This window comes from Nonomuraea sp. NPDC048901 (assembly GCF_040649695.1).
GTDB lineage: Bacteria > Actinomycetota > Actinomycetes > Streptosporangiales > Streptosporangiaceae > Nonomuraea.
Genome location: NZ_JBEZFW010000007.1, coordinates 509,703 through 565,845, shown reverse-complemented (window position 1 = coordinate 565,845; position 56,143 = coordinate 509,703). Strand labels below are relative to the sequence as shown.

Here is a 56,143-nt window from a genome sequence, read left to right as displayed (position 1 = left end):
TGGGGCAAGGAGGAGAGGCAGTCATGCTCCGCTCCCTGTCCTCGGCTCAGGTCATCGAAGTAGCCACTCCAGGCAGGCCAAGAGGTCGGGGAGTTCGAGGGGCGGCAGCCCCTCGTTTCGGGGTTTGGGGCGGAGCCCCAATAGACACAGTCTGAGGTTGATCGGCGCGAAGCGCCCCATTGGCGAAGGCGATGCAGTTGGGCGGGGTGTGGGGGCCGCGGCCCCCACTGGAGACAGTCTGAGTTCTTGAGCACGAAGCGCCCCTCTGGCGAAGGCCTTGCTTGGAGGGGTTTCAGCGGTCGCGGGCGTCGTACTCTTCGCGGGCGCTGTCGATCCGGTCGATGTTCTGCTCGGCCCACTGCTTCATGACCGCCATGACGGGCAGGAGGCTCCGGCCCAGGTCGGTGAGGGCGTAGTCGACGCGTACCGGCACCGCCGGAGTGACCGTACGCGAGATCAGGCCGTCGCGTTCGAGGTGACGCAGCGTCTCCGTGAGCATTTTCTGGCTGGCGCCCGCGATCGCGCGAGCCAGGTCGCCGAAGCGGCGCGGGCCGTCGGCCAGCTCGTTGAGCAGGACGGCCACCCACTTGTCACCGATGCGCTCGATCAGCCGGTTTGCCGGGCAGGCGGTGAAGCGGGCCTGGTAGGAGAGCCGGCTCTCGGCGCGCCGCTGGGCGGCGGTGCGAGTGGTCATGGCATCCCCTCACGTGGGTTGGTCACCTTGAAGTGCGTACTGCCGTTCGACCGTAGCACCGCCTAACTTCGCTCGTGAGCAGGGCTCATCCTGCCTGATCAAGGAGTGAAGAGAGCATGACGACGATCGCTATTCTCGGCTCGGGCGCTGTGGCCCGAGCCCTCACCGGCAGGCTGCGCGGCGCGGGGCACGAGCTCGTCGTGGGCTCTCGTGCCCCGCGCGAGGACGCCGTCTTTCCCGTCATCGGCCTGCGTGAGGCGGCGGGTTCGGCGGAGGTGGTGATCAATGCCATGCCCGGCCCCGTGTCGGTGGAAGTGCTCACCGGCCTCGCGGTGGAACTGGCGGGCAAGGTGCTGGTCGACGTCGCCAACGCCACCGAATCCGACGCGCACGGCTTCGCGTCGGCGCTGCTGTATCCGGGTAGCAGCCTCGCCGAGGAGATTCAGCGGGCATTGCCGGATGTACGTGTGGTGAAGACACTCAACACCGTGCACGAATCGATCATGGCTCAACCGGCTCGGCTGTCCATCCCGCCCACTGCCTTTCTGTCCGGGAACGACGCCGACGCCAAGAAGGCCGTCGGTGGTCTGCTGGCCGACCTGGGGTGGGCGGCTGAGTGGATCATCGATCTCGGTGGTGTGGAGACGGCGCGGGTGCCGGAGGCGTTCATGCTGATGGTCGGCGACCTCGTCCGCGCGCTCGGGCCGGTGCCCTTCGGCATGGCCATCGCCCGTTGACGACCCTTGTTTACGCCTGCTGATGCTCGTTACGCCGGTTGGGGGGTGAGCCAGGTGGTCATCGCCTCGGGCAGGCCGTCCGTGCCCGCCCAGGCCACGTAGCCGTCGGGGCGGATCAGCAGGACGTCGGCGGGCGGGTCCGGGCAGTGCGCGGCGACGACGTGGAGGCGGTCGTCGCCGACCAGGTCGCCCAGCTCCGAAGGGCCCAGGTTGAGCAGTACCCAGCCGGCCGGGCGCATGAGCTCCGCCACCCGGGTCGGCCCTTCCGTGGTGGTCAGTGCCAGGTCGGGGGCGAATCGGCCGGTCAGTGGGTGGGGCGCGGCGCCGTACCGGATGTCGGAGCCCTGGGGCAGGGTCCCGTACCGGATGTCGGAGCCCTGGAGCATCTCGCCGAGACGACTCAAGGGCTGGTCGAAGGCGAACAGTTCCGCGAGGAGGTCGCGCAGGGCCGCGCCGTCCTCGCCGGTGAGGCGTTCCAGGACCGCCTGGGCGCGGGTGTGGCGCAGGGTGTGGACGGCCACCGGGCGGCGTTCCGACTCGTACGTGTCGAGCAGGCCGGGCGGGGCCTGGCCGTGCAGGTGGGCGGCCAGCTTCCAGGCGAGGTTGGCGGTGTCCATCAGGCCGACGTTCAGCGCCGAGCCGCCCGCGGGGAACAGGTGGGCGGCGTCACCCGCCAGGAACACCCGGCCCTCGCGATAGCGGTCGGCGACGCGGGCCTGCGAGACGGTGCTCGACAGCCAGATGGGCTCGCCCAGCGGCAGGTCGACGCCGATGACCCGGCGCACCGCGGCCTCGAACTCCGCCAGTGTGACGGCCGTGGCGGGCGCCGTCCCCTTCTCGCGTACGCCGACGATGTGGACGCCGGACTGGAGCGAGGTGAGCAGCAAGCGGCCGTTCGGGGTATGGTTCCAGCCCTGCTGCAGGCCATTGACCTGTGGTGTGTCGAAAATCCTCGCATCCGGCGCCGCGAAGTGGCCGAGCCGCAGCACCTCGTCGTCCGTCGTGCCGGGGAAGCCGATGCCCGCCTGCTCGCGTACCGGGCTGTGGCCGCCGTCGCAGCCGACGACGTAGCGGGCCTGGAGCCGGAAGCCGTCACCCTCCAGCGTCACGCCTTCGTCGTCCTGGGCGAGCGTCCTCAGCCGGTGGTCCCAGCTGATCTCGGCGCCGAGCTCGGCCGCGCGCTCCCGCAGCAGCCGCTCCAGACGGGGCTGCTGGATCATCAGCAGCTGTAACGGGGACTCGCCGCCCAGTTCGGCGAACTTCAAGGGCACCGAGCCGAACGGGAAGCCCGGCGCGCGTCCGGCGAACGGGCTGCCCGCGCTGAACCGTTCGAGCAGACCCCGATGGTCGAGCAGCTGGATGATCTGCCCGCCCAGGCCGTTGGCCTTGGGGAGGTCGCCAGGCTCGGCTCTCTTCTCCAGCACGGTCGTACGGACACCGGCCAGGCGCAGCTCGCAGGCCAGCATGAGCCCCGTGGGGCCCGCTCCTATGATCACTACTTCTTCCATGCCTGTCAGGCTAGATTGACAAACTTCGCCTGTCAATCTAGCCTGACGACGTGGACATGGGAGAACTCTCTGAACGCATCAAGTCGAACGACCCCGCCATGGGACTGCGCGCGGTCGGCGCCCTGCACCGGCTGGCCGAGCAGGTCGAAGCCGTCTCCGTGGCCCTGGCCAGGGAGCAGGGGTGGACGTGGGAGCAGATCGGCGACGCGCTCGGCATGTCGCGGCAGTCGGTACACGCGAAGTACGGAAAGTGACGCTAATTACGGCAGGTTAGGAGTGGCATGTTCGGCAAGGAGAAGAGCCCGTTCGCGGTGGTCGTGACCGCGGCGCTGGAAGAGGCCAGGCAGCGCGGCGACCGGCGGCTGGGGACCGAGCATCTGCTGCTCGGGTTGCTGCGCCAGCCGGATCTGGCCCCCGCCCGAGCGCTCGGCGTGGATCTGGAACGGGCGCGGGCGGCACTCGAAGAGCTCGACCGGGCGTCGCTGCGGGCGCTCGGGATCGACGTCGGCGATGTACCGCGGGCACGGCCGCGCAAGCATCCGGCCGTGCCGGGCACCGCGCTGACGTCCAGCGCGCGGGCGGCGATCAACCAGACGATCAAGACGACCACCCGCAAGGTCAGGAACACCGCCGCGCCGGCCCAGCTGCTGCTGGCCCTGCTCGCGCAGGGACGGCCCGATCCGGTGGCCGAGCTGATCGACCAGCTCGGCATCGACCGCGCCGAGGTCCGCGCCCGCCTGGCCGCCTAACCGACCGGCCGGTGCCCTGCCCACGACGACCGACAACCGACCGACCACCGGTGACCGGCCGACCGACCGACCGGCCGCCTAACTGACCGACCGGTGACTGGCCCACCGACAACCGACCGACCGGCCGAAATCGGGTTGATCGTGCCTCACCCCACTGGCAGGCTCGAACGATGGACCACCGCACGTTCGACGACCTAGTCGCAGAGGCCGAGTCGGTCTCCGTGGACGGCTGGGACTTCTCCTGGCTCGACGGCCGGGCGACGGAGGCCCGCCCCTCCTGGGGATACTCCCGCCGGCTGGCCGGCCGGATGGCCACCGCCGAGGCCGCGCTCGACATCGAGACCGGCGGCGGCGAGATCCTGGCCGGGGTCCCGAAGCTCCCGCCGGTCACCGTCGCCACCGAGTCGTGGCCGCCCAACCTCGCCCTGGCCGCCAAGCGGCTGCGCGCCCGCGGCGCCGCGGTGGTGGCCGACGACGAGCTGCCCCGCCTGCCGTTCCGCACGGCGGCCTTCGACCTCGTCGTCAGCCGTCACCCGGTGCGCACCTGGTGGGCCGAGATCGCCCGCGTACTCAGGCCGGGTGGCACCTACTTCTCCCAGCAGGTGGGCGCACGCAGCGTCGCCGAGCTGACCGAATTCTTCATGGGCCCGCAGGACGGCTCCAGCCGCGACCCCGAGAAGGCCAGGGCGGCGGCCGTGCAGGCCGGGCTCACCGTGGTCGATCTGCGGACCGAGTCGTTGCGGATGGAGTTCCGGGACATCGGCGCGGTGATCTATTTCCTGCGCAAGGTGATCTGGACCGTGCCGGACTTCTCGGTCGACCGCTACCGGAAAGAGCTGCGCGAGCTGCACGAACGCATCCAGGAAGACGGGCCGTTCATCGCCCATTCCACCCGTTTCCTGATCGAGGCCAGAGCCTGACGCGTCGCCCGGCCCCTGCGGCTGGGCATCCGACTACCTCCGCGGGCGTACGACAAAAGCGGCCGGACACTCCCCTGGGTGGAGCGCACGACGAGCCCACGGTCCGATGCGCCGGGGCCGCACGGTGGCGATCCTCAACGTATGAACACAATGACGCATTGGGGCTGGGGCGCTGGATTCTGGCCGATCATCCCGGTTCTCTGGGGCCTGTTCTGGGTGGCCGTCGTCGCCCTGGCCGTTCGGACCTGGCAGAAAGGTCGCCGGCACCGTACCGAAGCCGGAGCGACCACGTCCGCGGAGCGGATCCTCGCGGAGCGGTACGCGCGCGGCGAGATGAGCGACGACGAGTACTTCCAGCGGATATCAGTGCTCAAGAGCTGACCCACCCACCACGGCAAAACCTAAACCGTCACGCGAGTAAAACAACTGTGACTGGCCGCATCCGGTTCGCGACGTTAAGTTGCCTCTAGAGACTGTCGAGAAGTGGGGGCCCTTATGCAGTCGATCGCCCGATTCTGCGGCCAATGCAACTGTGGCTGCCCCGAGTTGTTCGTCGACCGTTCGGCGCCGGAAGAGCGTCAGGTGCTGATCACCGACGACTTCGGGCAGCGGGTGGAGATGAGCCTCGACCAGTTCGGCTCGATCGTCGAGGCGGCCAAGAGCGGAGCGCTGGACGACCTGGCGCTCCACGGCTGACCGTGCAGGCCATCACCCTGCTCGCCAGCGGGCTCGCCGCTGGGCTGGTGGCGGGGACCGCGTCCTGCACCGCGGTGCAGGGCGGGCTGCTCGTGGGCCTCACCTCGGGCGGCTGCGATGGCGACGAGCGGGGGCCGTCGCGCGATCCCGTGCTCGTGGGGTGGTTCCTGGCGGGTCGGCTGCTCGCCTACGCGGCCGCCGGGGCACTGCTCGGCCTGGCGGGCTCGGCCGTCAGCCTGCCTCCGCAGGCGCGGGCGCTGCTGCTCGTGGCGGCGGGCATCGCGGTCATCACGTACGCGATCAGGCTGCTCCGCCGGCGGCAACCCGGCTGCGAGGCCCCCAGGCGGGCGCCCCGGAGCGCGCCGCTGCTGGGCGCGGCCACCATCCTCATCCCCTGCGGGGTGACACTCGGCATGGAGATGGTCGCGGTCTCCAGTGGCTCGCCGCTGGGCGGCGCGGCGGTGATGACCGGATTCGTGCTCGGCACCGCGCCCGCCTTCGCGCTGCTCGGCTGGGTCCTGCGGCGCGTCTCGCGGACCAGGCTCGCCCGGCTGGCCGGGGTGGCGGCGCTCGCGGCCGGCCTGTGGACGGTCGGCTCGGGTGTCAGCCTGGGCGGCTGGCTCGCGGCTCCGGCAGGTTCGGCGGGACTGGCAGGTTTGGCGGGGCTGGCGGGACTGGCGGGTCCTACGGGCTTGGCGGGTCCGGCGGGCTCGACAGGTTGGGCGGGTCCAGCAGGTTCGGCAGGTTCGGCGGCGTCAGGCGGGGACAGCGCCGGGCAGGGTGCCCATACGGTCACCGTCTGGGCGACCCGCGACGGCTACCGGCCGCAGATCGTGACCGCCCGTGCCGGAGTCCCCGTCGAGATCGTCTTCAAGCTGGCCGACCAGGGCTGTACGAGCACGGTCACCATCGCCGGGCGCGACGTCGCCCTTCCCGCGACGGTGCACCTGCCGCCGCAGCGCCCGGGGTCGCTTCGTTACGTATGCGGGATGGGGATGTACAGCGGCTACATCAACTTCTCCTAGTCCCTCGGCGATTACTGTTCGCATTCGCGCGATTACCTGGCACCCTGTGGCCATGGCGTGGTGGCAAGAGGAGGTGGCGGCACCGGCGATTCCGGCGCCACGGGTGGGAGACGAGCCCGAGCTGCTGATGGCCGCTCGGGCCGGCGACCCGCAGGCGGCGCACCGGCTCGGCCGGCTCTGCGCTCAGCGAGGCGACCGCTCGGCGGCCAAGGAGTGGTGGGAACGGGCGGCGGCGGGCGGCAACATCGACAGTGCCTACAACCTCGGCGTCTGGCACGAGAAGCACGGCAGCCTGGAGGAGTCCGTCTCCTGGTACAAACTGGCCGCCGCCACCGGCGACGTCGAGGCCGCGGTCAACCTGGCCACGTTGCTGCTGGAGCAGCGCGGAGACGTGCCGGCCGCCCGGCGCTGGTTCGAGATCGCGGCCCGCGAGGGCTCCCGGACGGCCGCCCGGCGACTGGCGCTGATCTGCGAGGACGCGGGCGAGGTCGCGGCCGCGCGCGAGTGGCACCGCAGAGCGGCCGCCGACGGCGACGCGGCCTCCGCGCACGACCTGGGCTTCCTGGCGTACGCGGCGGGCGAGGACGAGGAGACCCTGCACTGGTGGGAGTGCGCCGCGCGCGGCGGCCACGCCGAGTCGGCCTACTGCCTCGGCCTGCTCCTCCAGGCCAGCCGTGACCCCGAGGGCGCCGGCGCCTACTTCCGGCTGGCCGCCAAGAGCGATCACCCGGGCGCCGCCTCGCAGCTCGGCGGCAGCGCGCTGGCCCACGGAGACCTGCGTACGGCCCGCGCCTGGTTCGAGCGGGCCGCGAGCGCGGGCCGGCTGGCGGACCAGCGGATGGCCGGGTTCGTCTGCGTGGAACTGGGCGACACCGCCGGGGCCGGCCACTGGTTCGGCCGGGCGGCGGCCAGCGGCGACGCCGAGTCCGCCTTCCACTTCGGGCTGCTGCTCATCGCCGAGTTCAACGACCTGGCGGCCGGTCGGCACTGGTTCCGGCAGGCCGCGCTGGCCGGACATCACCAGGCGGCCATCGAGCTGGCCGGGCTGCTGTCGGCGGCAGGGGAGACGGAGGAGGCCGCGCGGTGGCTGGCCGACCCGCCGCCTCCGTCATGGGACCGGCCGGCCGAGCCCGAACTGGCCGCGCGGGCCGAGCTGGCGGCGTCCGCCACGGGCCGCAGGGGCGGCGTCCCGCTGGCCGTACGCGAGCTGGCCGAGATTCTCGGCACCTGGGACCTGGCGACCAGACCGTTGCACGACCACGCGGACGTGCTGGGCTGGCTGGCCCGGCGCAGCGGCCTGCACGCCAGCGCGATCGAGCACCTGGCGTCGGTGCGCGGCACGTTGCTGCGTCCGGGCAGCGCGCCCTGGCCCAGCCCCGGCGAGATCGACCACGTCCTCGCCACGGCCCGCGACCTGCGACAGCGGCTCGGCGTCCGTTAGCCAAGCCGCTGTGCTCCAAACAGTTGGTCAGGCGGCGAGGACCTCGGTCACCGGCGTTACCGGGAGTTCGAGCGCCTGCGCGACCGGCCCGTTGGTGAGCAGCCCGTCGTAGGTGTTGAGCCCGCCCGCCAGGCCCGCGTCCGCCTTGAGCGCGTCCCGCCAGCCCAGGTCGGCCAGCTTGACGGCGTACGGGAGCGTCGCGTTGGTCAGGGCGTAGGTGGAGGTGTTGGCCACCGAGCCCGGCATGTTCGCCACGCAGTAGAAGATCGATCCGTGCACGGTGTAGGTCGGCTCGGCGTGCGTGGTCGGGCGGGAGTCCTCGAAGCAGCCGCCCTGGTCGATGGCGATGTCGACGAGCACCGAGCCCTTCTTCATGCGCGAGACCAGGTCGTTCGAGACCAGCGTCGGGGCCTTGGCGCCCGGGATCAGGACCGCGCCGATGACCAGGTCGGCGTTCAGCACCTCCCGCTCGATCGCGTACGAGGTGGAGACCAGCGTCTTGAGCCGGCCCTGATAGATGGCGTCGATGAAGCGCAGGCGGTCGACGTTCGTGTCGAGGACGGTGACCTCGGCGCCCATGCCGACGGCGATCTGGGCGGCGTTCAGCCCGGAGACGCCGCCGCCGATCACGACCACCTTGGCCGGGGCCACACCGGGCACCCCGCCCGGCAGCACGCCGCGTCCGCCGTTGAAGCGCATCAGGTTGTACGCCCCCACCTGCGGAGCCAGGCGGCCCGCGACCTCCGACATCGGGGCGAGCAGCGGCAGGCTGTTGCCGACCTGCACGGTCTCGTACGCGATGCCCGTCGTCTTCGCGCCGAGCAGCGCGTCGGTGCACGGCCGGGAGGCGGCCAGGTGCAGGTAGGTGAACAGCACCAGGCCCTCGCGCAGCCGGTGGTACTCCTCCGCGATGGGCTCCTTGACCTTGAGCACCATCTCCGCCTCGCCCCACACGGCGTCGGCGCTTTCGACGATCTTCGCGCCCGCCGCCAGGTATTCCTCGTCCGGGATGTGCGAGCCCAGGCCCGCGCCGCGCTGAACGGTGACGTCGTGGCCGTGACGGACCAGCTCGTGCACGCCTGCCGGGGTTGCGGCGACTCGGTATTCGTGGTTCTTGACCTCGGCGGGCACGCCGATCTTCATGGCTGATCCTTTCGTTCCTTGAACAGTCGTTAGAGGCGAGCCCACGCTTCCGTGAGCACGTTGCGGAGGATCGACCCGATTTCGTCGAACTCCTTCGGCCCCGCGATCAGCGGCGGCGCGAGCTGGATGACGGGGTCGCCACGGTCGTCGGCGCGGCAGTAGAGCCCGGCCTCGAACAGCGCCTTCGACAGGAACCCACGCAGCAGCCGCTCCGACTCCTCGTCGGTGAACGTCGCCTTGGTGGTCTTGTCCTTGACCAGCTCGATGCCCCAGAAGTAGCCGGAGCCCCGGACGTCGCCGACGATCGGCAGGTCCTTGAGCCCGTCGAGGGTGGCCTGGAAGAGCGGCTCGTTCTTGGTGACGTGGCCGAGCAGGTCCTCGCGCTCGAAGATGTCGAGATTGGCCAGCGCCACGGCCGCGGAGACCGGGTGCCCGCCGAAGGTGTAGCCGTGGGCGAACATCTGGTCGCCGCTCTTGAACGGCTCGAACAGCCGGTCGTGCGCGATCATGGCCCCGATGGGCGAGTAACCGCTGGTCAGGCCCTTGGCACAGGTGATGATGTCGGGCACGTAGTCGAACTTCTGGCCGCCGAACATCGTGCCGAGCCGGCCGAAGGCGCAGATGACCTCGTCGGAGACGAGCAGCACGTCGTACTCGTCGCAGATCTCGCGCAACCGCTGCCAGTAGCCGGCCGGCGGCGGGAAGCAGCCGCCGGCGTTCTGCACCGGCTCGGCGAAGACGGCGGCCACCGTGTCGGGGCCCTCCATCTCGATCGCGCGGGCGACGCGGTCGGCGGCCCAGATGCCGTACTCCTCCGGGCTCATCCCCTTGATGCCGCTGATCTCGTCGGCGCGGTAGTAGTTCGTGTTCGGTACCCGCACCGAACCGGGCACGAGCGGCTCGAACATCTGCTTGAACGCCGGGATGCCGGTAATCGACAGGGCGCCCTGCGGGGTGCCGTGGTAGGCGATCTGGCGGCTGATGACCTTGTGCTTGAGCGGCTTGCCGATGAGCTTGTAGTACTGCTTGGCCAGCTTCCAGGCGGACTCGACCGCCTCGCCGCCGCCGGTGGTGAAGAAGACCCTGTTGAGATCGCCGGGGGCCAGGCTCGCGAGCCGCTGTGCCAGCTCGGCCGCCTTCGGGTGCGCGTAGGACCACAGCGGGAAGAAGGCGAGTTCCTGTGCCTGCTTGGCGGCCGCCTCGGCCAGCTCGCTCCGGCCGTGACCGGCTTGGACCACGAAGAGTCCCGCCAGGCCGTCCAGGTAGCGTTTGCCGTGGATGTCGTAGATGTAGGAGCCCTCACCGCGAACGATGGTCGGGATCTCCGCCTGCTGGTAGGCGCTGTGCCTCGTGAAGTGCAACCACAGGTGATCCTGCGCGGCCTTGAGAATCTCGTTTTCCGGCTGCGTCATGATTATCTTCCCTCGTGTCTGATCTCCCCACAGTCTGCATGTTCACCTCGGGTTTGCCAAGCGAAAGCGTCGCAGCAGTGTGCAAGAAAACCGAGATCCGCAGGAACGGTATGTAACAGCTGCGAAATCCGCAGGTAGATGAGTGCGCATGTCATGCCCGTTTCACGGTTTGTGAAGGCTTTGTGATGCAATGAGGCGTTAACCATCGAGAACGACCCCGGGGGACCGTCCGTGACTCCTGACCAGATCGAGAGCGCCGTCGCGGCCGCGATGCCGCAGTCCGTCGAGGACCTCAAGCGGCTCGCCGCCATCCCGTCGGTGGCCTTCCCCGGGCATCCCGAGGAGCCCGTGCTCGCCGCCGCCGCCATGACCGAGGAGCTCCTGCGTAGCACGGGGCTGACGCACGTGCAGCGGGTCGCGGTCGAGGGCAGCTTCCCCGCGGTGTACGGCGAGGTGGCCGCGCCGCCCGGCGCGCCCACGGTGCTGCTCTACGCGCACTATGACGTGCAGCCCGCCGGTGACCCGGCCGCCTGGCGCACCTCGCCGTTCGAGCCGACCCTGATCGACGGCCAGCTGTACGGCCGGGGCACCGCGGACGACAAGTCGGGCATCATCTCGCACGTCACCGCCCTGCGCGCGTTCCAGGGGCAGTTCCCCGTCGGGGTGAAGGTCCTCATCGAGGGCCAGGAGGAGTACGCCGGGGAGCGCCTGGAGGCGTTCGTCGAGCGCAATCCCGACCTGCTGCGGGCCGACGCCATCGTGGTGGCCGACTGCGGCAACCCGCGCCTCGGCGACCCCGCGGTCACCACCTCGCTGCGCGGCATGGCCGCGTTCACCATCGAGGTCCGCACCCTGCGCGAGCCGGTGCACAGCGGCCAGTTCGGCGGCGCCGCCCCCGACGCGCTCTCGGCGCTCATGCGCATGCTGACCTCGCTGCACGACGACAACGGCGACATCCGAGTGCCGGGCCTGCCCCGCGGGACCTTCCTCGGCCAGGGACCGTCGGAGGAGGAGTTCCGCAAGACCGCCGGTGTGCTGGACGGCGTGTCGCTGGTCGGCTCCGGCTCCTTGGCGGACCGCCTGTGGGCGTCGTACGCCATCACCGTGACCGGCATCGACGCGCCCACGGTGTCGGGCGCCATCAACGCGGTCCAGCCCGCGGCCCGCGCCCGCGTCACGGTCCGCATCCCTCCGTCCGGCGATCCCAAGACGACCGTGAACGCGGTGGTCGAGTTCCTGCGGCAGGTCACGCCGTGGGGCGCGCAGGTCTCGTTCGGCGACTACACCGTGGGGTCGGGCTTCCAGGCCGACTCGGGCGGCAAGGCCCGCACGGCGCTCAACCGGGCGATGGAGCGCGCCTTCGGTCGGCCGCCGCGCGACGTTGGGGCGGGCGGGTCGATTCCGCTGGTGAACACGCTGCTGAAGCAGTTCCCCGCGGCGGAGATCCTGCTGTTCGGGGCCGAGGACGAGGAGGCGGCCATCCACGCGCCCAACGAGCGGGTGGACCTGGAGGAGCTGCGCCGCGTCGCCACCGCCGAGGCGCTGTTCCTGCGGGAGCTCAGCCTGCCCTCCGCGCTCGGCGTCTGATTCCCCCTACAACCTCAGCGATCCGCCGCTGCTCCCCGCTACAACCTCAGCGATCCGCCGCGCTTGACGGTGCGGATGATGGGGGCCGTCTCCATGGTGGTGACGGCCTCCAGGGCGGCGAGCCGTTCGGTGAGGTAACGGCCGAGGTCCAGTGGGTCGCGGCAGTTCAGGGCCGCGACCAGATTGGTGGGGCCGGTGGTGAGGGCGGCGAAGGCGATCTCGGGATGCCGCGCCAGCGCCGCACCGACCTCGACCGCCTTGGCCGGCGGGGCGGCGATCCACAGCCGGGCCTCGGTGCCGAATCCGAGCGCCGAAGGCGGTACGTCGAGCTGGTAGCTCAGGATTCCCTGGCCGCGTAGCGCGTACAGGCGGCGTTTCACCGTGGTCTCCGACCAGCCGGTGGCGGCGGCCAGCTCGGCGTAGGACGCGCGGCCGTCCAGATTGAGCGCCCGCAGCAGCGCCTTGTCGCCCTCGTCGAGGTCGATCGGGCCGTCTCCGGCCTCGACCGGAGGTGGGCGCAGCCGGTCGGCCTGTTCGGGTGACAGCCAGGCCAGCCCCTGCCAGCCGTCCGGCAGGACGAAATTGCGCAGCAGCAGGTGAGCGGAGACCGAGACGACCCGGCTGGTGCGGGGCAGTTTGTCCAGCAACAGGGCGTCCTGGTCGCGGGTGCCGCGCGTCCGTACGGTGCAGGAGATCTCGGTGCCGCCGGACATCAGGTACACGAAGGACGTATCGTCACGGGCGGCCAGCGCCTTGGCGACCGGCACGGCCGCGTCCGGGGTGCAGCGCAGCCGGATGGTCCACTGGGTGTGCCCCAGCCGAGCGCCGTTGACCAGGCCCGCCACCCGCAGGACACCCTGGCCGCGCAGCCGCCGGTAGCGCCGGGCCACGGTGTTCTCCGAGACCCCGAGCACGTCGGCGATCGTCCTGAACGGGGCCCGGCCGTCGATCTGCAACGCGTGAACCAGGCCCCTGTCGACGGTATCCATCCAGACATCCCTGTGCGGTGACGGTTTCCGGCGATCCTAGCCGCCTGAATGGGACGGTTGGACGGTCGTGCGCGACGCTCGTCGCATGAACATCCTCGTCCTCGCCGCCACCGGAAACGTCGGCGGCCAGATCATCACCCAGCTGCGCGAGAGCGGCCACGCCGTACGGGCGGTCACCCGTGATCCGCGCACCGCTCGCTTCCCCGCCGAGGTCGAGGTGACGCGCGGCGACCTGTCCGCGCCGGACACCATCGCGGCCTGCCTGGACGGCATCGACGCGGTGTTCCTGCTCTGGCCGCTGCACACCGGCGAACAGCTGCCCGCCGTGCTCGACGTGATCGCCCGGCGGGCCCGCCGGGTGGTCTTCCTGGGTACGGGCGGTGTTCCCGATCTCAGCTTCGAGGAGCAGGAGAAGCTGGTCCACGGCTGCGGGATCGAGTCCACCATGATCAGGCCGAGCACCTTCGCGGTGAACACGTTGTGGTGGGCCGACCAGATCCGGGCCGGTGACGTCGTCGAGGGGGCTTACGGCGAGCTGCCGATGTCCCTGATCCATGAGGCCGACATGGCGGCCGTCGCGGTCCGCGCCCTCACCGAGCCGGGGCACGACGGCGCCACCTACACCTTGACCGGCCCGGAGGTACTCACACAGGCCGAGCAGGTCCGCGTCATCGGCGAGGCACTGGGCCGGCCGCTGCGCTGGCGGGAGCTCACCCGCGAGCAGGCCCGAGAGCGGCTGCTGGCCGACGAGAGCTTCCCCGACTCCTTCGTCGACGTGCTGCTCGACGGCTACGCCGCCATGCTCGCCGGGCCGCCCCCAGTGCTGACCGCCACCGTCAATGACGTCACCGGGGCCCCGGCACGATCCCTGCGCCAATGGGCCATGGACCACGCGGCCGACTTCAGCTGACGGGGGCTGACAGGGTGAGCGGGGGGCGGGCGCACCGGATTGACACCTATGTCACCGGACGTCAGTTTTGATTTATGGAGGAGTTTCGCATGGTGCGCGAATTCTCGCTCGCGACCGCTGCCCGATTATTCAGCCCGCTCATCCTGTTGGTCCCGGTATGCCTGATGCTCCCGGGCTCTCATGTCGCATGGGGGTTGACCGCCGCGGTAATGGCGATGCTCGCCATTGGCGTACGGCTGGCCTGGCACCGACAGATGGCCGCCGACACGGTCGTACGTTTCTCCGCTCAAGGCGTGGAGATGGAAGACGCGTACGGGTCACGCGTACGCCTGGCATGGCGGCACATTGAGCGCGTCGATGTCGTGGAAAGTCGAGTGCCGAGCCCGCGCACCATCGCCGAGGCGGACCGGATTTATGTCCGGACCGGAACCAGGAAATGCATCGGCGTGGTCGGCTGGGGGGAATATGAGGTTTCTCCCAGCGCTCCTGGCTGGTTGTTGTGCCATCTGGAACGGATGCCGGTCGACCCGGCGACGGGATTACAGAAACTGAGCATTCCCCTTGGCGTGGTCGACCCACTGTGGGAACACGGGCCGATGGGCGATCGGGTCCGCCACCACCGGCCCGATCTGCTGGCCGGCGATCAGCTCCGGGTCAGCGTGGGAGGCGACGGAAGGCTCTGAGATCAGGCGTCGGCGTCCTCGAGCAACGTGCGGATGAGCGGTACGGCCAGGCGGAGGACATCGTCGAGGTCGGCCTCGGCCAGGTCGGGCATGCGCACCAGGTGGCGGTGGACGGTGATGCCGAACATCATCGCGCCCGCCAGCGCCGCCCGCAGGCGCGCGTCGGGACCGTGGACCCCGGCCGCGATCCGGTCGATCGCCTCCGAGGTCACGTGTTCGCGGAGCAGCTGGGCGGCTTCCTGGCTGGTCATGCTGGTGCGCAGGAGTACGGCCATCGGGCTGTCGGGGACGGCGGCCCAGCGCTCGAGCATGGCGCGCAGGTAGTTTTCGGCGGAGCGGCCCGGGTCGTCGGTGGTCAGGGAGTCGACGTCGAGGCAAAGGTCGAGCGACTCCCGGAACAGTTGCTGCTTGGTGCCGAAGTATTGGATGACCGAGGACTTGTCGACGTCCGCCTCGGCCGCGATCGCGCGGATGGTGGCGCGTTCGTAGCCGACCTCGCCGAAGGTGCGGCGGGCGGCCTCCAGGATCCGGCGGCGAGTGCGCTGGCCCTTGCTCTCGTTCTCCCACGCCTGGCCGGCGATCTCATCGGTCGACATGGGCCCACCACCTCCTGCTGGCCTCCGATGGTAACGGGCTCAGGCACCACCAGAGGCCGGGCAGGGCGTCGGGTCGAGCGGATCTAGCGGACCTCCTCGATGGACGAAGGGAACTGCCCCGCCATCAGCTCGCCCATCCTGCGCTGCAGCGACTCGGAGTCGTTGAGATGCGGGAACGGCTCATCGGGAACCTCGACGTCCAGGAACTCGCACAACGGCTCCCACCCCTGGCGCACGTCGAATACCAGGAGCCGGCTCGCGGGCAGGCTCGCCTCGACGGTGGCCCGGTGGCGCTCGAACGCCTCGATGGCGACCTTCTCGTCGGGCATGCCGCCCATGGGGGTCCAGCCCTGGCCGAAGGTGTCCTCCCCGATCGCGCTCAGCACCGGCTGCATCTTCTGCATACCCTCGAAGATCTTCGCCGCGGCGGGTGGCAGCGTCGACGGGTCCATGGACATGGTCCGGCCGGGGCCGTTGGAGAAGAGATTCTGCATGCTGACGTACCAGCGAGCGGGGTCGCGGACGGTCAGGATGACCTTGGCGTCGGGGTAGGCCGCCGCCTGCTCGCGCCAGAACCCGCTGGCCGGCCAGTCCTGGGCCGACTGGTAGCCGTCGAACACCTGGTCCCAGTCCACCGGCTCTCCGGAGGTGACTTTCACCCACCGGTCGGCGTGCTCGGGCTTGGTCAGGATCTCGAACATGTGGTAGCAGGGGCCGAAGCCGAGCCGCTCCAGCGCGGCCTTCATCGAGCTGGTTCCGGTACGCGGGAACCCCGCGCCGATCACTTTCAGCATTGCTGTGCCTCCCGTTTCCAGCGGCTGACGCGCGCCTCTGGCTGAGAGTAAAGGACTAGCCCACAGATCTCAACGCTTGTACATTTTTTCCCATTATGGCCGGGCCGGTGCCGCTTTTGGCCGCGCTTTTGGGCGGGTCAGCGCCTGCCGGCCGTCCCGTACCTGAGCAGGTCGAGCAGCCGCGCGGACTGGTCCGAGCCGGTCAGCGCTATCGCGTTGGCGAGGGTCATCAGCTCGCGGACGGTCAGGTCGGCGCGGACCTCGCCCGCGTCCTGGGCCCTGATGAGCAGGGCAGAGGCGGTGGCCAGCATCTTCTCGTGCCACTCGCCGAACAGCGCCGAGCCGTCGCGCGGGAGTTCCAGCGCCAGGTCGCGCTTGCCGGCGACGTGCGCGACGAAGGCGCCCAGCCACTCGTGCAACGCGTCGCCCGGCGAACCGGCCGTCAGGAGGGCGTCACCGCTCTCGCACAGCTCGGTCACCTCGTCGGCGTAGACGGCGATGATCAGATCCTGGCGGGTCGGGAAGTGCCGGTACATCGTCGCGTTGCCGACCCCGGCATGGCGGGCGACGTCGTCGAGCGGCACGTCCACGCCGCGCTCGGCGAACAGCTTCCTGGCCGCGGCCAGGACCGCGTCGTGGTTGCGGCGCGCGTCCGCCCGCCTGGGGCGCTCTGCCGGCATACGGCTCAGCCTAGCCGCGCTGGAAGCACCCTTGCGGAAGGCTAGCGGCGCTGGAAGCGCCAGCGGGTTTGGCTGAAGTCGCCCTTGCGGAAGCCGAACGCCTTGGCCGGGGCCACCGCGAACACCAGCGCCCGGTCGCCGCCCGAGTTCAGGAAGGCGTCGTCGTCCACCTCGAAGCGCCAGTCGCTGCCGTACTTGTCCCCGTAGGCGTCGGCGAGCCGCTTGAGCCGGCCGGTGTCGGTGACCCGCTCCGCGACGCCTTCCACGACCACGTCGAGGCCCTCCTGCAGAGAGTTGGTGCCGGTCGTGAGCGTGCAGTGCTGGTTGGACTCCAGGTTGCGGGCCTTCTGCTCGCCCGCGCCGGTACAGAAGTAGAGCGTGCCGTCCTGCCAGACGGCCAGCAGGGTCGTGACGTGCGGGCTGCCGTCGGAGCGTACGGTGGCCAGCCAGAATGTCTGGGCGTGTTCCAGGGTGTCGCGCGCCCGTGCCCACTCGGTCGCGGTGGCGCCCTCGGCGCTGTATCTGGCGTCCAGCTCGGTGATCGGTTCCATGATGGCTTCTCCTCGATGGGCCTACCCGGGTACTGACCGCTCCGCAGGTGGAAACTCATCGGTGAGAGCCGGTGACTAGGCCGGCGTCCTGACGGGCAGGTCGTAGACCCGGCGCACGCTGCTGCCGAGCCTGCTCACGTCGGCCCCGTACACGTGCACCGACACCCCGACCTCGTCACTCACATTGATCACCTTGTGGATGTCGCCGGGCGGCGCGAACCCGCTGGCCTCTCCCGGCAGGTTGGCGGCCTGTCCGATCTCCAGCAGGTGGTCCCCCATGTCCCGGTAGAGCGTCTCGTGTTCGATCCCGCTGATCACGCCGAACGCGCACCACGACACGTGGTCGTGGATCACCGTGTACTGGCCCGGCCGCCATACGACCGTCACGATCGAGAAATCGTCACACGCGTACAGCGCCTGGGACACGTACGTCTCGGGCGATCCCGCTCGTTCCTCCGCCGTGAGCAGGTCGAGCCCGGGCAGCCGCGGGCGGAGCAGATCCGCCACCGCGAACGCGGTCTCCCTCGGGGCGAGACGGCGGGCGGTGATGTCGCCGATGTCCGACACGAGGGCGTCGAGCCCCGGCCGAATCAGCACCGTGTCCATGTTTGCCTCCCTCTCTCCCCTCTTACAGTGCTACGTCGAGATCCATAGGTCCAACAGAAGTTTTGTGGCTCATCAATAGATATGGTTGATGAATGCTGGATGTCGTACGGCTCCGCGTCCTTGTCGCCGTCGCGCGTACGGGCTCGCTGACCGCCGCCGCCAAGGAGCTGCACTACTCGCAGCCGTCGGTCAGCCACCACCTCGCCCGTCTCGAAGCCGAGACCGGCGCCAAGCTCGTGCAGCGCGTCGGGCGGGGCATCCGGCTCACGGAGGCCGGCAAGCTGCTCACCACGCGGGCCGACGACATCATCGGCCGCCTCGACGCCACCGCCGACGAGCTCGCCGCGCACGTGGGGCTGCGCTCGGGGCGGGCCCGGCTGGCCGCGTTCCCCTCGGCGCTGGGCACCTTCATCCCCAGGACGGCGACCCGGCTGGCGGGTTCGCATCCCGGGCTGCGGCTGCACCTCACGGAGACCGAGCCGCCGGAGGCGCTCCGGCTGCTGCGGAGCGGGCGGGTGGATGTGGCGGTGATGTTCCGCTACGACGACACGGCGCCGGAGGACCCGGGGATCCAGATGATCCACCTGCTCGACGACCCGAGCTACCTGGTGTTCTCTGGCGGCTCGGGGGATTTGGGGGCACACGCCGGGGACCCCTGGATCGCCGGGTGTGACCGGTGCCGTAGCCATCTGCTCGACATCTGCGCCAAGGCGGGGTTCGAGCCGCGAATCTCCTTCACCAGCGACGACATCGTGGCCGTACAGGCGCTGGTGGCGGCGGGCATGGGGCCCACTGTGCTGCCCGGACTGGCGCTCAGCGCGCACCGGCATCCGGACGTGGAGGTGGCCCCGATCCCGGGCTCCATCAGGCACGTGTACGCGGCGGTCTACGGCGACCCGCCCCACCCGCTGGCCACCGAGGCGCTGCTGTCGGCCCTGGTGGAGAGCGTCTGACCCATCGCGCGGAAATCGGTTGGCAGCAGCGAGGGCGCCTGCCATCCATCGTGTCGTGACGGCGTGACGGCGCGGAATCCCGTTGACTGCAGCGAGGGGCGCACGCCTACCATGAGCGACATGCCGGATTTCGCGACGCTCGCTCTCTTCTGCGCGGCCACCCTGGCCCTTCTCCTGGTGCCGGGTCCCGCGGTTCTGTTCATCGTCACCAGGAGCGTCGCGCAAGGCAGGTCGGCGGGCCTGGTCTCGGTGCTCGGCGTCCACACGGGCTCGGTGGTGCACGTGGTCGCCGCCGCCCTGGGCATCAGCGCGCTGGTGGCCGCCTCCGCCACGGCGTTCACCGTGATCAAGTACGCGGGCGTCGCCTACCTCGTCTGGCTCGGGGTGCGCAAGCTGATGAACCGGACCTCCGCCTCGGCCGAGGAAGCGGTCGAGGTGGAGACGCATTCCAAGCGGCGGATGTTCTGGGAGGGCTTCGTGGTCAACGTGCTCAACCCCAAGACCGCCATCTTCTTCCTGGCCTTCCTGCCGCAGTTCACGGATCCGGCGGCGGGGCCGGTCGCGCCGCAGATCCTGGTGCTCGGGCTGGTCTGGATGGGGCTCGGGATGACCACCGACGGCACGTACGCGCTGCTCTCCTCGGCCCTGGCCGGCCGGGTCCGCCGCTCCACGCGGGCGCGGCGCCGCCTCGACATCGGCAGCGGCCTCGTCTACCTCGGCCTGGCCGCCCTGCTCACGGGTGAGAAGGCGTAGCACCTGACCGTCCTGGTCACAGGCAAGAAGCCGTAGCACCTGGCCGCCCTGGTCACGGGTGCGGAGACATAGTAAGCGGGGCAATTTCCTGCCTGGGGGCGAGCCCGGATGGGATAATGGTGGCACCCTCGTCGGGGGACGACACATCGGGACGTAGCGACTAGGCGGGCCCCATGGACAGGCCACCGCACCGCCTCGGGGTCAAGCGCGTCGTCGAGGTCCACTCTCTGCCGAGCCTCCTGCGGCGCGCCCGCGAACCGCTGCCGCCCGACTGCCCGGACTGGCCGCTGCTGGTGCCGGAGCACGCCGTCGTACCCTTCCTGGGGCGCCGCGAGGAGCTGGCGACGCTACGCGCCTGGGCCGACGACCCGGCACCGCTGTCGATCGCGGTGCTGACGGGCCGGGGCGGCACGGGTAAGACCCGGCTGGCGGGCGAGCTGTGCACGGAGCTCGCCGAGGTCGGCTGGGACGCCGGTTTCCTCACCACCCCTTACCCCTGCGCCACCCGCCTCGACGTACTCCGCCCCACCCTCCTCGCCGTCGACCACCCGGAACCGTGGGCGGCGGCGATCGGCGAACTCATCGGACACCTCGGCGCCGGTCAGCGACGCCGTCGCCGGGTCAGGATCCTGCTGCTCACCCGCGAGCCCGCCGACGGCGAGTGGTGGCGTCGCCTGGTCCTGGCCGCCGCCGACCGTACAGAGCACCGCGCCAACGCCGCGCCTGACGCGAGTGGCATGCCCAGTGTCGGCGGCTTACCAGGCGCGCCCGACGGGCCTGGCGGGCCTAGCCTGAGTGGCGGACCTGGCGTGAGTGGCATGGGTGACCTGAGCAGCCTGCCTGGTGTCGGTGGCCTGCCGAAGGAGCTGAATGAGCTGGGCAGCGTCACCGTCCGGCTTGATGACCGTCCGTTGACGCCCGCCGAGCGGGTCGGGCACGCGGCGGCGGCCATGCGGGCGTTCGCGTCGCCCCGCGCCGTCCTGCCCGCTGTCGACGATCCGGGGTACGGCGATCCGCTGCGCGTGCACCTGGCCGCCTTGATGCGGCTGCGCGGGGACGACGTCGAGGGTGGGGAGTTGCTGAGCCGGTTCCTGATGTACGAGCAGCAGCAGTGGATGACGGTATGGCCCGACGGGCACGAGCCGGTGGACGCCGTGACGGCCCGGCAGGCGGTGGCCCTGGTCACGCTCACCACACCCACCCGCCAAGAGCTGCGGGAACTACTGTCGGCGGTGCCCGGATCCCAGACGTACGACCGCGGTCTGGCCTTGGGCGACTGGCTGGCCCGCCTCTTCCCGGGCCGAGGCGGGCCACGGGGGAGGCTGGCGCCTCTGGGGCCGGAGGTCGTGGCTGAGCAGTTTCTGGCCGAGACCGAGGGTCTGGACGCGCTCGTGCTGGCCGTACACGACCATCCGGCCAGATCGGCCGGGCACCTCCTGCGGATGCTGGACGTCCTGCGGCGGTCGAGCGAACGGCCCGCCGTACGGTCGGCGCTGCTGTCACTGCTCACCGCCCGGCTCGACGGGCTGCTGGAGGAGGCGGCGGCCGAGCCGTCCGCGCGACTCGGCGACCAGGTCGAGGCCGCACTCCGGCCGCTGCTGGGGGACACGGATGGGGACGTGGAACGCGGCACGCTGGTGCGCTGCCTGTGCGTCTACGCGAGGTCGTTGCTCGGACGGCAGCGGGCTGTGGAGGCGCTGGCGCAGGTCGAGCGGGCCGCCGATCTCTGCGACGAGCTGGACGAGCCGGTCGGCGCGGCCATGACGTACGCGGTCCTGGGCGCGACGCTGGCCGCTCTCCACCGGCCGCACGACGCGCTGGAGGCCATCGCCTGGTCCCAGGCCGAAGCCACCGCGCTCATGCGCCAGGGCAGGCACGCCGACGCGGTACGGCCGCTGGGTGAGGCGGTGGCGGCGTTGGAGCGCTTCGCGTCCGGCGATCCGGTCCTCATGGGTCATCTGGCCAACGGGCTGCTCATGCTCGGAGACGCCCTGATCGAGGCGGGGCGGGTGCTGGAGGCCAGCGTCGTGCTGCACCGGGGCACCCGGGTGATCGAGGACGACCGGTTCCGCGCCGTGGCCCAGGCCCGGCTCGATTTCTGCCAGACCGAGCTGGGCCACCACGAGGAGGCGGAGCAGGCGCGAGCCGCTGCACCCGGGGCTTACGAGCCGCCGGACTCCGCCTGCCGCCGGGCCCACCGATAGTCGGCCTTGCCCGCCGGTGACCGGACCATCTCGTCCACGAACACGTACGTACGAGGCACCTTGTACCCCGACAACCGCTGCCTGCAGTGCGCGTCCAGTTCGTCCGTCGTCACCGCCACCCCCTCGCGCGCCTCGACCACGGCCGCCACCCGGTTGCCCCACCGCTCGTCCGGTATCCCGGTCACCACCGCGTCGAAGACGGCGTCATGCCCCTTGAGCACCGCCTCCACCTCTTCGGGGAAGACCTTCTCCCCGCCGGTGTTGATGCACTGGGAGCCGCGCCCGAAGACGTTCACGGTGCCGTCGGCGTCGACGCTGGCCAGGTCGCCGGTCAGCAGCCATCGGGTGCCCTCGGCGTCGGTGACGACCGTACGGGCGGTCTTCTCCGCGTCGTTGTAGTAGCCGAACGAGATCGGCCCCGACTTCGCCACCGTGCCCAGCTCCCCCGAGCCCGGCTGGACGGGCCGCAGCTTCTCGTCGAGCACGGCGAGCCCGGACGTGGCGTTCGGCTGGTAGCGCAGCCCCGCCTCGGGTGAGGAGCCCGCCACCCCGGAGGCGGTGTAGCCGGACTCCGTGGAGCCGAAGCTGTCGAGGATCATGACGTTGGGCAGGGCCCGCTGCAGCCGGTCGCGTACGGATCCGGTGAGGATGGCCCCGGTCGAGCTGAGCGCGATGAGTGAGGACGTGTCGTAGTCGCCGCTCTCCAACGCCTCCGCCAGCGGCCTGGCCATGGCGTCGCCGGTGATGCTCAGCGTGGCCACCTTTTCGCGGGCGAGCGCCCGCAGCACCGCGTCGGCGCTGAACTTGCGCACGTAGACCACGGTCGAGCCCATCCACCAGCTGACGAACGTGCCCATCTGCGCGGCCCCGTGCATCAGCGGCGCGGCGGCCATCATCACCATGGGCGGGTTCGCGGCGGCCGCCTGGTCGATCACCGCCTGCGGGGTCGGGAGCGGCGCGCCGTACGGGTTGCCGCCGCCGAAGGCCACGAACAGGTCCTCGACGTGCCACATCGCGCCCTTGGGCATGCCGGTCGTACCGCCGGTGTAGATGATGTAGACGTCCTGCGTGGATCGCGGTTCGAAGCCGCGCGTGGGCGCGCCGCGTTCCAGCACCTCGGTGTACGGCACCGCGGTCGCGACGGACGACTGGCCGCCGACCGAGATCAGGTGCTCCAGCAGGGGCGCCTCCCCCATGACCGCCGCCACCCGCGGCTCGAACTCCACGTCGTAGATCAGCGCCCGGATGTCGGAGTCGCGGTAGAGGTAGAGCAGCTCGGCCTCGACGTAGCGGTAGTTGACGTTGATCGGCACCGCCCGGATCTTCAGCGCGGCGAGCATCCCGGCGACGTATTCGATGCTGTTGTACAGGTGCAGCCCGACGTGCTGGCCGGGCTTGATACCGAGGTCCTGGAGGTAGTGGGCGATCCGGTTCGCCTCGGCGTCCAGTTCGGCGAAGGTGCGGCGCTCGTCGTCGCAGACGACGGCCGTCCGGTCGCCGACCGCGTCCACGATCCCTTCGAACAGGTCGGCGTGGTTGAACTCCATCAGGGCTTCTCCCGTCCGACGATCCACATCGCGAAGAACTGGGCTCCCCCGCCGTACGCGTGGCCGAGCGCCAGCCGGGCGCCGTCCACCTGGTGCTCCCCCGCCATCCCGCGTACCTGGAGCGCGGCCTCGGCGAACCTGATCAGCCCCGACGCCCCGATCGGGTTGCTCGACAGCACGCCGCCGGAGGCGTTCCACGGGGTGTCGCCGTCGAGGGCGGTGGCGCCGGATTCGGTGAGCTTCCAGCCCTCGCCGTCGGCCGCGAATCCCAGGTTCTCCAGCCACATCGGCTCGTACCAGGAGAACGGTACGTACACCTCGGCCACGTCGATCTGGCGGCGCGGGTCGGTGACGCCCGCCTGCCGGTAGACGTCGGCCGCGCAGTCCTTGCCCGCCTGCGGGCTGACCGTGTCGCGGTCGGCGCGGAAGATCGGCTCGGAGCGCATGGCCGTGCCGTGCAGCCACGCGGGCGTGCCGGTGACCGCCGACTCCGACGACAGGACCATGGCGCAGGCGCCGTCGCTGGACGGGCAGGTGTCCAGGTAGCGGATCGGCTCCCACAGCATGGGCGTCGACTCGACCATCTTCAGGTCGATGCCGGGGATCTTCAGGTGGGCGTAGGGGTTCTTGAGTGCGTTCAGCCGGTCCTTGACCGCCACCAGGTGGCCGACGTGCTCGGGCGCGCCGGTCCTGCGGATGTACTCCCTGATGTGCGGCGCGAAGTAGCCGCCGGCCCCGACCACCAGCGACGCGCTGAACGGCAGGTGGGTGGACAGGGCCCAGGTGGCGTTGGACTCCGACTGCTTCTCGAACGCCACGACCAGCACCCGGTCGTGCACCCCGCCCTGGATGAGGCTCGCGCCGACCAGTGCGGTGGAGCCGCCGACGCTGCCCGCGGTGTGCACGCGCATCATCGGCTTCCCGGCCGCGCCGAGCGCGTCGGCCAGGTACGCCTCGGGCATCATCACGCCCTCGAACAGGTCGGGCGCCTTGCCGACGACGACCGCGTCGATGTCCTTGAACGTCAGCCCGGCGTCCTCCAGGGCCCGGACGGCCGCCTCGCGGACCAGCCCGGCGATCGACACGTCCCTGCGCTTGGTCGTGTAGTGCGTCTGACCGACGCCGATCACGGCACACCTGTTGCCCATTTTCATGCCTCCAGGACGGTCACAAGGTTGTGCTGCAGGCAGGGGCCGCCGGCGGCGTGGCCGAGCGTGCGGGCGGCCGTGCCGTCGTGGATGCGCCGGGCCGCCTCGCCGATGCGGATGAGGCCGGTGGCCATGACCGGATTGGCGGCGAGCGGGCCGCCGGACGGGTTGATCACCGTGCCGTCGGGCAGCTCCAGCGCCCGGCGCAGGATCGGCTCCTCGTGGGCGAACTGCGTGTGCAGCTCCGCCACCTCGACGGGCCCCTTGCCGACCCCCGCGGCCCGTGCGGCGTCGGCCGCGGAGACCGACCGGGCCAGGTCGCGGGTGCCCAGATAGTGCGGCTCGATGCGGTGCGCGATGCCCCTGATGTACGCGGGTTTGGCGCACAGCTCCCTGGCCAGGTCGCCGGCCGCCAGGACGATCGCCGCCGCGCCGTCCGTGATGGGGGCGACGTCCGACTTCCTGATCGGCTCGACCGCGTACTCGTCGCCGACGTCCTCGGGCAGGTCGAGCGCGTACGGGTTGCTCCGGCCGTCGGCCCGGCTGCGCCGGACGATCTCGTCGAGCTCCTTGCGTTCGGCGCCGGCGGCGCTGGCCTGGAGGGCGGCGAAGGAGAGCTGGTCGAGGCCGAGCGGCGCCAGATAGTACGGGTCCAGCTGGAGCGTCATGATCTCGCGCAGGTCGCCGAGCGACGACTTGCCGAAGCCGTACACCAGGGCGGAGTCGATGTCGCCGTGCTGCAGGCGTACCCACGCCTCGTACAGCGCCCAGGCCGCGTCCATCTCCACGTGGCTCTCGGAGATCGGCGGCCACGCGCCGAGCGCGTCGAGCGCGGAGACGAACGAGAACGGCGCGCCCGCGAGGTAGTCGCAGCTGCCGGAGCAGGTGAAGCCGAACCGCTTCAGCCCGGTCGACTCCTTGACCTCGTTGATGACGGGCAGGATCAGCTCGGGCTCGCTCAGGCCGCCGTCATGGTCGGTGTGGCGGGTCTGGGCGAACGCGACGACGGCTACCTCACGCATCAGAGCTCCACATCCGGCTCGCCGGTGGGGGCGAACCATCGGACGTTGGCCATGGACTTCGTCCGCTCACCCTCGGGCACCCATTCGGCCCTGACCCGCATGCCCTGCCGCACCTCGTGCGCCGGGACGCCACCGACCAAAGCGATCATGGGAATGTCCGCCCCGTCGAGCAGGATGTAGGCGGAGACGAAGGGCACCTCGGGGGCGCGCGGGTCGGGCAGGTTGTTGATGGCGTACGTGGTGATCGTGCCGGTGTCGGGTAATTCGAGCTGGTCGGCGATCGGGCCACCGCAGGCCGGGCAGAAGACGCGGTACGGGACGTACACCTTCTCGCAGCTGGGGCACCGGCCGCCGAGGAACACGCCGCGCTCGACGCCTTCCAGGAAGGTCAGCAGCGACCCGCCCACCTGCAGCCGGTACTCGGCCCGCACGGGGGACACGATCTTCGTGACCTCCGGCGCGAAGTAGGAGATGTCGGTGATGTGACCGGTACGCTCACTCCGCCAGACGGGCCAGACCCGGCTGCCGATCCGCAGCGCCTTGGCGTTGCCCGCGTCGACGGCGTGCACCAGCGCGGTGTCGGCGCCGTCGAGTTTGATCGTCGCCCAGGCGAACGGCCGGTCGAGCGGGTGGCTCTCGCGCGGCTCGGCCACCCATGCCCACGCGGTCACCGTCCCCGCGGGCCCGACCTCGACGAACTCCTCCGTGACGGCCTCGCCGCTCGCGGGGTCGTACTCCAGCGGCGGCACCAGCACCTTGCCCTCGGCGGTCCGCACGCCGACGATCCGGCCGCCGCGCAGCTCGGTCAGGAAGCGTCCGATCACCGGCCCGGTCGTGCGCGCGTAGCCGCCGGGGAACTCCAGTACGTGCTCCGCCACCAGCGGTTCAGATGGCACGGTCGTGTCCCTCCCAGTAAGGTGCGCGGAGTTTGCGTTTGAGCAGCTTGCCGTTGGGCTCGCGGGGCATCTCTTCGATGAAGTCGATCGATCTGGGCCACTTCATCCTGGCCAGGCGGCCTTCCAGCGAGGCGAGGATCTCGGCCGCGAGCTCGGGACCCGGCGCCGAGCCCGGCGCGGGCTCGACGATGGCCTTGATCTGCTCGCCCCACTCCTCGTCCGGGATGCCGAACACCGCCACGTCCGCGACCTTGGGGTGGATCATGATCTCGTTCTCGATCTCGGCGGGGTAGATGTTCGCCCCGCCCGAGATGATCATGTCGGCCTTGCGGTCGCACAGGTAGAGGAAGCCGTCCTCGTCCAGGTAGCCGATGTCGCCGACGGTGAAGTAGTCCTTGAGCTGGTTCTCGGCGGTCTTGGCGGGGTCGCCCTTGTACTCGAACCGGGCGCCGAGCATCTTCATGTAGATCGTCCCGGGTGTTCCGGTCGGCTGGGGTTCGCCCGCGTCGTCCACGATGAGCAGCTCGCTGATCGGCCAGGCGGAGCCGACCGTGCCCGGGTGTGCCTTCCAGCCCTCCGGCGTGGCCAGGGTGCCGCCGCCCTCGGTGGCCGCGTAGTACTCGTAGACGCAGTCGCCCCACCACTCGAACATCGCCCATTTCACCGGCACCGGGCAGGGGGCGGCCGCGTGGATCATCCACTTGAGCGAGGACAGGTCGTACTTGTGGCGGGTCTCCTCGGGCAGTGCCAGGAGGCGCTTGAAGTGGGTGGGCACCATGTGCGAGTTCGTGACCTGGTACTTCTCGCAGAGCCGAAGCATCTCCTCGGCGTCCCACTTGTCCATGTAGACGAGGGTGTGGCCCATGTGCAGGGCCGTGCCGCCGAACTGGGTGACGGCGGTGTGGTAGTTCGGCGAGGTGATCAGGTGCGCGTTCGGCCGGCCCCGGGTGATGCCGAACAGGCCCGGCAGGAACGACAGCATCTCGGCGGCGTCGTCGGGGTCGAGCCCGTTCAGTGGCCGCCGGACGCCCTTGGGCTTGCCGGTCGTGCCGGAGGTGTAGTGCATGGTCAGCCCGGCCGTACGGTCGGGGGGCGCGGTGTCCGGCTGCCCGTCGGTCAGCTCACTGATCCGCCGGAACCCCGAAATATCGCCATCATCTACGGCGAAGCGCCGCTCAGGCGCGATGGCCTCGGCGCCCCTGGCTCCTTCGGCCGCGTACCTGGGGTGCACGAAGAACGCCTGGGCCTCGCTGTCGGCCACGATGTAGGCGATCTCGGGCCCGGTCAGGTGCCAGTTGATCGGCGTGTAGTACCAGCCGGCCTGTAACGCGGCCAGGTAGAGGACGAGCCCGTCCACGCCGTTCGGCACCAGGCCGCAGACGCCGTCTCCTGGCTTCAGCCCGAGCTCGCGCAGGCCGTGCACCAACTGGTTCGACCGGGCGAGGAGGTCGCCCGCGCGGTGCTCCGTACCGTCTGGGTCCACGCACGCGATCCAGTCCGGATCCGCCTGCGCCAGTCTCCAGAAACCGAGCGTGCCCATCGAAACTCCTCTTCAGGTGGTCCGAGGCCCCGATAAACAAGAACTTGTTCTCGTTTTGCCTGGGCAGCGTATCCCGGCACCGGAGTCGTAGCAAGCGCTTGATCGAGGTCGTGCCGCCATCATCGTCCGCGGGCTCGCCACAGGGTAGGATCGCTGCCTAACAAGCGCTTGATTCGTTACCTGGAGGCGTCCGTGGAGCTCCTGCCGATCAGCACCCCCCACTGCCGAGTCGAACGCGACGGCCACGTCGTCATCGTCACCATGAACCGGCCGGAGGCGCGCAACGCGCTCTCCTCCGACATGCTGATCGGCCTGGCCTCGGCCTGGGCGTACGTGTCGGCTGAAACAGAGGTCAGGGCCGCCATCCTCACGGGCGCGGAGGGCACCTTCTGCGCCGGCGCCGACCTCAAGGCCATGGGACAGCCCTCGACAGACGCCGACGTCCAGGCGCGCGCCGCCCAGATCCCCAACTTCCACTGGAAGGGCCTGCTCCGCGAGGACCTCCCGACCAAGCCGATCGTCTCGGCGGTCGAGGGCTACGCGGTGGCGGGCGGCACCGAACTGCTGGTCGGAACCGACCTGCGGGTGGTGGCGGAGTCGGCCACACTCGGCCTGTTCGAGGCCAAGCGGGCGCTGTTCCCGATGGGCGGCAGCGCGATCCGCCTGCCCCGGCAGATCCCGTACTGCCACGCCATGGACCTACTGCTCACCGGCCGCTCCATCACCGCGGCGGAGGCCCTGTCCATGGGCCTGGTCAACCGGGTCGTACCGGACGGGCAGGCGCTGGCGGTGGCGCGGGAGATCGCGGACGACATCGCCACCTCGGGGCCGCTCGCGGTGCAGGCGATCCTGCGCACGTACCGGGACACGCTGGGCATGCCGGAGCCGGAGGCCCTCAAGGTCTCGGACGAGATCGGCTGGCCGGTGATCGGCTCCCAGGACGCCCGCGAGGGCGCCAGGGCCTTCAAGGAGAAGCGGGCGGCCACCTACAAGGGCCACTGAGCACGACGGCGCCGAGGTAGCGGGGACTCCCCCGCTACCTCTGACGGCGGATCAGTCGCCGGTGATGCGGCCCAGGCGTTCCGTGGCCTCCGCGTACTCCTCCATCAGTGAGTACATGACGTCGCGCGTCGACCGGACCTGGTTGGTGATGCCGATGATCTGGCCGGCCGGGAAGGTGGCCAGTTCGGCGGCGTCCGAGCGGCCGATGCGGCGCAGCGCGTCCGATACCAGCATGAACTGCAGGGGCATCGGCAGCGTCCCGGGCGACTCCTGCGACTCCCAGGCGTCCGTCCACTCGTTCTTGAGCAGGCGGGCCGGCTTGCCCGTCCAGCTGCGCGAGCGGACCGTGTCGCGGGAGGTGGCCTCCAGGATGCGCTTCTTGGCCATCTCGGGAGTGTCGGCCTCCTCGACCGTGAGCCAGAGCGAGCCGGTCCAGACTCCCTCGGCGCCCAGGGCCATGCCGGCGGCCATCTGGCGGCCGTTGCCGATGCCGCCCGCCGCCAGGACCGGTACGTCCACCGCGTCCACCACCTGAGGGATCAGGACCATGGTGGAGATCTCGCCGGTGTGCCCGCCGGCCTCCGTGCCCTGCGCCACCACCACGTCCACGCCCACTTCCACCTGCTTGAGCGCGTGGCGCGGGGTGGAGGCGAGGGCGGCGACCTTGACGCCGTGCGAGTGGGCGAGCTCGACCACGTCCGCGGGCGGCGGGCCGAGCGCGTTGGCCAGCAGCGCGATCGGGTGCCGCAGAGCCGTCTCCACCTGCGGGCGGGCGGTGACGTCCGTCCAGCCGAGCAGCACCTTGCCCGCGTCGGCGTCCGAGGACAGGGGCGGCACGCCATGGGCGGCCAGGAGGTTCTCGACGAACTGCCGGTGGCCCGCCGGGACCATCGTCTGCAGGCGGCCCACCAGCTCCTCGGGCGCGAAGTCGGCGCCCTCGTAGGAGGCGGGCATGACCACGTCGACGCCGTACGGGTGGCCGTCGACGTGGTCGTCGATCCACTTGAGCTCCATTTCGAGCTCTTCTGGGGTGAAGTAGAGGGCACCGAGAACGCCCATCCCGCCGGCCCGGCTGACCGCGGCGACCACGTCGCGGCAGTGGCTGAAGGCGAAGATCGGTAGCTCGATTCCGAACATGTCCGTGACACGTGTCCGCATGGGCCGACAATACGACCGGCGGCGAAGAAACTGCAACGTGTTCTAGTACTAGAACTTTTCGTCGGTCCGACAAATAACCACACAAACGGACAGGGCGCCCGGAACGAGTCGCGGGCGCCCTGTACCAGCCGTACGAGTTACTCGCCTTCGCGGCGGCGGCGGCCGAGGAGGACCGCGACGGCCAGCGCGAGCAGGCCGAGCACGAGCAGGACGATCGGGATCGTGGTCTTCAGCAGCGTGATCTGGTTCTTGGCGTCCGTGGCCGTGCGCACCATCTCGGTGATGGTCTGCGGGGTGAACGAGGCGGTGGCGACCAGGGCCTTGGCGCGCTCGACGCCGTCCTGGGTCTTGAGCGTCTCGTTGCGGCGCACTTCCTCCTTGACCGGGGCGCCGCTGTTGGGCTCGACCCAGTAGGTGTCGGTGCCCTCGTACCAGCGGTCGAGCTGGATGTCGCCCGACTGGGTCACGCCGAAGAGCGAGCCGGGGGCGGTCAGCGTGGCGACCTTCGTAGCCGGGACGACCTGCTGGAACTTGTAGACCGGCAGCCCGTTGACGGTGTCCTCACCGACGAAGGTCGTGTCGAACGCCTTCTTGGCCGTCTGGTTGAAGACCTTGTACGTCTTCTTCTCCACGCCGAACGGGAACAGGTAGATCTGCCCCTCCAGCTTCACCGGCTCCTTGTTGACGCTGACCCCGCAGCAGTTGACGCCCACCCCGGTACGCCGGTCGAAGGCGCTGCGCCGCTCCGAGAGGCTGATCTGCGGCTTGCTGTTGGTGACGTCGTCCACCACGGTGAACTCGTCCCAGACCACCCGGTTGTCCGTGGCCTCTTTGACGTCGCCACGGGTGGTGACGAGCATGCTGAGGTCCGCGGTCAGCACCTTGCCGTCGGCGATGGAGAAGTATTGCGCTCCCGGGGCCTGCAGCTTGGTGACGCTGTATTGGGCCGCCGGAGCCGCGATGATCCTTTCCGCCGCCCAGAAACGGATCATTCCCGCCAGTACGACCAGGAACGCGCCGACGGCGACGAGAATGAGTACAGGTGTGCGTCGCATTCTGGGATCCTCCTGGCGGTCGAGGGATACGACGAAGGCCGGCTTACTTGTCCCCCCGGACATCAAGATCGCGGGTGTGATGAACCCGCAACATGATCGCTACTGGAAAGTAGCATTCGATCACAGATCGCTGCAGCTACATCCGCATAACGAATCGGAACAGGTTCTACGATGAAGCCGGTCCGAGCGGGATGTTATCGCGCCCGTCCCGCAGCGGTATCGCCTCCGCCAGAGCTTCGTTCTATTGTGGGAGCCCGTCAAGCATCCGGGAGCCGCGAGTATGCGCGCCGATCTGGCCAGATCCATCCGCCTCTTCCGCGCGTTCAGGTCCGAGCAGACCACGCCGAGCGACTACTACACCACGCTCGCCGCCGACACCGCCGCGCAGCTGCGGCATTACGTCACGTTGACCGGCAAGACGGTGCTCGACGTGGGGGGCGGGCCTGGATACTTCGCCGACGCCTTCAGACGCGACGGCGCCCGCTGCCTGTGCGTGGACGTCGACGCCGGCGAGTTGGCCGGACAGGGCGCCCCCAGCGGGGGTGTGCTCGGCAGCGCGCTCGATCTGCCGCTCGCCGACGCCTCCTTCGACGTCTGCTTCTCGTCCAACGTCCTGGAACACGTTCCAGACCCGTGGCGGATGGCGGCCGAGATGACGCGCGTCACCCGGCCCGGCGGCCTGATCTTCCTCGCGTACACGAACTGGCTCTCCCCCTGGGGCGGCCACGAGACCTCGCCCTGGCACTACCTGGGGGGCGACCGGGCCGCCCGGAAATATGAGGATAAAAACGGGAAGCCGCCTAAAAATCGTTACGGCCAGAGCCTCTATCCGGTCTCGGTGGCCGACGGGCTGCGCTGGGCGCGGACCCGTACGGACGCCGACCTGGTCGACGTGCTGCCCCGCTACCTGCCCTGGTGGTGGCGGCCGATGCTGAAGGTGCCGATCGTCAGGGAGTTCGCCACGTGGAATCTCGTCCTCGTGCTCAGGAAGCGCCCATGAGTGCCCCACAGACGCCCGCAAGCCCTCCGCAGACGCCCCCAAGCCCTCCTCAAGCGCCCGTGAGTCCGCCGGAAGCGCCCGTGAAGGACCCACTGGCGCCCTCGACGGACCCGCCGGCGGGCCGGGATGCCGCGCTCGACGGCATCCGCGCCCTGGCCGCGCTCGGCGTCTGGGTGCTGCACGTCGGCGGCAACACCGGGATCATGTACCGCGAGGGCATGTTCGCCTGGATGACCACCCGGCTGGGCATCGCCGTGCCGATCTTCTTCCTGCTGTCGGGCCTGCTGCTCTACCGCCCGTGGGCCCGCGCGGTCATCGAGGACACGCCTCGCCCCCGGCCGGGACGCTACCTGTGGCGCCGCGTGGTCCGTGTCATGCCCGCCTACTGGCTGGTCACGGCGCTGGCCCTGTGGGCGTGGAGCTCGCTCGACTGGACCGGCTGGGTGAAGTGGCTATTGCTGCTGCAGAACTACACCGAGCAGAACCGCGCCCCCGACGGCCTCTACCAGATGTGGACGATGCCGATCGAGATGGCGTTCTACCTGGCGCTGCCGGTGCTCGCCTGGGCCCTGCACGCCTGGGCGCGCGGCGGCAACCGGCCGGTCAGGCTGCTCGCGGGCATCGCCGTGCTGCCGGTGGTCTCCCTGGCCAGCGTGGTCGTCTCGCACGTCTTCGACCAGCCGCAGCTGGCGCTCTGGCTGCCGCATCACCTGATCTACTTCGCCGCCGGCATGGCCATGGCCGTCCTGTCGGTGTGGATCAAACAGAGCCAGATCGTGGACGCGCTCGCGCCCCAGCTGCTGGTGCTGGCCCTCCTGCTGTACGCGGTGCTGAGCACCGAGTTGGCCGGGCCGCGCACGCTCACCCTGCCCACGCTGTCGCAGTCGCTCTGGCGGATGATCCTGGAGACGTCGGTGGCCGTCCTGGTGGTCGCGCCGTTCGCGCTCGCCTCCAGGCACGACTCGCTGAGGCACCGCGTGCTGGGCAATCCCGTCACGGCGTACCTGGGCCGCATCTCCTACAGCTTCTTCCTCTGGCACGCCCCAGTGATCACCCTGTACTACAAGATCACCGGCGACCAGCCGTTCACCGGTGACTTCGTCAAGGTCGCGATCCTGACCTTCATCGCCTCGCTGCTGATCAGCGCCACCAGCTACCACCTGGTCGAGGAGAGCGCGCTCAGGCTGGCCGGGCGCCGGCCAGCTCCTGTTCCTCCACCGCCGCCGGCTCGGGCTCAGCCGCCGGTGGTTCCGGCTCCGTGACCAGCTGCCCGAAGAGCACGCCCATGGCCGCGCAGGCGATGAGCTGCGGCACCTGGTCCATCAGCAGCCCGACGTCCACCCCGTAGTCGCGCAGCGCCATGGCCGCCGCCAGCGCCGCCGTGGCCCCGCCGAACAGCCAGCCGGCCACCCAGTGCACGGCCACCGCCCGCCGTACGCGTAGCAGCAGCACCGCCACGACGGCGGCCAGGACCGCCAGCATGCCGGGCCAGTCCGCCACCCAGCCGCCGAACGCCAGCCCCAGCACGATCACGTACGGCACCCGCCAACGCGACAGCCGCGAGTCGGCGGCGGCGGCGGTCGCCATGACGTGTTCGGGGCGCGGCCCGCGCAGCGCCAGGGCGAGCAGCGTGAGCAGGGCGATCCCGGCCAGCCCCACGGCGAGGGCGAGCCAGTAGGGCCGGTCGGGCAGGTACTCCATGCGCACGGTCCCCGTCGTGCCGGCGGGCAGCTCCCATGCCTGCTTCCAGCCGTCGATCCGGACCGGTCGCAGCGCCTTGTCGTCGAGCTCGGCGCGCCAGCCCGCGTTGTAGTTCTCGTTGACGACGAGGAAGGCGTCCTTCGGCGCCGTCACCCGCGCCTCGCGCACCGACGACGACCACGTGCTCGGGACCGCCGCGCCCTCCACGGCCGGGGGCCCGGCAGGGAGCGCGCCGATCACCAGGTTCTCCACCGCGAAGGGGTCCCAGCCGGCGGCCCTGACCCGGTTGTCGCCGGCCGCCAGCGCGGCCTTGGAGCAGCCGGTGAACTTCACCGGCCGCTGTTCGAGCAGGTCGGCGAAGGTGCCGCTCACCTTGGTCGCCACGGTCGCGCCGTTGACCTGTAGGCGCGGTCCCTGTCCGCAGGGCAGCCGGAACGGCACACCCTCCGGCCTGCTGGCCGGCGCGACGCCGGGGATCACCAGCTCGGTGACCTGCAGCCGCTTGGAGGCGGGATAGAAGCGCAGCTTGAGCCGGGTCGTGGTGAGGGGCTTGAACGTCAGGTAGCCGTTGGCGTCCACCCGGCCGCTGCGGACGGCGCCCTTGTCGCCGGTCACGGCCACGTCGAGCGGCTGCTTGTCGCCGCCGGGCCGGGCGATCTGGATCCGCGACAGGACGCGCTTGGCCCGCCAGCCGAGTGTGAGCGTGGGCTCGGGGTCGTCGGCGGCCGGGAGCCAGGTGGTGGCCGCGTTGGCGTCGAACGCCGACCGGGGCGCGACCACCGCGTCCTTGGTCGCCTGCGACGAGCCGGTCACCGTGGTCAGGTCCCCGCCCAGCCGGGTGAAGCGGTCGACGAGCTTGGCGTCGCGCAGGACGGCGGAGCCGCGCACCGCGGCCTTCCGCCCCGCCTCAACGGTGAAAGTACGGTCGAATCCGGCGCCTTCTTCGCCCGGTCTGGCCAGCAGCGGGTTGCAGATCCAGCGGCTCTGGTTCCGCATGCACCAGGGGCGGGAGTCGAGCCCCCGGTCCATGACGAAGGCGTCGCCGCCCTCGCCGGGCAGCCGGATCGTCCGGCCCGGCAGGATGCCGGGGATCGTCAGCTCGGTGATGCCCACCCGCTGCACGAAGCTCCAGTTCCGGTTGTACGTGGCCAGGATCTTGACGCGCAGCCAGCTCGTCGCGCCGGGCGGGACGCGTAGCCACTGGGGGCTGTTGGTCTGCTGGACGTCCTGCTCGATCCGGCCGCCCTCGGTCTCCACGGCCACGCGCTTGACCGACTGCCCGAGCAGCACGTTGTTGGTGAACGTGGCCTGGAAGCGCGGGATCACCCGCGGCCTGGGCAGGTCCACGCGCAGCCATTCGCCCTGGGGCCAGTGCCAGCCGCCGCTCTCCCAGCCGGTCTCGTAGTCGCCGTCCATGGCGGCCCACGGGCTGCGCCCGGTGGCGCTGAGGCCGGGCACCGCCTCGGCGTCGGCCACCGAGGAGGAGGCGGTGATGCTGGAGATGCCGTCGTACTCGGCGGTGGCGGTGTCGCGCAGCCAGCCGTTCTCGAGCAGGTCGAGCGTCTTGACGCCGGAGAAGTCGTCGCGTCTGTCGGCCGTCAGCGTGGGCGTCCAGTTCGACCGGATCTCACCGAACTGCCGCTCGCGTAGCCGCAGCGCGTCGCTGGCCACGACCGGCGCCTCGCGCTTGCCGGCGTCGTCGTTCACCAGTACGGGTCCGTCGCCGAGCAGCCCGAGATCGCCCATCGCGAGCAGGGAGTCCGGGCCGCCACGCACCTGTACGGCGTCGCCCGCCGACTGCACGCTGAGCAGGTCGGAGCTGCCCGACACCTCGTAGATCTCCAGTGCGGGGAACGGCCAGTCCACCGACTCGATCACGTCGTCCGTGACGGTGTCGCCGACCTCCCCGCCGAACGAGCGCACCTTCGTGATGCCCGGCGACTCGCGCAGCGCCTCGTAGACCCTGGACGGCCAGGCGCCCTGCAGGTTCGCCCGCATGAGGTCGTTCCTGACGACCAGGTAGCGCACGCCCATCCTGCGCAGCACGTCGGTCAGCCCCACCGAGCCGTAGCCGGCCGTGAGCCGCTGGTCGATGACGTCGAGCAGCCGGGTCAGGCCCACCGAGCCGGCCGCCGCGACCTGCCGGGTGGTCCAGCGGGCGGTGAACAGCGGCTGCATGGGATCGTCCATCGGCCGGCCCCAGAGGTATTCGCCGAACTTGGCGCCCGGCACGACCAGCACGCCGTCGTCCCCGGCGTTCTCGTTCACCCAGGCCGCCGCCTGCTTCCAGTAGAGCGGCACCTCCTTGAAGTCGCCCGGAGCGCTCAGTCCCTGGTTGAAGACGGGGAGCACGAGTCCGGCCAGGGCCACCAGGGCCACCGAGCGCAGCCGCAGCCGGGCCCCGGCCAGCAGGTGCGCCAGGCCGAACGCGAGCGGCAGCCGTACCAGCGGATCGAACTTCCGCAGGTTGCGCAGCGGCGCGAGCGGCCCGTCCAGCAGCCAGCGCACCGGCTCGGCGACCACCGGCTCCAGCGCGCTCACGTGCCCGGCGACCAGCGCGGCCACGCCCACGACGAACAGCACGAGCAGGAAGCCCTTCGCGGGCAGGTCGCGCCGGGCCAGCCCGGCCAGGCCGAGCGCGGCCAGCAGGCCGGTGATCGCGACCAGCACGGCCGAGGTGGCGATCGCGTAGCCGGCGGGCTGGTCGGTGACGCCGCCGACGGTCAGGTAGCGCACCCAGTCGGAGGCGCCGCGCAGCACGTTCGTCAGCGAGGTGACCTGCGTGGTCGTCGAGGCCGTCTCGGTATAGGGCAGGAAGGAGAAGGCGTAGCGGCCCACGAGCAGCAGCGGCAGCCACCAGAACAGGGTGGCCACGGCGACCGCGCCCGTCCACCAGCCGAGCATCCGCCAGCGGGGCACCGGGCTGGGCCGGGTCAGGATGTAGAGCACGGGGGCGACGAGGACGGCCAGCACCGCGACCGCGTTCACGCCGCCGCACAACGCCACGGCCAGTCCCGACCTGACCGCCGCCCTGGCCCGCTGGCCCGTCTCCGAGGCGGTGAGCAGCGGGATCAGGATCCACGGCAGCATCGCGGCGGGCAGCCACTCGATCGAGATCTCGCCGATGATCGACAGTGTGCGCGGCGCCAGCGCGTACGCCAGCGCGGCCACGATCCGGGTGCCCGGCGTGCCGACGCCGAGCTGCCTGCCCAGCCGCTCCACGCCGAGGAAGGCCACGCACAGCAGCGCCGTCATCCAGAGCCGCTGGGTCACCCAGGGCGCCAGGTTGACCAGGTCGCCGAGCGCGAAGAACGGGCCCATCGGGAACAGGTAGCCGGCCACCTGGTTCTGCAGCTGGCCGAAGTGCTGCGGGTCCCAGAGGTGGGCGGCGCGCTCCAGCCAGCCGACCGGGTTGAGCGCCAGGTCGAGTTTGGTGTCGGAGATGATGCTGCCCGGCTTGGTGGTGAACGTCAGCACGGCGAAGCCGAGGCAGCAGAGCGCCAGCCAGAGCCTGTGCCGGACCCTGTCGATCACGGCTCCTCCCAGCCGGGTCCCGTCGGACGGCCATGCACCAGCGCGGCCAGCCGTTGCGCGCTCCGGTCCCAGCAAAACTTCCCCGCCCATTCCCGACATTTCATGCGATAGGTGTCGTTGAGTTCGTCGAGGGCCGCGGCGATGCCCTTGGCCAGGCCGGTGCTCCCGACGCCCTCGGGCACCAGCCAGCCCGTCTCGCCGTGGCGTACCGCGTCCCTGAGGCCGTCCACGTCGTACGCGACGGTCGGCACCCCGAGCGCGGCGGCCTCCAGCACGCACAGCCCCCAGCCCTCGCCCTGCGAGGCGTTGACCTGCAGCCAGGCGGCGGCGATCAGCCGCTCCTTCTCGTCCTCGGGCAGGTAGCCGTGCATGGTGACGCCCTCCGGGAGCCGGGCGCGCAGCCGCGCCTCCTCCGGGCCCCTGCCGATCACGTCCACGGTGAGGTCCGGCCACTGCTTCCTGAGCTGGCCCACCGCGTCGAGCAGCAGGTCGACGCGCTTGTGCGCGACCAGCCTGCCGACGCAGACCAGCCGCGGTGTCCGGCTTCTGGGGAAGTCTCCGTCCGTGGAGACGTTCACCCCGTTGGGCACGATGTGGATGGGGCCGACCCAGCCGAGCCGCTCGCGCATGGCGCTCACGGTCGAGGGGGAGACGGCCACGCTGTCGCGCCCCTTGTACGTCCACCGCGACGCGGGCCCCTCCAGGAAGCGCCCGAACACCGCCAGCCACCGGGGCAGGTGCACGTCGAACTGCCGGTCGTGCACGTGATGGACCACGCACATGACCTTGGTACGGCGCGGCAGCACCAGCGGCGTGAAGAACGGGATGCCGTTCTGGCAGTCGAGCACCGCGTCGAACACGCCCCGGCGGAGCACCAGCCAGACCAGGACCAAGGGGTAGACGGTGAACGGCCCGCCCATGCGGGCCAGCCGTACCCCCTCGACGGTCTCCTTCCTGAGCTGGCCCGGCGCCCGCGCGGTGACGAAGCACACCTGGTCGCCGGCCCGCGCGAAGCGGCGGGCCATCTCCCAGGCGTACGTCTCGGCGCCACCGGCGGCCGGGTGCCACGGATCACGCCAGTTGACGACGGCGACGTTCACGGAGATCCGACGGGGTCGAGCGGCTGCTCCCACCTCGGAGTGACACCGGGGCTCGGCACGGCGCGCAGTCTGAGCCAGATCCGGCCCAGCTCCAGCAGGATGCCGACGCTGTGCCTGGCCGGGGAGAAGCGGGAGCCGGGCATGTCCCGCCAGTTGACGGGGATCTCCAGCACCGTGGAGCCGAACGCGACGCAGCGGGCCAGCAGCTCGACGTCGAAGGCGAAGCCGTAGGTACGCAGCCCGGCGACGGCCTCGCGGACGAGCGCGCCGTCGAAGAACTTGAAGCCGCACTGCGTGTCGCTCACCCCGCGCACCAGTACGCGGGCCAGCGCGCGGAAACCGACGGCGCCCAGCTCGCGCACCCGGCTGTGCCGGTTCTCGACGTCGGAGAAGGCGTGCGCCCGAGAGCCCACGACCACGCGCTCACCGGAGAGCAGCAGGCCGAACGCGACATCGATGGCGGCCAGATCGGTGGCCATGTCGGCGTCGCAGAACCCTACGAAAGGAGCGCTGGTGTCGAGCAACCCCGCGCGGACGGCGGCACCCTTGCCGGGAGTCGCGCACTCGACGAGCCGAACCGGAACCGGTCCCCGCGGCCAGGTCCTGACGATCTCAGCGGTGCTGTCCGTGCTGTTGTTGTCGACGACGATGACGGCGGTCGGGAACGGCATGCGGGCAAGCTTCGCGCACAGCTGCAGGAGCCCCCCCGGGAGTCGCCGTTCCTCGTTGAAGGCGGGAACGACGATCTCGAGCAGTGGTGGTCGGCTCGTCCTCTCGTCCCCTTGGGGGGAGGGCGGCATAACGGCTCGGACTACCGGTCGCCGTAGTTGTAGAGCGGGCGGTTGACGGGCGTCGCGGTGGCCCCGGTGAAGGACACGGTGGTGACCGTCGCGACGAGCGCGGCGACGGCGACACCGATGATCGCTGCTAAGAGGATCTTGATCACGGGGGGTTCCTCCTCGAGCGGCTAATGAACGGGCGTCCCAAACTTAGAACCAATTCTTGCTACTCGGAAGTAGCTCTACGAAATCTTAATAAATACGCTGATCAGCGGACCTAGTGTTGTAAAAAACGTACAAACCGGCGGTCGGTTCGGTACAGTCTCAGCTCATCTGTGTCCACTAGCAGGCTCGCTCCGCTGAGCCAGCCCGCGAACCGCTGCCGCTCCTCCGGTGTCCCCGCGTCGACCACGACGTACCGGAAACCCGCTGCGGCCGGGTCTGGCGAGGGGCCTACTAGTACGCGTTCTAGCTCGCGTACCCTCTTGTCCTCAGCCTGGACGACCATGCTACCGACGCGTACCGAGTCGTTGGCGACCACCTCCCGGCCCGGCACGGCGAAGTAGCGCTGCGCCGGATCGAGCACCGCCCGGTCCCCGTTCCACGGGAACCTCCGGTAGGACTCGAACGGCAGCACCAGCACGTCGCCCGGCTCCGGATCACGCCGCATCACCTCACGGGCCTGGCTCCAGCTCTCCGGATAGCTCACGGCCCGCAGCGCCCCCGCCCCGCCCCATGCCAGGGTCGGCAGCACGGCCACAGGCACGAGCACCATCAGGACCGCCCACCGCCCGGCCTTCCCCGCCTCTTTTGTCAGCGCCTCTCGCTTCGGCGCCTCCCGTGTCAGGGCTTCTCTTGTCAGGGCTTCTCTTGTCAGGGCGCCCAGGCCGACCGCGGCCAGCAGGGCCAGCGGCGCCACGAACTGCTGGGCGTCCCTGAACACCGCGAACCCGCCCCACACCCCGACCAGCCACCTGAACACCGCGCGCCCCGGCTCGGTCACCCCCAGGCAGGCGATCCCGAGCCCGATGGCCGCCGCAGCGCCCAGCCCTCTCGGCCGGTCCCTCATCAGGACGAACCCCACGATCCCCGCCACGGCCAGCGCCAACCGGGCCACCGAACCCACCACGGTCTCGTACCCGGCCGGGACGGCATTGGCGTTCCAGATCCCGCCCAGCGACAGCAGGCTGCCCACCGCCCCGAACGGCCCGTCCGCCCTGGCCGCGAACGCGTCCACACCCACCGGATCCCCGCTCAGCCCGCCCGGCCGCAGCAGCGCGAGCAGCAACCACGGCAGGCTGACGGCCAGCAGCACCGCGCCCACCCGGACCCGCCGCCCCGCGACGGGCAGCGCCGTGAGGGCTGTGACGGTCATGGCCGCGAACCCCCCGACGGCGGCGGGCAGCACGGCGAGCAGCAGTCCGCCCCGGGCGAGGACCGCGCGCACCACCCACGGCAGCCCCGCGTACCCCAACAACAGGGCCCACTGCCCCATCAGCAGCCGCTCGGCCACGTACGGATTCCACACGTAGTACGCCCCGGCCACCAGCCGAGCCCCGAGAAGGCCCGAGGGCACGAGCAGCGCGGCACCCGAGCAGCCCAGCACGAAGATCCCCAGCAGGATCGCCTTCTGCACCAGCTCGGCCGGGACGACGGTGGCCAGCGCGGTGACCACCGCGTCACTGGGCACCACCCGTGGCGCCCCGCCGGCCAGCCCGAACGTGAAGCGTGAGAAAGCCGGGTCCGGCACGAAGACCATGTCCTGCACCAGGATGAAACCCCAGCCCAGAGCGGGTCCGAGGGCGAGGCAGCCGAGGACGAGCCCGAGCACGGCCGACAGCGGTCCGGCTCGGGTCGTGTGCGGCATCCCGCTATGACATCACAACCGAACAACGGCCATTCCCCGCAAATCACCCAATGACTACGCTTCCCGCTGGAGGCTTGAGGGGGCCTGGAGGGGGCGGGGTGGCGACGAGCGAGACGACGGTGGGGGCCCGTCATTGGCTGCGCGGCGGGGACGCCGTGATGGCCACCGCCCTGGCGATGATCGCCGTACAGCTCGTCTGGAAGTCCGGCCTCGTCCGGCGTACGTACTTCCGCCAGGACGACTTCACCTTCATCGCCCGCGGCCTGGAGCACGACCTGACGTGGGACTACCTCATGCGGGTCGACTACGGCCACCTGGTCCCCGGCCCGTTCGCGATCCAGTGGGCGATGGGCCGCCTGGGCGTCTACAACGACGTCCTCGCGCACGTCGTGACGGTCACCCTGTTAGGCGCGGCGGGCCTGGCCCTGCTGCGGCTGCTGCGCCTGCTGTTCGGGGCGCGCCCGGCCATCCTGGTGCCGCTGGGGTTCTACCTGCTGACGCCGATGACGATCTCCTCGCTGTCGTGGTGGGCGGTGGTGATCGAGACGCTGCCGTTCCAGATCGCGCTGCCGATGGCGTTGTGCTCGCACGTCCTCTACACCAGGACGGGGCGCTTCAGGCACGCGCTGGCCGCGGCGGGCTGGACGCTGTTCGCGATGGCGTTCTTCGTCAAGGCGCCGTTCATCCTGCTGCTGGCCGTCGCGCTGAGCATGGGCTGGCTCGGCTGGAGCCGGCGGCGACAGTGGCCGGCCCTGCTGCTGTACGCGGGCCTGCTCGCCGGCTACGCGGCCGTCTTCTTCCGCCAGCTGCTCACCTCGGTGCAGCTCACCAACGACACGATCCAGCCCAGCCTGCCGGACGCGGGGCTCGCGGCGAAGTTCGCCTGGACGCTGCTGTCCAGCTCACTGGTGCCGACGTCGCTGGGCGGGCCCTGGCAGTGGCGCCCGATCGGCGAGGACTACGCGATGGCCGGGACGCCGCCCGCGCTGGTCTGGGCCGGGCTCGGCGTCGCGGTGGTCGTGCTGGCGGTCTCGGTGCTCTTCCGGCGGCGGGCCTGGCTGGCGTGGCTGGTGCTGCTCGCCTACTTCGCGCTGGCCGACGTCGTGCCCGTCATGATCGGCCGGATCCAGCAGCTCGGACCGGATCTGAGCGGGGCCGAGCTGCGCTACGTGTCGTCCACGGCCACGGTCGTGGCGATCGCCATCGGCCTGGCGTTCATCCCGCTCGCCGGTGAGGAACGCCCCTGGCTGCGCGCCTGGCCGCGCCTCAGGTTCGCCTGGCTCCCGCTGGCCGCCGCGGTCACGCTCGGCTCGGTCTGGTCGGTCGCGGCCTACGCCCGGCTGCCGTTCGGCGCAGACGTCAAGAGCTACGTCGAGACCGGCAGGCTGGCGCTCAAGCGCGCCCCGGAGCACGCGGTCGTGCTGGACACGCACGTGCCCGCCAAGGTCGTCTACCCGATCTTCTTCTACGACTACGCGCTGGCCTCGAAGGTGCTCGGCCCGATCGCGCCGCACCCGGTGACCTGGACCAGGCGCCTCAGCGGCCCGGTACGCAACCCGCTGACCTTCGACCCGCAGGGCCGTCTGCGCCCGGTGAGCATCGACGGGCTGACGATCCCCCAGCCCGCCGGCTGCAAGCCGGTCGGCGCGCGCGAGGTCCGCTTCCGGCTGCCGGCGCGGCTGCCCGAGGGCGAGTGGACGGTCCAGGTCGGCTACCTCAACCCGGCCGCCACCCGGTTGTCGGTACGGCTCGGCACCGGGCGGGACGAGGTGGTCGCGGAGAAGGGGTTCGGCTGGACGTTCGCCGCGGTCAAGGGCGGTGGGACCGAGCTCGTCATCCGTACGGCGAACGGCCCGGACGCCTGCCTCGGCGAGATCAAGATCGGCATCCCGAGACCGTGGGCCGACGGGACGCCGAGCCCGCTCCAGCCGGTCACCCCCTGAGCTCCCTCACGGGTTCGATGCCCGTGGAGGGCCGGGTCCCCGAGCCCGGCCCCCGCCGTCATTTACCCGGCTCAGGGTCCCTCGGCAGGCCGAGCATGCGCTCCCCGATGATGTTCAGCTGCACCTCGGTGGTGCCGCCGTAGATGGTCATCGCCCGGGTGGCGAGCACCGCCCGGTTCCAATAGCCGGCGTCGCCGAGTTTCATGTCGGCGGCCACCACGGCCGCCGACCCCAGCAGCTCCACCGCCGACTCCGAGACGTGCTGGGCGTGCGCGGTGGACAGCAGCTTGCGTACCGAGGCGTCCGCGCCGGGCTCGGCCCCAGCCAGCTGCTTGAGCGTCACCCGCAACGACAGCGCGTTGATCGAGTGCCCCTCGCAGATCACCTGCGCGACCTGGTACGCCTCGACCGGCGACAGCTCCCGCCCGAGCCGGCCTGCCAGCCCGAGCAGGTCCGGCACGGACGCGCCCGTACCGCCCGACCCGGACGAGAGCGAGACCCGCTCGTTCGACAGTGTGTTGCGGGCGACCTTCCAGCCCTGCCCGACCTCGCCCACGACCAGCTCGTCCGGCACGAACACGTCGTCCAGGAAGACCTCGTTGAACAGGTTCTCGCCGGTCATCTCGGTCAGCGGCCGGACCGTGACCCCCGGCGCCTTCATGTCGACCAGGAAGTAGGTGATGCCCTCGTGCTTGGAGCCCTCGGAGGAGTTGCGGGCGATGCAGATGCCCCACTCGGCGACGTGCGCGACCGAGGTCCAGACCTTCTGGCCGTTGAGCTTCCAGCCGCCCTCGACCTTGTCCGCCTTCATCTGCAGCGAGGCCAGGTCGGATCCGGCGCCGGGCTCGGAGAAGAGCTGGCACCAGATCATCTCGCCGCCGAGCGTCTTGAGCAGGAAGCGTTCCTGCTGCTCGGGGGTGCCGTACGAGACGATCGACGGCACCACCCACGCGCCGATGATCATCGCGGGCAGCTTCACCCGCGCGGCCTTGAGCTCCTGGGCGATCAGCACCTGCTCCAGCGGCTTGGCGCCGCGGCCCCACGGCTTGGGCAGGTGCGGCATGACCAGGCCGCGCGCGGCCAGCGCCCGCTTCTGCTCCGTGCCCTCCAGCTCCTTCAGCGAGGCGATCTCCGCGCGGATCGACTCGCGCAGCTCTTCGGCGTCCTCGGGCAGGTCGAGCTCCATCTCGCGCGTGACGCCCTGCAGCGCGAGCGCGGTGACGGTGGCCGCCCACTCGGCCGACGAGCCGAGCAGCGCGCGGATCGTGAGCGCGCGGCGGTAGTAGAGGTGGACGTCGTGCTCGAAGGTGTAGCCGATGCCGCCGAAGGTCTGGATGGCGTCCTTGGCGCACTGCACGGCCGCGTCGGGCGCCATCACGGCGGCGATGGCGGCGGCGTAGTCCAGCTCCTTGCCGTCGGCGCGGGTGGCGTCCCAGACGGTGGCGCGCGCCTGCTCGAGTGCCACGAGCATGCGGGACAGCTTGTGCTTGATGCCCTGGAACTGGCCGATCGGGCGGCCGAACTGGACGCGGACCTTCGCGTAATCGGCGGCGGCCGTCACGCACCAGGAGGCCAGGCCCGCGGCCTCGGCGCCGAGCAGGATCGCGGCGAGATTGCGTACGTCGGAGCTCTGGACGCCACCCAGGATGCCCAGGTCGGGCACCGGCACCTCCGACAGCTCCACCTTGGCCACCGGCCTGGTGAGGTCGAGGGACTTGATCTCCGTGATGGTGGCCGACGAGGCGTCGATGATGATCCACTCCTCGCCCTCGTCCGTGGCGACCGGCAGCACCAGCGCGTCGGCCAGCGAGGCGCCGAGCACGTTCTCGGCCGTGCCGGAGACGATCAGGCCGCCGTCCTCGGTGAAGGTTCCGGTCAGCGTGCCGGTCAGCGCGACCGCGGCGGTGAGCGAGCCGTCGGCGAACGACTCCAGGTGCTCGGGCCGCTTGGAGGCGTTGATCACCGCGCTGGCCAGCACCGTCGGCACGTACGGCCCCGGCGCCATCCGCTCGGCCAGCGCCTCGACGGCGACCGCGGCCTCCAGCAGCCCGTAGCCGGACCCGCCGAACTCCTCGGGCAGGTGCAGGCCGAGCAGGCCCTGCTCGGCGAGCCCCGACCAGAACGCGGGACGCCCGTCCGTCCCGGATCGCAGCAGCTCGGCGGGGATGTTCCGCGCCGCCCAGCCGCTCACCGACTCGCGGAGCGCCTCGTGTTCCTCGCTCAACCCGATCGCCATCGCACATCCTCCAGCCAGGCCCCGTCATATGCCAGAACCATATTCTAGAGCATGCTTCTGGCCTAGAGGGTCCGTATGTTGAGGGCGATCGTGTTCAGGTCACGGTAGTGCGACTTGCCGCTCTGGGGGATCGAGGCGAACAGCATCGCCGGCTTGGCCTTCTCCACGTCGTGGATCGAGACGATGGCCTGCGAGGTCTTCTGCTTGCCCGAGACCGTATAGGTCACCTTGTAGCCGACCATCCAGCCCTTGCCCACCGGCACCTTCTGCGATCCGGTCCAGGCGATCGTGGCGCCCGCCGGATACTGCGTGCGCAGCGTCCAATTGACGGCCCTGACGGCGAGGTCGCGGTAGTCGGCGTTCTTGGCCGGCTTGGGCTTCGGGGCGGCGCCGGGAAGCATCGCCGAGCCGATCACCGTGTGCGGGACGGCGACCTTGCCGACGCGCTGGGCGATGGCGAACGGCGCGAACGACTTGGCCGTCCACGGCAGGCCCAGGCGCGGGTAGCTGATGCCGGTGGCCAGATCGGAGATGGTGCCGATGGTGACGGTCGCCGTACCGGCCTGGTCGGGGTACGCGAGGCTCTTCGGCACCTCGGGGAGCACGATCCCGGCCGCCGACGGCTTGGGCGAGGCGGAGCCACCCGGCACGGGCGAGACCGGGACCACCTGCCGCGGGGGCTGCTGCGTGTCCTTCGGCACGTCACCGGAGAAGATCACGAACACCAGCAGCACGGCCAGCACGGTCGCGATGATGGCGCCGAACAGGTAGATGACCTTGATCGGGATGTCGCCGACCCGGGCGACCAGCCCACCCTTGAGGGGTGGGGGCGGCGGTGGGATGGGCGGCAGCGGCTGGACCGGCTGACCTTGACCAGGCTGGGCCGACAGGCCCTGGCCGTGCTGACTCTGGCCGGGCTGGGCCGGCTGGCTCGGTGAATGGTCGGGTGGCTGTGGCCGCTCTAACGGCCGGGGGACCATGACCGTCTCATCGGCGGGCAGGACGATCTTCCTGAACGGGGTGGTGGGAGAGTCCGAGGTAGGTATCTGGTCGCCGACGTCCGCCATGGCTTTCAGGTTACGTTACGAAGGAGCGGGATAATTCCGCTATTCGCTCGCCAGAATCTAGTTCTGTATCGTCGCGAGCATGAGGGGTTTTTACGAGGTAGCCGCCGCCGACGCCGCGCGTCCCGCCCTGCTGGGCCCGGACGGCGCGACGTACGGGGAGTTGCTGGCCCGCGCCAACCAGGTCTCCCACGGCCTGACCGCGCGCGGAGTGGCGCCGGGCGACTCGGTGGTGACCGTGCTCAGGAACGGGCTGGACGCCCTGACCATGATGCTCGCGACGTACCAGATCGGCGCCTACCTCGTACCGGTCAACTGGCATTTCACCGACGAGGAGATCGCCTACATCGTGGCCGACTGCGGCGCGAAGGTCGTGGTCTCCCCCGCCGCGCTCACCGTCGGCGAGCTGGTGGCCGGTCAGCCGGACACCGCGCCGGAGCACCGGCGGGCCGGGTCGATGATGCTCTACACCTCCGGCACGACGGGGCGGCCCAAGGGCGTGCGCCGGCGGCTGCTCCCCCTGACGCCCGAGGAGCTGTACCCGATCCTCATGCGCAAGAGCTGGCGGCATTTCGGGCTGCCGGTGGGCGGGGTGCATCTGGTGTGCTCGCAGCTGTACCACTCGGCGCCGTACGGGCAGGCGATGATGGCGCTGCAGCTCGGGCACTCGATCGTGGCGCCGGAGCGGTTCGACGCCGCCGAGACCCTGCGGCTGGTGGAGCGGCATCGGGTGACGAACGCGTTCATGGTGCCCACGATGTTCCACCGGCTGCTGGCCGTACCGGATCGGGAGAAGTACGACCTCTCATCGCTGACGCACCTCTACCACGGCGCGGCGCCGTGCCCGCCCGCGACCAAGCAGGCCATGATCGACTGGCTCGGGCCGGTGCTGTGGGAGTACTACGGCTCCACCGAGGCGGCCGTGGCCACCATGGTGTCGTCGCGGGAGTGGCTGGCCAGGCCAGGCACGGTCGGCAGGGCGCTCGACGGCATGACGTTCACGATCGTGAGCGACGAGGGCGAGGAGGTGGCGCCCGGGGAGCCGGGCCTGGTCTACATCGGCGGCGTGAACCGCTTCGAGTACCACGGCGACCCCGGCAAGACGGCCGCCGCCATGCGCGGACCCGCGTACACGCCCGGCGACATCGGCTACCTGGACGATGAGGGCTACCTGTTCCTGCTCGACCGCAGGACCGACCTGATCATCTCCGGCGGCGTCAACATCTACCCCGCCGAGATCGAGGCGGTGCTGCTCGAACACCCCTCCGTGACCGACGTCGCGGTGATCGGCGTGCCCGACCCCGAGTGGGGTCAGCGGGTCGTCGCGCTCGTCCAGCCCGCCGAGGGAGCCGACACCGGCAAGCTCACCGCCGAGCTGATGCGGCACTGCGCGCCGCGACTGGCCAAACTCAAGCATCCGCGCGTCATCGAGTTCCGCGACGCGCTGCCGCGTACGCCCACCGGCAAGCTGAGCAGACGAAACGTCCGCGAGGCGTATCTTTCCAGTTGACCGGGGCAGTAGCTCTGCATGAGCAAGGCCGTCGTCGCGATCGTCGCCGCCACGCTGCTGGTCGCCTGCTCAGGACCGTCGGCCATCCATGCGGCCCGCTCGACGACGCCCACGGCCTGGCCGTCTTCCCAGACACCCGCCGCCCAGGAGTCCGCGCCGCCATTGGAAGCGTCCTACGAGCGCGTCATCAAGCAGGCGCTCCCGTCGATCGTGCAGATCACCACCGATGAGGTGCTCGGCTCGGGCATCGTGTACGACTCAGCGGGACACATCCTGACCAACGCGCACGTCGTGGGCGGCGCGAAACAGATGACCGTGACACTGGCCACGGGCAGCAAGTCGCACAGCGCCCGGCTCGTCAAGAGCTTCGGCGGCGGCGACCTGGCGGTCATCAAGGTGGACGACCCGAAGGGGCTGACACCGGCCAGGTTCGGCGACTCGTCGAAGCTCCGGGTCGGCCAGGTGGTGCTCGCCATGGGCAACCCGCTGGGGCTGTCGGGCAGCGTCACCCAGGGGATCATCTCGGCGCTGGGCCGTACCGTGACCGAGCCGCAGGATCCCGACTCGCCCGGCGCCACGATCACCGGCGCCATCCAGACGTCGGCCGCGATCAACCCCGGCAACAGCGGCGGCGGCCTCATCGACCTGTCCGGGCAGGTCATCGGCATCCCGACACTCGCCGCGACGGACCCGGACCTCGGCGGCGGGGCCGCGCCCGGCATCGGGTTCGCGATCCCGAGCAACACCGCCAAGGACATAGCCACTCAGATCATCCGCAACGGCAAGGTCACCAACAGCCACCGGGCCGCGCTCGGCATCAGGGGCACTACGGCCATAGAGGACGGCCAGGCCGCCGGGGTCGCCGTGGTCAAGGTCGACAAGGGCAGCGCGGCCGCCAAGGCGGGCATCAAGCCGGGGGACGTGATCATCTCCCTCAACGGCCGGGAGACGTTGTCGATGGCCACGCTGGCCGAGGCGCTGAGCACGCTCCAGCCGGGGAAGCAGGCCAAGGTGGGAGTCGTCAGGCTCAATGGCTCGACCACGACGATCACGGTGACCTTGGGCGTCCTGCCGGGCGACTGACACCGCATTAAGATGACCGTTCTTTTCATCGGGAGGTGGGACGGATGGCTCATCTGGAGTGCACGCCCGAGGATCTGGCGAAGGTCAGGTTCGGTCTGTCGCCCATGAGCCAGGTCGTCGGCGCGCTCAACGTGCTGAGCGGCCAGAACGTGCCGCCCGGCCTGCCCATCTGGACGGCCCGCGTACGCGACCGCTACCAGCGGCTGCTGGCGGCCAGCCCGGTGCTGCGCGCGCTGATCCGGCTGCACCGGGTGACCGACTACGCCCCCGACTTCTACTGCGTGCCGCCCGACGGCGTGGACACCACGTTCGAGCGGGAGGTGGCCGCCGTCCGGCGCATGCCCGCCGACCGGGTCGCCGCCGACTTCCGGCTCAGCCACCGGGACCGGCCGGTCGATCCGGCGCTGGACGTTCCCGACGCCGCCGCGCGGGTCGCCGACGCACTCGAAGCGCTCTGGACCGAGCTGCTCGCCCCCGACTGGCCCCGGCTGCGCGCCCTGCTGGAGCGCGACATCGTGCAACGGGCCGGGCGGCTCGTGGTGTACGGCTGGATGGAGGTGTTCGGCCGCCTCGGCATCGACATGGAGCTGAAAGAGGAGCGCATCCTGCTCGGCAAGGTCCGCGGCGCCTCCCACCGGCTCGGTGGGGTGGGCGTGGTGCTGATGCCGAACGCGTTCGGCGCCAGGTACGTCTACCTCGATCCACCGCGCGCGTACGGCCTGACCTACCCCGCGCATGGCGTCGCCGCGCTCTGGGAGCGGGGCTCACCCGCCGCCGACGGCCTGGTCGCGCTGCTCGGCCGGGGCCGGGCGGCGGTGCTGACGGCGCTCGACAGCCCGGCCAGCACCAGCCAGCTGGTCGCCCAGCTGTCGATGACGCTTGGCGGGGTGGGCGGTCATCTGGCCGTGTTGCGCCGGGCGGGCCTGGTCTCGCGTACGCGCAGCGGCCGGTCGGTCCTCTACAGCCGCACCTCGATGGGGGACGGCCTGGCCCAGCTCACCACCTGATCTTTGGCCGAGCTCACTTGCTTTGACCGGGCTGACCGCATGGGCTTGGCCGGGCTCACTGCTTGACGTTGAAGACGAGCTCGACGCGGCGGTTTTTCGCCCGGTTCTGGGCGACGGGCTTGCCGTCGACGATGTTGGGCACCTTCGGGCGGCTCTCGCCGTACCCCTTCGCCTGGAGGTTCGCGTTGCCGCCGGTCAGCATGGCGCGCATGGCCTGCTGTACGGCCTGCGCCCGGCGCTGCGACAGCCTGACGTTGTAGGCGTCGGAGCCCTGGTCGTCGGTGTGCCCCTCGACCTTCACGACGCCCCCGGCGCCCTCCGCGTCGATCTTGCGCGCCACTTCCCTGAGCCGCTGTTTCGCCGCGGCGGTCAGCACCCACTTGTCCACCGCGAACAGCACATCGCTGGTGAGCGCGACCGTGACCTGCTCGCCCTGCTTGGTCTCGCTCTCGGTGCCGTCGAGCGACTCGACCTCGCCGATGATGTCCTCAACGGGAAGCACCAGATCCTCCACCGGGCCGGTGGCGTCGGCGGGCGGAGCGGGGGTCGGCGAAAGCAACAGGGCCAGCGCGACGCTAAGAGATCGGAACATCGGTGAACACGCCCATCATCGGCATCTCGACATTGATCTTCGTGACGTCCGGGGGCGGGGCGGCGAACACCGCGTAGAGCGTGGAGGCGTCGCCGCTGTCCAGGAACTGCCCCTGGGTGCCCGAGCAGACGCACTTCGCGTCTTCGCCCGTACCGTTGCGGGCGACGCGGTAGCGCTTGGCGTTGACCGGATCGATCAGGGAGACGGCCGACACCGTGAAATCGAGCGTGCCGCCGCCCATGCCGTTGTGCAGGTTGACCTTGCCATCGGTGGCGGTGACGGTCCAGTTGAGGCTGATCGTCCTGCCCTGCCGCTTGAGCGCGGTGATGTCGACGCGAGCCTTGCCGTACTGACCGCCCGCCCCGACCTTGACCTCCCGGCTCGCGATCACCTTGGCCTCCTGCGCGGGCGCGGTCGGCTGGGCTTCGGCCGGTGCGCTCCCCGTGGTGGCGGCCCGCTCGGGCTGCGCGGCCTGCGCGGTCTGCCCCGTCTGCTCCTCGCCGCCGCCCTGCTGGCCAGGGAGCATCCCGCAGCCGGTCAACGCGACGGCCGTGACAGCCAGCGCGATCGTCTTCCGCATGTTCTGATCACTTTCGCCGGTAGGGGTGGAACTCGTGGCCCCGAAGGTAGCCGGGCGACCTTCAGAATCCGCATAGTGGGCTAAATCCCCAGGCCACGACGCCTGTCCAGCTCTTGCGCCAGAAGCTCGACCTCGGCACTCGGGGGCTCACCGAAGCTGTCAGACTCTCCCATAACACGCGCAAGCCCATCAACAGCAGCATCGACCTCATCAAGGTCCAGGTGCGCTTTTATAAGGACAATCAGGGCTCTTGACGCGTTTCTCCGGTCACCGTGAGCCGTGAACATCACCTCGGCCTGGCTCGCCAGCCTGGCCGCCGCCTCCGGGTCTCCCTCGGCACTGGCGATGTCGGCCAGCACGAGCAGCCCGGCCGCCTCCGGCAGCCGGTCGCCCAGGCGCCGGTTGATCCTTATCCGCCGCTCGGCACAGTCGCGGGCCCGCGCGTAGCGATGGGCGCCGAGGTGCAGCCGGGCCAGGTCGAGCAGGGCTTCGGCGGCGCCGCGCGGGTCGCCCAACTCCTCGTACGCCTCCAGGCTGCGATCCACCAACCCCAGATCTCCGCGTACGACGCCCAACGCCCGGAGCGCGTCGGCCGTGCCGCGCCGGTCACCGGCCTCCTCGAAGACGTGCAGGCACCTGGCCAGCGCGCGTTCCGCCTCGGCCGGCCGCCGCTCCACCAGACCGAGCCGCAGCATGATCCGAGCCAGCTCCAGGCCCTCGACCAGCGGCTGAGCGGCCCTCAGCGCGGCGGCGGCCGACTCAGGACGGCCTTCCACCCGATGCAGATCGGCCAGAGCACGCAACAGCAGCGCCTCACCCTCCCGATGCCCGGCCGCCCGCGCCGCGTCCAGGCCGGTGGCAGTGGTGACGTGCCAGTCGTCGTGATGCGCGCCCAGCTCGAACAGCGGAGTCAGATAGAAGGCCAGCCGCCAGGCCGCCTCGTACAGACCGGCCCGGTAGAAGTCGCCCACGGTCGCCACGAGGAATCGACGTTCGGCACTCAGCCACCGAGCGTCGGCCCGCAACCGCCCGGTCTCCAACGCCCACCCACCTGTCAGCCCCCACCCACCCGCCACCCCGAGACCCGGCTCACCCGCCCAACCCGAACCAACATCCAGCCCACGCGGATGGGCATCCAGCCCTCGGTCTATTGCCCTACCCGAACCGGACCCCAGCGCCTGCTCGCCCAGCCACCCCGGACCGGTCGCCTGCGCCTGGTGGTCGGTGTGGGTCAGGGTGCGGCCTGAGCCGGGTTCGGCGGGGAGGAGGGCCGTCCTCGCGTGGCGGGTGCGGTCGAGGATCTCGCCCGCGATCCCAGCCAGTACCGCTGCGGGGCCTCCGTCCTCGACGGTCAGGCGTTCGGCGGCGTACAGCCGGGTCAGGTCGTGCCAGCCGTACCGCTCACCGCCGGACTCATCCAAGCCGAGCGACTGGAGCAGCCCCGCCTCGGCCAGCGGTTCCAGCTCGGCACCGAGCGCCCAGGACGCGAAGTCGGGCGCGGACAGCGCGCCCAGCCTGCGCAGCAGTCGCCGTTCGGAGTCGGCAAGCCCGTGGTAGCCGAGCGCCAGGCTGCCGCGTACGGCCAGGTCGCCCGCGCTCAGCTCGTCCAGTCGGCGCCGCTCATCGCCCAGCCGTCCGGCCAGATGGTCGAGGGTCCAGCCCGGCTTCCTGGCCAGGCGGGATCCGGCGATACGCAGGGCTAGCGGCAGACCACCGCAGAGCCGCACAATCCGGTCTGCGGCCTCAGGCTCGGCGCCGACCCGTTCGCGCCCCACCACCTCGGCGAGCATGGCCACGGCCTCGCCGGGTTCGAACACCCCCAGCTCGTACGCCCTGGCCGCCTCCAGCCCCGCCAACGGGGAACGGCTGGTCACCAGCGTCAGGCTGCCCGGACCGGTGGGGAGCAGCGGGCGTACCTGGGCCTCCTCCGTGGCGTCGTCGAGCACCACGAGCAGGCTGCGGGTCGCCGTCATGCCGCGATATAGCCGCACACGCTCCTCGAACGCGGCAGGCACGGCCCCGTCGGGACACTCCAGGGACCGGAGCAGGTCCTCCAGCACGGCGCCGGGCGGCCGGTCGCGGAGTGACGCGTAGAGACGACCGTCCGGGAGGTCGATCATGGTCGCGGCGCGAACAGCCACGGCGGACTTACCGCACCCCGGCGGCCCATGTAGGACGAGGTGCACGGGGGCGCCTCCTGGCGCAGGCACCCGGGCGACGATCCAGTCGAGAACAGCCCGGCGCCCTGTGAAGTCCGAAATATCCGGCGGTGCTTCGCTCTTCACCGGTACACGCTGCTGCGGTCCCTCGCTCGACAGCGCGCGCCGATGTGCCTCGACCAGTTCGGTGCCCGGTTCCAAGCCGAGCTCGTCCACCAGCATCCGGCGCGCCTCCTGGTAGGCCGCCAGCGCCTCCGCCCGCCGCCCGGCCTGGCGCAGCGCGTCGAGCAGGCGCGCCCAGACCCGCTCGCGCAGCGGGTACGCGCCGACGAGCGCCCGCAGCTCGCCGACCACCTCACCGCCCCTGCCCAGCCGCAGGTCCAGCTCCACACGTTCTTCGAGCGCGGTCAGGCGGAGCTCTTCCAGGGGTACGGCGTGCGTTCTGCGCAAGTATGAGGACTCGATATCGGCCATGGCGTCCCCTCGCCACAGCGCCAGCGCCGCCCGGAACCCCTCGGCCGCCGCTTCGACCCTGCCCGCCTCCCTCGCCCGCCTGGCCTCACTGACGAGCCGCTCGAACCGATGGCAGTCGACCGCATCCGGATCCACCTCGATCAGGTAGCCACCGGGCACGGTCCTGATGCCGTCGACGAGCTTGCGCAGCGCGCTGATGTACACCCGTATCACCGACTCCGCAGAGGCCGGCGGCCGGTCGTCCCAGACCACGACCATCAGCCGCTCGATCGGCACCACCCGCCCGGCGGAGACCAACAGCGCGGCCAACACCGCCCGATGCTTCGCCGGCCCCGGCCCAGCGCCCGGTACAGACGGTGGTCCCGGCTCCGGGTCCGGGTCGCTTTCGAGTCGCAGTGGTCCCAGCAGCCGGAACCGGAGGGGACCGCGCCCCTCTTCGCCGGGCAGCGCCGGGAATTTCGGCATTTGTGGGGCTTAGTCCTTCGTGCGGTCGATGGCGAACGACTCGAAGCGTACGCGCAGCGCCTCCCCGGCGTCCGGAGCCACCTGGACCCCGGCCGCCCCCGGCCCCAACGGATCACTCGCATCGGACGCCTCGGCGACGAGTTTCTCGTTCACCCACATCCGCAACCGCACCAAGCCCCCACCAGGGTCGGTGCCGCTGGGACCGGCACACTCGGCGACGATCCGGCCGCCCCTGGCCGCCGCCGCACCAGTCAGAGCCGCCGCACCGCTCAAAGCCGCCGCACCACTCAGAGCCGCTGGACCACTCACGGCCGCTGGACCGTACAGAGTCGTGCCCTTCTGCCCGCTACGGCGCTTGACGATCGTGACCCGCCCCGAGCCGCTCACCCCGAACTCACGACCCCGGCGCCATGAATCGCACCGAGCGCGGTCGCGATGCCCACCGCCAGCGCTTCCAGGTCGGACCCGGACAAGGGCCCCTGTTCCCGTACGGCCTTCGCCAGATCCGGCCCTTTTACGTATTCGGTGACGAGATAGGCGACATCCCCATCCATCCCGGCATCCAGCACCGGAGCCGTACAGAATCTGGCCACCCGGCGAACCGCGGCCACCTCGCGCTCGAACCGCCGCCGGAACGCGGGATCGCGGGCCAGCTCGGGATGGATCACTTTGATGGCGGCCAGTCCACCGGTGGGCGTGCTGGCGAGATGAACCTCACCCATGCCACCCCGGCCGAGCACCCGCCGCAGCGTGTACCCGCCTATGACCCGCTCGCCACTCATCGCAGACACCCTAGCCAGGGTCAGCGCACATTCCCGAGGTCGCCCACCTCCAGGGCCAGCTCAGTCCGGGCCCGCGACCATGAGGAATGTCGTCAATGCGGTGAGTATGAGGAACACCACCCCGACCAGCACCAGGCCGACGGCCAGCAGCCGTTTCGGCGGGTCGGGCCGTTCCCCCGAGCGTTCCGAATCCCTTTCCACGGCCGACAAACTAACACCTGACAGCGAAGGTGACAAATAATGTCAGGCAGCCCAGGAGCTCAAACCAAGAATGGCGAGTTTCTTTACCGAACCCAGCTTTCTTTAAAGCACCCAGCGCAAAGGAATGAACAATTCGGAATGACAGCCGACCTAGTCCTGGGCGCTACGGCCTTCCGTACGGGCGATGGCGATCGAGCCGGTCGAGCCGCGCAGGCCGAAGCCGTACCGATACTGCTGCCGCGCCTGCGGCGTCGCGAGCATGTCACCGATGGAGCCGGTGCCCAGCCGGCGCCATTTCCCGCCGCTCTCGGCATAGGAGGTGATTCTGTCGCCGGACAGCATCAGGGCGAAGCGGTCGCCCTGCTTGAGAGTCAGTGGCGTCGAGCCCGGGACGCTGACGAAGGCGCCGTCCATCTGGACTTCGAGCCCCGATTCCTTGCGGGTGTTGTTGTACCAGGCGGTCACATAGCTATTGCCGTTTTTCACCCACCCCACGAAAAGGCTGTCCTCCGGCTGCCCGGTGTTCGCGAACGTGCCCGCCGTCAGCACGCTGACGGCCGCACCGGCGGGTGGCAGGCCGCTCTCCCCGGCGACCAGGCCGAAGAACGGCGCCGATCCGGTCCCGGTGAACCGGCCGCCCCCGGCCCTGATCGCGGGCATGGCCTCGTTGTTGTTCGGCTGGAAAGTGGCGTACTGCTGGGAGGTGTCCTTGCCGAACTGGTCGGCGACATCGAGGTGCGAGAACGTCGCGAGGTCGAAGGGCCCAGTCGGCTGTCCGCCGCCCGAGCCGCTGAGCCAGTGCGGCACGACCAGCACCGCAGCCGTCACGGCCGCCGCCGTGAGCACGGCGGCCACCGCGATCACCGCCCCTCGCGGACGCTTCCGGGATGACCTGGGATGTACGGCCCTGCCCGACGGCGAAGTCGGCCCGCGCTCCGGGTCCCCGCTGGACAGCGAGGCCGGTCCATGCTCCTGGCCCCCGCCGACGGGCCGGAACGCCGCTCCGCCCATCGGGCCCGCCTGGACGGCGCCCATCGGACCCGCCTGCGCGGCCGCGGGCGATGCCG

Annotated in this window: 52 protein-coding genes; 21 read left to right on the top strand and 31 right to left on the bottom strand. The window is 70.7% G+C overall.

The genetic code is table 11. The annotated features are described in order from the left end of the window. Positions 1–292: 292 nt before the first annotated feature. Entirely contained in the window at positions 293–694 is a 402-nt protein-coding gene (locus AB0C30_RS27235) for a helix-turn-helix domain-containing protein (protein ID WP_357949397.1), read from the bottom strand. 116 nt (positions 695–810) lie between these two features. On the opposite strand from AB0C30_RS27235, the gene AB0C30_RS27230 reads away from it, so the two are divergent. Next, positions 811–1,431: an NAD(P)-binding domain-containing protein gene (locus AB0C30_RS27230; protein ID WP_357949395.1), complete on the top strand. Its 621-nt coding sequence runs from the start codon at positions 811–813 to the stop codon at positions 1,429–1,431. A gap of 29 nt (positions 1,432–1,460) precedes the next feature. Here AB0C30_RS27230 and AB0C30_RS27225 read toward each other — a convergent pair whose 3' ends face one another. After that, positions 1,461–2,939 carry an FAD-dependent monooxygenase gene (locus tag AB0C30_RS27225; protein WP_357949393.1) on the bottom strand — a complete coding sequence of 493 codons (1,479 nt, stop codon included), beginning with the start codon at positions 2,937–2,939 and terminating at the stop codon, positions 1,461–1,463. A gap of 56 nt (positions 2,940–2,995) precedes the next feature. On the opposite strand from AB0C30_RS27225, the gene AB0C30_RS27220 reads away from it, so the two are divergent. The 7 genes from AB0C30_RS27220 to AB0C30_RS27190 all read left to right on the top strand — a co-directional run bounded on the left by AB0C30_RS27220 (position 2,996) and on the right by AB0C30_RS27190 (position 7,770). Then, positions 2,996–3,193 carry a helix-turn-helix domain-containing protein gene (locus AB0C30_RS27220; RefSeq protein ID WP_214633670.1) on the top strand — a complete coding sequence of 66 codons (198 nt, stop codon included), beginning with the start codon at positions 2,996–2,998 and terminating at the stop codon, positions 3,191–3,193. A gap of 27 nt (positions 3,194–3,220) precedes the next feature. Next, positions 3,221–3,688, top strand: coding sequence for a Clp protease N-terminal domain-containing protein (locus AB0C30_RS27215; protein ID WP_357949390.1), 468 nt, complete (start codon positions 3,221–3,223; stop codon positions 3,686–3,688). A gap of 170 nt (positions 3,689–3,858) precedes the next feature. Further along, positions 3,859–4,608, top strand: coding sequence for a class I SAM-dependent methyltransferase (locus tag AB0C30_RS27210; protein ID WP_357949388.1), 750 nt, complete (start codon positions 3,859–3,861; stop codon positions 4,606–4,608). Between the two features lie 141 nt (positions 4,609–4,749). After that, the gene (locus AB0C30_RS27205) at positions 4,750–4,989 is read left to right on the top strand and encodes a hypothetical protein (RefSeq protein WP_357949385.1); all 240 of its coding nucleotides are present in this window, start codon (positions 4,750–4,752) and stop codon (positions 4,987–4,989) included. A 114-nt stretch (positions 4,990–5,103) separates the two neighbouring features. Next, positions 5,104–5,304: a hypothetical protein gene (locus AB0C30_RS27200; RefSeq protein WP_357949382.1), complete on the top strand. Its 201-nt coding sequence runs from the start codon at positions 5,104–5,106 to the stop codon at positions 5,302–5,304. A 2-nt stretch (positions 5,305–5,306) separates the two neighbouring features. Beyond that, complete coding sequence (locus tag AB0C30_RS27195) at positions 5,307–6,329, top strand: sulfite exporter TauE/SafE family protein (RefSeq protein ID WP_357949380.1); 1,023 nt, start codon at positions 5,307–5,309, stop codon at positions 6,327–6,329. 52 nt (positions 6,330–6,381) lie between these two features. Continuing rightward, complete coding sequence (locus tag AB0C30_RS27190; RefSeq protein ID WP_357949378.1) at positions 6,382–7,770, top strand: tetratricopeptide repeat protein; 1,389 nt, start codon at positions 6,382–6,384, stop codon at positions 7,768–7,770. 27 nt (positions 7,771–7,797) lie between these two features. Here AB0C30_RS27190 and ald read toward each other — a convergent pair whose 3' ends face one another. Together ald and AB0C30_RS27180 are read right to left on the bottom strand one after the other, a co-directional pair. After that, positions 7,798–8,913: an alanine dehydrogenase gene (gene ald / locus AB0C30_RS27185; protein WP_357949376.1), complete on the bottom strand. Its 1,116-nt coding sequence runs from the start codon at positions 8,911–8,913 to the stop codon at positions 7,798–7,800. A gap of 29 nt (positions 8,914–8,942) precedes the next feature. Further along, positions 8,943–10,325 carry an aspartate aminotransferase family protein gene (locus tag AB0C30_RS27180; protein WP_357949373.1) on the bottom strand — a complete coding sequence of 461 codons (1,383 nt, stop codon included), beginning with the start codon at positions 10,323–10,325 and terminating at the stop codon, positions 8,943–8,945. A gap of 231 nt (positions 10,326–10,556) precedes the next feature. On the opposite strand from AB0C30_RS27180, the gene AB0C30_RS27175 reads away from it, so the two are divergent. Beyond that, positions 10,557–11,912 carry a dipeptidase gene (locus AB0C30_RS27175; RefSeq protein ID WP_357949370.1) on the top strand — a complete coding sequence of 452 codons (1,356 nt, stop codon included), beginning with the start codon at positions 10,557–10,559 and terminating at the stop codon, positions 11,910–11,912. A 38-nt stretch (positions 11,913–11,950) separates the two neighbouring features. Here AB0C30_RS27175 and AB0C30_RS27170 read toward each other — a convergent pair whose 3' ends face one another. Then, on the bottom strand, positions 11,951–12,901 hold the full coding sequence (locus AB0C30_RS27170; protein ID WP_357949367.1) for an Lrp/AsnC family transcriptional regulator: 951 nt from the start codon (positions 12,899–12,901) through the stop codon (positions 11,951–11,953). An 85-nt stretch (positions 12,902–12,986) separates the two neighbouring features. Between AB0C30_RS27170 and AB0C30_RS27165 the strand changes: the two genes are divergently transcribed. Both AB0C30_RS27165 and AB0C30_RS27160 read left to right on the top strand, forming a co-directional pair. After that, positions 12,987–13,811, top strand: a complete 825-nt coding sequence (locus AB0C30_RS27165; RefSeq protein ID WP_357949364.1) for an NAD(P)H-binding protein — start codon at positions 12,987–12,989, stop codon at positions 13,809–13,811. Positions 13,812–13,900: 89 nt separating this feature from the next. Further along, a complete protein-coding gene (locus AB0C30_RS27160; protein WP_357949362.1) occupies positions 13,901–14,494 on the top strand; it encodes a hypothetical protein in 594 nt (197 codons plus the stop codon). Between the two features lie 2 nt (positions 14,495–14,496). Here the strand turns inward: AB0C30_RS27160 and AB0C30_RS27155 are convergent, their stop codons facing one another. The 5 genes from AB0C30_RS27155 to AB0C30_RS27135 form a co-directional block, all read right to left on the bottom strand. Further along, positions 14,497–15,090, bottom strand: coding sequence for a TetR family transcriptional regulator (locus AB0C30_RS27155; protein WP_357949358.1), 594 nt, complete (start codon positions 15,088–15,090; stop codon positions 14,497–14,499). Between the two features lie 83 nt (positions 15,091–15,173). After that, positions 15,174–15,884, bottom strand: a complete 711-nt coding sequence (locus AB0C30_RS27150) for a sulfotransferase family protein (protein WP_357949356.1) — start codon at positions 15,882–15,884, stop codon at positions 15,174–15,176. 137 nt (positions 15,885–16,021) lie between these two features. Next, complete coding sequence (locus AB0C30_RS27145) at positions 16,022–16,564, bottom strand: helix-turn-helix domain-containing protein (RefSeq protein ID WP_357949353.1); 543 nt, start codon at positions 16,562–16,564, stop codon at positions 16,022–16,024. A 41-nt stretch (positions 16,565–16,605) separates the two neighbouring features. Beyond that, complete coding sequence (locus AB0C30_RS27140) at positions 16,606–17,115, bottom strand: pyridoxamine 5'-phosphate oxidase family protein (protein WP_357949350.1); 510 nt, start codon at positions 17,113–17,115, stop codon at positions 16,606–16,608. Between the two features lie 75 nt (positions 17,116–17,190). Beyond that, positions 17,191–17,721, bottom strand: coding sequence for a cysteine dioxygenase family protein (locus AB0C30_RS27135; RefSeq protein ID WP_357949348.1), 531 nt, complete (start codon positions 17,719–17,721; stop codon positions 17,191–17,193). 92 nt (positions 17,722–17,813) lie between these two features. Here AB0C30_RS27135 and AB0C30_RS27130 point away from each other — a divergent pair, with 92 nt between their 5' ends. From AB0C30_RS27130 to AB0C30_RS27120, 3 genes are all read left to right on the top strand, one after another. Then, positions 17,814–18,674, top strand: a complete 861-nt coding sequence (locus tag AB0C30_RS27130; protein WP_357949345.1) for a LysR family transcriptional regulator — start codon at positions 17,814–17,816, stop codon at positions 18,672–18,674. Positions 18,675–18,794: 120 nt separating this feature from the next. Next, complete coding sequence (locus AB0C30_RS27125; protein WP_357949343.1) at positions 18,795–19,427, top strand: LysE family translocator; 633 nt, start codon at positions 18,795–18,797, stop codon at positions 19,425–19,427. Positions 19,428–19,600: 173 nt separating this feature from the next. Then, positions 19,601–21,631, top strand: a complete 2,031-nt coding sequence (locus tag AB0C30_RS27120) for a hypothetical protein (protein ID WP_357949340.1) — start codon at positions 19,601–19,603, stop codon at positions 21,629–21,631. Here AB0C30_RS27120 and AB0C30_RS27115 read toward each other — a convergent pair. Genes AB0C30_RS27115 through AB0C30_RS27095 form a run of 5 tightly spaced genes read right to left on the bottom strand, consistent with a single transcriptional unit; the run spans position 21,589 to position 27,784 of the window. Continuing rightward, entirely contained in the window at positions 21,589–23,178 is a 1,590-nt protein-coding gene (locus AB0C30_RS27115) for an acyl-CoA synthetase (RefSeq protein ID WP_357949337.1), read from the bottom strand. The genes AB0C30_RS27120 and AB0C30_RS27115 overlap by 43 nt on opposite strands. Next, entirely contained in the window at positions 23,178–24,326 is a 1,149-nt protein-coding gene (locus AB0C30_RS27110) for a thiolase domain-containing protein (protein WP_357949334.1), read from the bottom strand. The genes AB0C30_RS27115 and AB0C30_RS27110 overlap by 1 nt, the downstream gene beginning before the upstream one ends. A gap of 2 nt (positions 24,327–24,328) precedes the next feature. Next, positions 24,329–25,348, bottom strand: coding sequence for a thiolase domain-containing protein (locus tag AB0C30_RS27105; RefSeq protein WP_357949332.1), 1,020 nt, complete (start codon positions 25,346–25,348; stop codon positions 24,329–24,331). Then, entirely contained in the window at positions 25,348–26,244 is an 897-nt protein-coding gene (locus tag AB0C30_RS27100; protein ID WP_357949329.1) for an OB-fold domain-containing protein, read from the bottom strand. Before AB0C30_RS27100 ends, AB0C30_RS27105 begins: the two co-directional genes overlap by 1 nt. Then, positions 26,234–27,784, bottom strand: a complete 1,551-nt coding sequence (locus AB0C30_RS27095; RefSeq protein ID WP_357949326.1) for an acyl-CoA synthetase — start codon at positions 27,782–27,784, stop codon at positions 26,234–26,236. Before AB0C30_RS27095 ends, AB0C30_RS27100 begins: the two co-directional genes overlap by 11 nt. A 192-nt stretch (positions 27,785–27,976) precedes the next feature. Here AB0C30_RS27095 and AB0C30_RS27090 point away from each other — a divergent pair, with 192 nt between their 5' ends. Continuing rightward, positions 27,977–28,786, top strand: coding sequence for a crotonase/enoyl-CoA hydratase family protein (locus AB0C30_RS27090; RefSeq protein ID WP_357949323.1), 810 nt, complete (start codon positions 27,977–27,979; stop codon positions 28,784–28,786). Between the two features lie 51 nt (positions 28,787–28,837). On the opposite strand, the gene AB0C30_RS27085 is transcribed toward AB0C30_RS27090, so the two are convergent. Together AB0C30_RS27085 and AB0C30_RS27080 are read right to left on the bottom strand one after the other, a co-directional pair. After that, complete coding sequence (locus AB0C30_RS27085; protein ID WP_225295762.1) at positions 28,838–29,944, bottom strand: nitronate monooxygenase family protein; 1,107 nt, start codon at positions 29,942–29,944, stop codon at positions 28,838–28,840. Between the two features lie 137 nt (positions 29,945–30,081). Continuing rightward, complete coding sequence (locus AB0C30_RS27080) at positions 30,082–30,999, bottom strand: DUF3068 domain-containing protein (protein ID WP_357949320.1); 918 nt, start codon at positions 30,997–30,999, stop codon at positions 30,082–30,084. A 280-nt stretch (positions 31,000–31,279) separates the two neighbouring features. Between AB0C30_RS27080 and AB0C30_RS27075 the strand changes: the two genes are divergently transcribed. Both AB0C30_RS27075 and AB0C30_RS27070 read left to right on the top strand, forming a co-directional pair. Further along, positions 31,280–31,999, top strand: a complete 720-nt coding sequence (locus AB0C30_RS27075) for a class I SAM-dependent methyltransferase (RefSeq protein ID WP_357949317.1) — start codon at positions 31,280–31,282, stop codon at positions 31,997–31,999. Between the two features lie 80 nt (positions 32,000–32,079). Beyond that, entirely contained in the window at positions 32,080–33,261 is a 1,182-nt protein-coding gene (locus AB0C30_RS27070) for an acyltransferase (protein ID WP_357949314.1), read from the top strand. On the opposite strand, the gene AB0C30_RS27065 is transcribed toward AB0C30_RS27070, so the two are convergent. The 5 genes from AB0C30_RS27065 to AB0C30_RS27045 form a co-directional block, all read right to left on the bottom strand. Continuing rightward, the gene (locus AB0C30_RS27065; protein WP_357949312.1) at positions 33,179–37,234 is read right to left on the bottom strand and encodes an alpha-(1->3)-arabinofuranosyltransferase family protein; all 4,056 of its coding nucleotides are present in this window, start codon (positions 37,232–37,234) and stop codon (positions 33,179–33,181) included. The genes AB0C30_RS27070 and AB0C30_RS27065 overlap by 83 nt on opposite strands. Then, complete coding sequence (locus AB0C30_RS27060) at positions 37,231–38,334, bottom strand: glycosyltransferase family 4 protein (RefSeq protein ID WP_357949309.1); 1,104 nt, start codon at positions 38,332–38,334, stop codon at positions 37,231–37,233. Before AB0C30_RS27060 ends, AB0C30_RS27065 begins: the two co-directional genes overlap by 4 nt. Further along, complete coding sequence (locus tag AB0C30_RS27055; RefSeq protein ID WP_357949306.1) at positions 38,331–39,134, bottom strand: glycosyltransferase; 804 nt, start codon at positions 39,132–39,134, stop codon at positions 38,331–38,333. The genes AB0C30_RS27060 and AB0C30_RS27055 overlap by 4 nt, the downstream gene beginning before the upstream one ends. Positions 39,135–39,145: 11 nt before the next feature. Further along, the gene (locus AB0C30_RS27050) at positions 39,146–39,280 is read right to left on the bottom strand and encodes a hypothetical protein (RefSeq protein ID WP_263655675.1); all 135 of its coding nucleotides are present in this window, start codon (positions 39,278–39,280) and stop codon (positions 39,146–39,148) included. Positions 39,281–39,390: 110 nt separating this feature from the next. Next, positions 39,391–40,980, bottom strand: coding sequence for a hypothetical protein (locus tag AB0C30_RS27045; protein ID WP_357949303.1), 1,590 nt, complete (start codon positions 40,978–40,980; stop codon positions 39,391–39,393). Between the two features lie 98 nt (positions 40,981–41,078). On the opposite strand from AB0C30_RS27045, the gene AB0C30_RS27040 reads away from it, so the two are divergent. Next, positions 41,079–42,923 carry a hypothetical protein gene (locus AB0C30_RS27040; protein ID WP_357949300.1) on the top strand — a complete coding sequence of 615 codons (1,845 nt, stop codon included), beginning with the start codon at positions 41,079–41,081 and terminating at the stop codon, positions 42,921–42,923. 58 nt (positions 42,924–42,981) lie between these two features. On the opposite strand, the gene AB0C30_RS27035 is transcribed toward AB0C30_RS27040, so the two are convergent. Together AB0C30_RS27035 and AB0C30_RS27030 are read right to left on the bottom strand one after the other, a co-directional pair. Continuing rightward, positions 42,982–45,159, bottom strand: coding sequence for an acyl-CoA dehydrogenase (locus AB0C30_RS27035; protein WP_357949298.1), 2,178 nt, complete (start codon positions 45,157–45,159; stop codon positions 42,982–42,984). Positions 45,160–45,221: 62 nt separating this feature from the next. Beyond that, complete coding sequence (locus AB0C30_RS27030; protein ID WP_357949297.1) at positions 45,222–46,226, bottom strand: hypothetical protein; 1,005 nt, start codon at positions 46,224–46,226, stop codon at positions 45,222–45,224. Positions 46,227–46,305: 79 nt separating this feature from the next. On the opposite strand from AB0C30_RS27030, the gene AB0C30_RS27025 reads away from it, so the two are divergent. From AB0C30_RS27025 to AB0C30_RS27015, 3 genes are read left to right on the top strand one after another with little or no spacing between them, the layout of a single operon-like run. Beyond that, entirely contained in the window at positions 46,306–47,733 is a 1,428-nt protein-coding gene (locus AB0C30_RS27025; protein WP_357949294.1) for an AMP-binding protein, read from the top strand. Between the two features lie 18 nt (positions 47,734–47,751). Then, on the top strand, positions 47,752–48,816 hold the full coding sequence (locus AB0C30_RS27020; protein WP_357949291.1) for a trypsin-like peptidase domain-containing protein: 1,065 nt from the start codon (positions 47,752–47,754) through the stop codon (positions 48,814–48,816). A gap of 44 nt (positions 48,817–48,860) precedes the next feature. After that, positions 48,861–49,823, top strand: coding sequence for a winged helix-turn-helix domain-containing protein (locus AB0C30_RS27015; RefSeq protein WP_357949289.1), 963 nt, complete (start codon positions 48,861–48,863; stop codon positions 49,821–49,823). 55 nt (positions 49,824–49,878) lie between these two features. On the opposite strand, the gene AB0C30_RS27010 is transcribed toward AB0C30_RS27015, so the two are convergent. The 7 genes from AB0C30_RS27010 to AB0C30_RS26980 form a co-directional block, all read right to left on the bottom strand. Beyond that, positions 49,879–50,415, bottom strand: a complete 537-nt coding sequence (locus tag AB0C30_RS27010; RefSeq protein ID WP_357949287.1) for an OmpA family protein — start codon at positions 50,413–50,415, stop codon at positions 49,879–49,881. Continuing rightward, positions 50,399–50,995: a hypothetical protein gene (locus tag AB0C30_RS27005; RefSeq protein WP_357949284.1), complete on the bottom strand. Its 597-nt coding sequence runs from the start codon at positions 50,993–50,995 to the stop codon at positions 50,399–50,401. Before AB0C30_RS27005 ends, AB0C30_RS27010 begins: the two co-directional genes overlap by 17 nt. 80 nt (positions 50,996–51,075) lie before the next feature. Further along, positions 51,076–54,024, bottom strand: coding sequence for a BTAD domain-containing putative transcriptional regulator (locus AB0C30_RS27000; RefSeq protein ID WP_357949502.1), 2,949 nt, complete (start codon positions 54,022–54,024; stop codon positions 51,076–51,078). A gap of 78 nt (positions 54,025–54,102) precedes the next feature. Then, positions 54,103–54,366, bottom strand: coding sequence for a hypothetical protein (locus AB0C30_RS26995; protein WP_357949281.1), 264 nt, complete (start codon positions 54,364–54,366; stop codon positions 54,103–54,105). Between the two features lie 110 nt (positions 54,367–54,476). Further along, positions 54,477–54,875 carry a protein kinase gene (locus AB0C30_RS26990; RefSeq protein WP_357949279.1) on the bottom strand — a complete coding sequence of 133 codons (399 nt, stop codon included), beginning with the start codon at positions 54,873–54,875 and terminating at the stop codon, positions 54,477–54,479. Between the two features lie 60 nt (positions 54,876–54,935). After that, a complete protein-coding gene (locus AB0C30_RS26985; protein ID WP_357949276.1) occupies positions 54,936–55,076 on the bottom strand; it encodes a hypothetical protein in 141 nt (46 codons plus the stop codon). Between the two features lie 150 nt (positions 55,077–55,226). Further along, entirely contained in the window at positions 55,227–56,111 is an 885-nt protein-coding gene (locus AB0C30_RS26980; protein WP_357949510.1) for a hypothetical protein, read from the bottom strand. Positions 56,112–56,143 lie beyond the last annotated feature (32 nt).

Excerpts from the sequence above, each read along its gene's own strand:
- AB0C30_RS27080 (WP_357949320.1), bottom strand. The coding sequence starts at position 30,999 with ATGCGACGCACACCTGTACTCATTCTCGTCGCCGTCGGCGCGTTCCTG.
- AB0C30_RS27135 (WP_357949348.1), bottom strand. The coding sequence starts at position 17,721 with ATGGACACGGTGCTGATTCGGCCGGGGCTCGACGCCCTCGTGTCGGAC.
- ald (WP_357949376.1), bottom strand. The coding sequence starts at position 8,913 with ATGAAGATCGGCGTGCCCGCCGAGGTCAAGAACCACGAATACCGAGTC.
- AB0C30_RS27110 (WP_357949334.1), bottom strand. The coding sequence starts at position 24,326 with ATGGGCAACAGGTGTGCCGTGATCGGCGTCGGTCAGACGCACTACACG.
- AB0C30_RS27170 (WP_357949367.1), bottom strand. The coding sequence starts at position 12,901 with ATGGATACCGTCGACAGGGGCCTGGTTCACGCGTTGCAGATCGACGGC.
- AB0C30_RS27055 (WP_357949306.1), bottom strand. The coding sequence starts at position 39,134 with ATGCCGCCCTCCCCCCAAGGGGACGAGAGGACGAGCCGACCACCACTG.
- AB0C30_RS27035 (WP_357949298.1), bottom strand. The coding sequence starts at position 45,159 with ATGGCGATCGGGTTGAGCGAGGAACACGAGGCGCTCCGCGAGTCGGTG.
- AB0C30_RS27025 (WP_357949294.1), top strand. The coding sequence starts at position 46,306 with ATGAGGGGTTTTTACGAGGTAGCCGCCGCCGACGCCGCGCGTCCCGCC.
- AB0C30_RS27045 (WP_357949303.1), bottom strand. The coding sequence starts at position 40,980 with ATGCCGCACACGACCCGAGCCGGACCGCTGTCGGCCGTGCTCGGGCTC.
- AB0C30_RS26980 (WP_357949510.1), bottom strand. The coding sequence starts at position 56,111 with ATGGGCGCCGTCCAGGCGGGCCCGATGGGCGGAGCGGCGTTCCGGCCC.
- AB0C30_RS27030 (WP_357949297.1), bottom strand. The coding sequence starts at position 46,226 with ATGGCGGACGTCGGCGACCAGATACCTACCTCGGACTCTCCCACCACC.
- AB0C30_RS27190 (WP_357949378.1), top strand. The coding sequence starts at position 6,382 with ATGGCGTGGTGGCAAGAGGAGGTGGCGGCACCGGCGATTCCGGCGCCA.
- AB0C30_RS27145 (WP_357949353.1), bottom strand. The coding sequence starts at position 16,564 with ATGCCGGCAGAGCGCCCCAGGCGGGCGGACGCGCGCCGCAACCACGAC.
- AB0C30_RS27165 (WP_357949364.1), top strand. The coding sequence starts at position 12,987 with ATGAACATCCTCGTCCTCGCCGCCACCGGAAACGTCGGCGGCCAGATC.
- AB0C30_RS27015 (WP_357949289.1), top strand. The coding sequence starts at position 48,861 with ATGGCTCATCTGGAGTGCACGCCCGAGGATCTGGCGAAGGTCAGGTTC.
- AB0C30_RS27160 (WP_357949362.1), top strand. The coding sequence starts at position 13,901 with ATGGTGCGCGAATTCTCGCTCGCGACCGCTGCCCGATTATTCAGCCCG.
- AB0C30_RS27010 (WP_357949287.1), bottom strand. The coding sequence starts at position 50,415 with ATGTTCCGATCTCTTAGCGTCGCGCTGGCCCTGTTGCTTTCGCCGACC.
- AB0C30_RS27130 (WP_357949345.1), top strand. The coding sequence starts at position 17,814 with ATGCTGGATGTCGTACGGCTCCGCGTCCTTGTCGCCGTCGCGCGTACG.
- AB0C30_RS26990 (WP_357949279.1), bottom strand. The coding sequence starts at position 54,875 with ATGAGTGGCGAGCGGGTCATAGGCGGGTACACGCTGCGGCGGGTGCTC.
- AB0C30_RS27095 (WP_357949326.1), bottom strand. The coding sequence starts at position 27,784 with ATGGGCACGCTCGGTTTCTGGAGACTGGCGCAGGCGGATCCGGACTGG.
- AB0C30_RS27155 (WP_357949358.1), bottom strand. The coding sequence starts at position 15,090 with ATGTCGACCGATGAGATCGCCGGCCAGGCGTGGGAGAACGAGAGCAAG.
- AB0C30_RS27225 (WP_357949393.1), bottom strand. The coding sequence starts at position 2,939 with ATGGAAGAAGTAGTGATCATAGGAGCGGGCCCCACGGGGCTCATGCTG.
- AB0C30_RS27220 (WP_214633670.1), top strand. The coding sequence starts at position 2,996 with ATGGGAGAACTCTCTGAACGCATCAAGTCGAACGACCCCGCCATGGGA.
- AB0C30_RS27085 (WP_225295762.1), bottom strand. The coding sequence starts at position 29,944 with ATGCGGACACGTGTCACGGACATGTTCGGAATCGAGCTACCGATCTTC.
- AB0C30_RS27120 (WP_357949340.1), top strand. The coding sequence starts at position 19,601 with ATGGACAGGCCACCGCACCGCCTCGGGGTCAAGCGCGTCGTCGAGGTC.
- AB0C30_RS27150 (WP_357949356.1), bottom strand. The coding sequence starts at position 15,884 with ATGCTGAAAGTGATCGGCGCGGGGTTCCCGCGTACCGGAACCAGCTCG.
- AB0C30_RS27125 (WP_357949343.1), top strand. The coding sequence starts at position 18,795 with ATGCCGGATTTCGCGACGCTCGCTCTCTTCTGCGCGGCCACCCTGGCC.
- AB0C30_RS27180 (WP_357949373.1), bottom strand. The coding sequence starts at position 10,325 with ATGACGCAGCCGGAAAACGAGATTCTCAAGGCCGCGCAGGATCACCTG.
- AB0C30_RS27105 (WP_357949332.1), bottom strand. The coding sequence starts at position 25,348 with ATGCGTGAGGTAGCCGTCGTCGCGTTCGCCCAGACCCGCCACACCGAC.
- AB0C30_RS27235 (WP_357949397.1), bottom strand. The coding sequence starts at position 694 with ATGACCACTCGCACCGCCGCCCAGCGGCGCGCCGAGAGCCGGCTCTCC.
- AB0C30_RS27005 (WP_357949284.1), bottom strand. The coding sequence starts at position 50,995 with ATGCGGAAGACGATCGCGCTGGCTGTCACGGCCGTCGCGTTGACCGGC.
- AB0C30_RS27205 (WP_357949385.1), top strand. The coding sequence starts at position 4,750 with ATGAACACAATGACGCATTGGGGCTGGGGCGCTGGATTCTGGCCGATC.
- AB0C30_RS27140 (WP_357949350.1), bottom strand. The coding sequence starts at position 17,115 with ATGGAACCGATCACCGAGCTGGACGCCAGATACAGCGCCGAGGGCGCC.
- AB0C30_RS27075 (WP_357949317.1), top strand. The coding sequence starts at position 31,280 with ATGCGCGCCGATCTGGCCAGATCCATCCGCCTCTTCCGCGCGTTCAGG.
- AB0C30_RS27230 (WP_357949395.1), top strand. The coding sequence starts at position 811 with ATGACGACGATCGCTATTCTCGGCTCGGGCGCTGTGGCCCGAGCCCTC.
- AB0C30_RS27215 (WP_357949390.1), top strand. The coding sequence starts at position 3,221 with ATGTTCGGCAAGGAGAAGAGCCCGTTCGCGGTGGTCGTGACCGCGGCG.
- AB0C30_RS27115 (WP_357949337.1), bottom strand. The coding sequence starts at position 23,178 with ATGGAGTTCAACCACGCCGACCTGTTCGAAGGGATCGTGGACGCGGTC.
- AB0C30_RS27200 (WP_357949382.1), top strand. The coding sequence starts at position 5,104 with ATGCAGTCGATCGCCCGATTCTGCGGCCAATGCAACTGTGGCTGCCCC.
- AB0C30_RS27020 (WP_357949291.1), top strand. The coding sequence starts at position 47,752 with ATGAGCAAGGCCGTCGTCGCGATCGTCGCCGCCACGCTGCTGGTCGCC.
- AB0C30_RS27210 (WP_357949388.1), top strand. The coding sequence starts at position 3,859 with ATGGACCACCGCACGTTCGACGACCTAGTCGCAGAGGCCGAGTCGGTC.